Source organism: Streptomyces sp. NBC_00012, from assembly GCF_045040875.1.
GTDB lineage: Bacteria > Actinomycetota > Actinomycetes > Streptomycetales > Streptomycetaceae > Streptomyces.
In genome coordinates this window covers 1,258,350-1,316,020 of record NZ_CP108309.1, presented here as the reverse complement: position 1 = coordinate 1,316,020, position 57,671 = coordinate 1,258,350, and the positions used below count along the sequence as shown (strand labels likewise).

48 protein-coding genes and 1 riboswitch (2 of these 49 cut by a window edge) are annotated in these 57,671 nt (G+C 70.8%); of the genes, 34 read left to right on the top strand and 14 right to left on the bottom strand.

Annotation, left to right across the window (positions count from 1 at the left end; all coding sequences use genetic code 11):
- Together OHA19_RS06215 and OHA19_RS06210 are read left to right on the top strand one after the other, a co-directional pair.
- Positions 1-33, top strand: the 3' portion of a protein-coding gene (locus OHA19_RS06215) for an HdeD family acid-resistance protein (RefSeq protein WP_405719019.1). Its footprint begins 591 nt before the window's first position; only the last 33 of its 624 coding nucleotides appear in the window; its start codon lies beyond the left edge, outside the window; its stop codon occupies positions 31-33.
- A 135-nt stretch (positions 34-168) separates the two neighbouring features.
- Positions 169-624 (top strand): ATP-binding protein, encoded by a 456-nt coding sequence (locus tag OHA19_RS06210; protein WP_405719022.1) that lies wholly within the window; start codon positions 169-171, stop codon positions 622-624.
- Between the two features lie 39 nt (positions 625-663).
- Here OHA19_RS06210 and idi read toward each other — a convergent pair whose 3' ends face one another.
- From idi to OHA19_RS06195, 3 genes are all read right to left on the bottom strand, one after another.
- The gene (gene idi / locus OHA19_RS06205) at positions 664-1,257 is read right to left on the bottom strand and encodes an isopentenyl-diphosphate Delta-isomerase (protein ID WP_405719025.1); all 594 of its coding nucleotides are present in this window, start codon (positions 1,255-1,257) and stop codon (positions 664-666) included.
- Between the two features lie 146 nt (positions 1,258-1,403).
- A complete protein-coding gene (locus OHA19_RS06200) occupies positions 1,404-2,672 on the bottom strand; it encodes a GNAT family N-acetyltransferase (RefSeq protein WP_405749617.1) in 1,269 nt (422 codons plus the stop codon).
- Between the two features lie 212 nt (positions 2,673-2,884).
- On the bottom strand, positions 2,885-3,826 hold the full coding sequence (locus OHA19_RS06195) for a cation diffusion facilitator family transporter (protein ID WP_405719029.1): 942 nt from the start codon (positions 3,824-3,826) through the stop codon (positions 2,885-2,887).
- Between the two features lie 437 nt (positions 3,827-4,263).
- Here OHA19_RS06195 and OHA19_RS06190 point away from each other — a divergent pair, with 437 nt between their 5' ends.
- The 19 genes from OHA19_RS06190 (at position 4,264) to OHA19_RS06100 (ending at position 25,368) form a co-directional block, all read left to right on the top strand.
- The gene (locus tag OHA19_RS06190; RefSeq protein WP_405722002.1) at positions 4,264-6,033 is read left to right on the top strand and encodes a DUF5941 domain-containing protein; all 1,770 of its coding nucleotides are present in this window, start codon (positions 4,264-4,266) and stop codon (positions 6,031-6,033) included.
- A complete protein-coding gene (locus OHA19_RS06185; protein ID WP_405719031.1) occupies positions 6,030-6,767 on the top strand; it encodes a sugar phosphate nucleotidyltransferase in 738 nt (245 codons plus the stop codon). The genes OHA19_RS06190 and OHA19_RS06185 overlap by 4 nt, the downstream gene beginning before the upstream one ends.
- On the top strand, positions 6,755-7,816 hold the full coding sequence (locus OHA19_RS06180) for an iron-containing alcohol dehydrogenase family protein (protein WP_405719034.1): 1,062 nt from the start codon (positions 6,755-6,757) through the stop codon (positions 7,814-7,816). The genes OHA19_RS06185 and OHA19_RS06180 overlap by 13 nt, the downstream gene beginning before the upstream one ends.
- A complete protein-coding gene (locus OHA19_RS06175) occupies positions 7,794-8,573 on the top strand; it encodes a CDP-alcohol phosphatidyltransferase family protein (RefSeq protein WP_405719036.1) in 780 nt (259 codons plus the stop codon). Before OHA19_RS06180 ends, OHA19_RS06175 begins: the two co-directional genes overlap by 23 nt.
- An 8-nt stretch (positions 8,574-8,581) precedes the next feature.
- Entirely contained in the window at positions 8,582-9,454 is an 873-nt protein-coding gene (locus OHA19_RS06170; protein ID WP_405722005.1) for a glycosyltransferase family 2 protein, read from the top strand.
- A gap of 107 nt (positions 9,455-9,561) precedes the next feature.
- Positions 9,562-10,491 carry an ABC transporter permease gene (locus tag OHA19_RS06165; protein ID WP_405719038.1) on the top strand — a complete coding sequence of 310 codons (930 nt, stop codon included), beginning with the start codon at positions 9,562-9,564 and terminating at the stop codon, positions 10,489-10,491.
- Positions 10,484-11,269 carry an ABC transporter ATP-binding protein gene (locus OHA19_RS06160; RefSeq protein WP_405719040.1) on the top strand — a complete coding sequence of 262 codons (786 nt, stop codon included), beginning with the start codon at positions 10,484-10,486 and terminating at the stop codon, positions 11,267-11,269. Before OHA19_RS06165 ends, OHA19_RS06160 begins: the two co-directional genes overlap by 8 nt.
- A 445-nt stretch (positions 11,270-11,714) precedes the next feature.
- The gene (gene hpnC / locus OHA19_RS06155; protein ID WP_405749615.1) at positions 11,715-12,635 is read left to right on the top strand and encodes a squalene synthase HpnC; all 921 of its coding nucleotides are present in this window, start codon (positions 11,715-11,717) and stop codon (positions 12,633-12,635) included.
- 8 nt (positions 12,636-12,643) lie between these two features.
- Positions 12,644-13,585, top strand: a complete 942-nt coding sequence (hpnD, locus tag OHA19_RS06150; protein WP_405749613.1) for a presqualene diphosphate synthase HpnD — start codon at positions 12,644-12,646, stop codon at positions 13,583-13,585.
- A gap of 118 nt (positions 13,586-13,703) precedes the next feature.
- A complete protein-coding gene (gene hpnE, locus OHA19_RS06145) occupies positions 13,704-15,092 on the top strand; it encodes a hydroxysqualene dehydroxylase HpnE (protein ID WP_405719048.1) in 1,389 nt (462 codons plus the stop codon).
- Entirely contained in the window at positions 15,089-16,192 is a 1,104-nt protein-coding gene (locus OHA19_RS06140) for a polyprenyl synthetase family protein (protein ID WP_164495317.1), read from the top strand. The genes hpnE and OHA19_RS06140 overlap by 4 nt, the downstream gene beginning before the upstream one ends.
- Before the next feature lie 109 nt (positions 16,193-16,301).
- The gene (shc, locus tag OHA19_RS06135) at positions 16,302-18,302 is read left to right on the top strand and encodes a squalene--hopene cyclase (RefSeq protein WP_405719051.1); all 2,001 of its coding nucleotides are present in this window, start codon (positions 16,302-16,304) and stop codon (positions 18,300-18,302) included.
- Entirely contained in the window at positions 18,302-18,961 is a 660-nt protein-coding gene (locus OHA19_RS06130) for a 1-hydroxy-2-methyl-2-butenyl 4-diphosphate reductase (protein WP_405719054.1), read from the top strand. Before shc ends, OHA19_RS06130 begins: the two co-directional genes overlap by 1 nt.
- Before the next feature lie 5 nt (positions 18,962-18,966).
- Entirely contained in the window at positions 18,967-19,986 is a 1,020-nt protein-coding gene (gene hpnH, locus OHA19_RS06125; RefSeq protein ID WP_405719056.1) for an adenosyl-hopene transferase HpnH, read from the top strand.
- Between the two features lie 4 nt (positions 19,987-19,990).
- Positions 19,991-21,157 (top strand): flavodoxin-dependent (E)-4-hydroxy-3-methylbut-2-enyl-diphosphate synthase, encoded by a 1,167-nt coding sequence (ispG, locus tag OHA19_RS06120; protein WP_405719058.1) that lies wholly within the window; start codon positions 19,991-19,993, stop codon positions 21,155-21,157.
- 26 nt (positions 21,158-21,183) lie between these two features.
- Positions 21,184-23,085 (top strand): 1-deoxy-D-xylulose-5-phosphate synthase, encoded by a 1,902-nt coding sequence (dxs, locus tag OHA19_RS06115; RefSeq protein WP_405749611.1) that lies wholly within the window; start codon positions 21,184-21,186, stop codon positions 23,083-23,085.
- Entirely contained in the window at positions 23,082-24,479 is a 1,398-nt protein-coding gene (locus tag OHA19_RS06110) for an aspartate aminotransferase family protein (RefSeq protein ID WP_405719062.1), read from the top strand. Before dxs ends, OHA19_RS06110 begins: the two co-directional genes overlap by 4 nt.
- A gap of 79 nt (positions 24,480-24,558) precedes the next feature.
- Positions 24,559-25,167: a helix-turn-helix domain-containing protein gene (locus OHA19_RS06105; RefSeq protein WP_405719065.1), complete on the top strand. Its 609-nt coding sequence runs from the start codon at positions 24,559-24,561 to the stop codon at positions 25,165-25,167.
- A gap of 33 nt (positions 25,168-25,200) precedes the next feature.
- Positions 25,201-25,368, top strand: a complete 168-nt coding sequence (locus tag OHA19_RS06100) for a DUF6126 family protein (RefSeq protein WP_176729046.1) — start codon at positions 25,201-25,203, stop codon at positions 25,366-25,368.
- A 16-nt stretch (positions 25,369-25,384) separates the two neighbouring features.
- Here OHA19_RS06100 and OHA19_RS06095 read toward each other — a convergent pair whose 3' ends face one another.
- Positions 25,385-26,200 (bottom strand): tyrosine-protein phosphatase, encoded by an 816-nt coding sequence (locus OHA19_RS06095; protein WP_405719068.1) that lies wholly within the window; start codon positions 26,198-26,200, stop codon positions 25,385-25,387.
- A gap of 225 nt (positions 26,201-26,425) precedes the next feature.
- Between OHA19_RS06095 and OHA19_RS06090 the strand changes: the two genes are divergently transcribed.
- The 3 genes from OHA19_RS06090 to OHA19_RS06080 all read left to right on the top strand — a co-directional run bounded on the left by OHA19_RS06090 (position 26,426) and on the right by OHA19_RS06080 (position 30,941).
- Positions 26,426-28,522, top strand: a complete 2,097-nt coding sequence (locus OHA19_RS06090) for an alpha-galactosidase (RefSeq protein ID WP_405749609.1) — start codon at positions 26,426-26,428, stop codon at positions 28,520-28,522.
- Positions 28,523-28,793: 271 nt separating this feature from the next.
- A riboswitch (cyclic di-AMP (ydaO/yuaA leader) is annotated at positions 28,794-28,971 on the top strand.
- A 5-nt stretch (positions 28,972-28,976) separates the two neighbouring features.
- Complete coding sequence (locus OHA19_RS06085) at positions 28,977-29,909, top strand: peptidoglycan DD-metalloendopeptidase family protein (RefSeq protein WP_405749607.1); 933 nt, start codon at positions 28,977-28,979, stop codon at positions 29,907-29,909.
- A 189-nt stretch (positions 29,910-30,098) separates the two neighbouring features.
- Positions 30,099-30,941 carry an SGNH/GDSL hydrolase family protein gene (locus OHA19_RS06080; protein WP_405719074.1) on the top strand — a complete coding sequence of 281 codons (843 nt, stop codon included), beginning with the start codon at positions 30,099-30,101 and terminating at the stop codon, positions 30,939-30,941.
- 76 nt (positions 30,942-31,017) lie between these two features.
- Here the strand turns inward: OHA19_RS06080 and OHA19_RS06075 are convergent, their stop codons facing one another.
- The 6 genes from OHA19_RS06075 to OHA19_RS06050 form a co-directional block, all read right to left on the bottom strand.
- A complete protein-coding gene (locus OHA19_RS06075; RefSeq protein WP_405719076.1) occupies positions 31,018-31,980 on the bottom strand; it encodes an STM4011 family radical SAM protein in 963 nt (320 codons plus the stop codon).
- A gap of 8 nt (positions 31,981-31,988) precedes the next feature.
- Positions 31,989-33,353 carry an STM4012 family radical SAM protein gene (locus OHA19_RS06070; protein WP_405749605.1) on the bottom strand — a complete coding sequence of 455 codons (1,365 nt, stop codon included), beginning with the start codon at positions 33,351-33,353 and terminating at the stop codon, positions 31,989-31,991.
- Positions 33,350-34,165 (bottom strand): STM4013/SEN3800 family hydrolase, encoded by an 816-nt coding sequence (locus tag OHA19_RS06065; RefSeq protein WP_405722008.1) that lies wholly within the window; start codon positions 34,163-34,165, stop codon positions 33,350-33,352. The genes OHA19_RS06070 and OHA19_RS06065 overlap by 4 nt, the downstream gene beginning before the upstream one ends.
- 112 nt (positions 34,166-34,277) lie before the next feature.
- Positions 34,278-35,432 carry an STM4014 family protein gene (locus OHA19_RS06060; protein ID WP_405749603.1) on the bottom strand — a complete coding sequence of 385 codons (1,155 nt, stop codon included), beginning with the start codon at positions 35,430-35,432 and terminating at the stop codon, positions 34,278-34,280.
- Positions 35,413-36,384, bottom strand: a complete 972-nt coding sequence (locus OHA19_RS06055) for an STM4015 family protein (protein WP_405719083.1) — start codon at positions 36,382-36,384, stop codon at positions 35,413-35,415. The genes OHA19_RS06060 and OHA19_RS06055 overlap by 20 nt, the downstream gene beginning before the upstream one ends.
- A gap of 6 nt (positions 36,385-36,390) precedes the next feature.
- Entirely contained in the window at positions 36,391-37,347 is a 957-nt protein-coding gene (locus OHA19_RS06050) for an STM4015 family protein (RefSeq protein ID WP_405749601.1), read from the bottom strand.
- Between the two features lie 253 nt (positions 37,348-37,600).
- Here OHA19_RS06050 and OHA19_RS06045 point away from each other — a divergent pair, with 253 nt between their 5' ends.
- Positions 37,601-37,927, top strand: coding sequence for a hypothetical protein (locus OHA19_RS06045; RefSeq protein WP_405719089.1), 327 nt, complete (start codon positions 37,601-37,603; stop codon positions 37,925-37,927).
- Between the two features lie 167 nt (positions 37,928-38,094).
- The gene (locus OHA19_RS06040; protein ID WP_405749599.1) at positions 38,095-39,096 is read left to right on the top strand and encodes a DUF6745 domain-containing protein; all 1,002 of its coding nucleotides are present in this window, start codon (positions 38,095-38,097) and stop codon (positions 39,094-39,096) included.
- 194 nt (positions 39,097-39,290) lie between these two features.
- Here the strand turns inward: OHA19_RS06040 and OHA19_RS06035 are convergent, their stop codons facing one another.
- The 3 genes from OHA19_RS06035 to OHA19_RS06025 all read right to left on the bottom strand — a co-directional run bounded on the left by OHA19_RS06035 (position 39,291) and on the right by OHA19_RS06025 (position 44,499).
- On the bottom strand, positions 39,291-39,881 hold the full coding sequence (locus tag OHA19_RS06035; protein ID WP_405719094.1) for a TetR/AcrR family transcriptional regulator: 591 nt from the start codon (positions 39,879-39,881) through the stop codon (positions 39,291-39,293).
- Positions 39,882-40,006: 125 nt separating this feature from the next.
- Positions 40,007-43,735: a S8 family serine peptidase gene (locus OHA19_RS06030; RefSeq protein ID WP_405719097.1), complete on the bottom strand. Its 3,729-nt coding sequence runs from the start codon at positions 43,733-43,735 to the stop codon at positions 40,007-40,009.
- A gap of 200 nt (positions 43,736-43,935) precedes the next feature.
- A complete protein-coding gene (locus OHA19_RS06025) occupies positions 43,936-44,499 on the bottom strand; it encodes a carboxymuconolactone decarboxylase family protein (protein WP_405719100.1) in 564 nt (187 codons plus the stop codon).
- Positions 44,500-44,661: 162 nt separating this feature from the next.
- On the opposite strand from OHA19_RS06025, the gene OHA19_RS06020 reads away from it, so the two are divergent.
- The 4 genes from OHA19_RS06020 (at position 44,662) to OHA19_RS06005 (ending at position 49,555) form a co-directional block, all read left to right on the top strand.
- Positions 44,662-45,102 (top strand): PPOX class F420-dependent oxidoreductase, encoded by a 441-nt coding sequence (locus OHA19_RS06020; RefSeq protein WP_405719103.1) that lies wholly within the window; start codon positions 44,662-44,664, stop codon positions 45,100-45,102.
- A 99-nt stretch (positions 45,103-45,201) separates the two neighbouring features.
- The gene (locus OHA19_RS06015) at positions 45,202-46,443 is read left to right on the top strand and encodes an MBL fold metallo-hydrolase (RefSeq protein ID WP_405749597.1); all 1,242 of its coding nucleotides are present in this window, start codon (positions 45,202-45,204) and stop codon (positions 46,441-46,443) included.
- A gap of 676 nt (positions 46,444-47,119) precedes the next feature.
- A complete protein-coding gene (locus OHA19_RS06010) occupies positions 47,120-48,733 on the top strand; it encodes a TnsA endonuclease N-terminal domain-containing protein (protein ID WP_405749595.1) in 1,614 nt (537 codons plus the stop codon).
- A gap of 339 nt (positions 48,734-49,072) precedes the next feature.
- The gene (locus tag OHA19_RS06005; protein WP_405749593.1) at positions 49,073-49,555 is read left to right on the top strand and encodes a helix-turn-helix domain-containing protein; all 483 of its coding nucleotides are present in this window, start codon (positions 49,073-49,075) and stop codon (positions 49,553-49,555) included.
- Positions 49,556-49,907: 352 nt separating this feature from the next.
- Here OHA19_RS06005 and OHA19_RS06000 read toward each other — a convergent pair whose 3' ends face one another.
- Positions 49,908-50,105, bottom strand: a complete 198-nt coding sequence (locus OHA19_RS06000; RefSeq protein ID WP_405749591.1) for a hypothetical protein — start codon at positions 50,103-50,105, stop codon at positions 49,908-49,910.
- 697 nt (positions 50,106-50,802) lie between these two features.
- Between OHA19_RS06000 and OHA19_RS05995 the strand changes: the two genes are divergently transcribed.
- The 4 genes from OHA19_RS05995 to OHA19_RS05980 form a co-directional block, all read left to right on the top strand.
- Positions 50,803-53,721 carry a DEAD/DEAH box helicase gene (locus tag OHA19_RS05995; protein WP_405719117.1) on the top strand — a complete coding sequence of 973 codons (2,919 nt, stop codon included), beginning with the start codon at positions 50,803-50,805 and terminating at the stop codon, positions 53,719-53,721.
- The gene (locus OHA19_RS05990) at positions 53,718-55,058 is read left to right on the top strand and encodes an SWIM zinc finger family protein (RefSeq protein ID WP_405719120.1); all 1,341 of its coding nucleotides are present in this window, start codon (positions 53,718-53,720) and stop codon (positions 55,056-55,058) included. The genes OHA19_RS05995 and OHA19_RS05990 overlap by 4 nt, the downstream gene beginning before the upstream one ends.
- 497 nt (positions 55,059-55,555) lie before the next feature.
- Positions 55,556-57,550 carry an ATP-binding protein gene (locus OHA19_RS05985; protein ID WP_405749589.1) on the top strand — a complete coding sequence of 665 codons (1,995 nt, stop codon included), beginning with the start codon at positions 55,556-55,558 and terminating at the stop codon, positions 57,548-57,550.
- A gap of 7 nt (positions 57,551-57,557) precedes the next feature.
- Positions 57,558-57,671, top strand: partial view of a roadblock/LC7 domain-containing protein gene (locus OHA19_RS05980; protein ID WP_405749587.1) — the beginning only. 321 nt of this gene lie beyond the right edge of the window; only the first 114 of its 435 coding nucleotides appear in the window; its start codon is at positions 57,558-57,560; the stop codon falls past the right edge of the window.

The following is a 57,671-nucleotide window of genomic DNA, read 5'->3' as shown; positions in this document are numbered from 1 at the left end:
CGGGGAGACGGACAGAAGCGGTCCGAAGGCTGAGCGATCAGCGTTCGGTCCGGTCAAAACCCGTCGATAGGGGTCGACTTCTGTTCAGTGGCACGGTCCGGACCGACTACGCCCCGCACTCTGTACTCGACGTGCAGTCACCATCGAGTGGAGAGCGGGTACCGGACTATGGAGAGCCGCGGGAGTGTCCCCGCCCGGCCCGTCCCGTACGAGGGAGTCTGGCGGTTCACCGCTCCGGCCGTGGACGTATCCGTACCGCAGGCCCGGCACGCGGTGCGTGATCTGCTGAAACGACAGGGCGTGCCGCTGGACGACGATGTCGCCGAGGGGCTGTTGCTCATCGTCTCCGAGCTGGTCACCAACGCGGTGAAGCATGCCGCGCTGCTCTCGCCGGAGCTGGCCGTCGAGGTGGCCGTCGGCGAGGAGTGGATCAGGGTGTCCGTCGAGGACAACCACCCCTACCGGCCGACGGCCCTGGAGACGGACTACGCGCAGACCGGCGGACGCGGTCTGCTGCTGGTCCGGGAGATCACCCGGGAAGCGGGCGGGGCCTGCGATGTGGAGCACACCGCAGGCGGCGGAAAGATCATCTGGGCGGCGCTGCCGCTGAACCCGCTCCTCTGACCGCCCGCACCCGGCGGCGCGCCCGGTGCCGTCCGCCCGTCACCAGCCGGCGGACGGTCCGGTCAGTTCCCTGATCGCCGGGCGCGCGGCGTCCAGCACCGTCATGAACCAGGCCGAGAACGGCGACCGGGCGTGCCGCTCGGCGAGCTCGCCGGCCGTCACGAACACGGTCTCGCCGACCTCCTCCGGATCCGGGTCCAGCCGGTCCTGCGCCATTCCCACGAAGAGATGGTTGAACTCCTGCTCCACCAGTCCCGAGGCCGGGTCCGGGTGGTTGTAGCGGACCGTGCCCGCCTCGGCGAGGAGGGAGGGCGAGACCCCGAGCTCCTCGTACGTACGCCGCGCGGCGGCGGCGAAGGGTGCCTCACCGGGGTAGGGGTGGCCGCAGCAGGTGTTCGACCAGACACCGGGGGAGTGGTACTTGCCGAGCGCGCGGCGCTGGAGCAGCAGTCTGCCCTGCTCGTCGAAGAGGAACACGGAGAAGGCACGGTGCAGCTGACCGGGCGGCTGATGGGCGGCGAGCTTCTCCGCCGTACCGATGGTGGTGCCGTCCTCGTCGACCAGTTCGAGCATGATCACTTCTGCTGTGCCGTTCGACGAGCTGTGCGCCGCGGTGGCTGGTGTGGTCGGCATACCCATCCTTCGCTATGGTCCCGGCCCGGTGCGCCGGTCCCGTCGAGTCCGGTCAAGTCTGCCGTACAAAAGCCGCTTGTCCGCACTTCGGGGGGTCGAATGTCCGGTCCGCCGCACCACGGGGGCGCGGCGGACCGGACGGTACGTCAGACGCCGAAGGCGGCCGGGTAGCCGATCGTGCCCTGCGGCACCGGCACGGAACCGTCGAGCACCAGGGCCATCATCGCCTCGTCGGGGACGTCGAAGCCCGGCCGGATCCCGTACCGCGACGCCGGCACGAAACCGAACCTCGGGTAGTACTCGGGATGGCCGAGCACCAGGACGAGTGACTCGCCGCGCAGCCTGGCCGCGTCGAGCGCCGCCCGCACCACGGCCTGTCCCGCACCCCGGCGCCGGTGCTCGGGGGCGGTCGCCACCGGGGCCAGCGCGAGCGCCGGTACGTCCCCGACCCGGCACCGGGTCAGCAGCGCGTACGCCGCGACGTCCCCGTCCGGGCCGTCCGTCGCCACCTGGGCGAGGCCGGGCAGCCAGGCCGCCGGATCGGTGCGCAGCGCGTCGACGAGACCGGCCTCGTCCGGAGTCGGGAAGGCGGCGGCGTTGACGGCGTGCACGGCCGCCGTGTCCGCCGCCGTCTCCGGCCGGGTCGTCCAGCGGGGATCGACGGGGCGCAGCACATAACCGGCGTAGCCGTACTCCGTGCCGTGGTCGCGCCGCATGGCCAGCTCCTCGCGGGTCGCCGCGAGCGCCCACGCCATGCCGGGAGCGGACGCGTCGGCGGCCTCGACGCGCTCGGCGAGCGGGACGTAGTACTCGTCCCAGTCGCTGTCGGGCTGCACCAGCGCCCCGAGGACGTGGTACCCGGCCGCGACGGCCGCCGCCGCGTTGCCCGCCACGGGGCGCATCGACGTCTCCTGTTCCCAGAAGGCGCGTGCCCCGGCCGTCGGAGTGTCCGTGGTCCAGACGCACTCGCTGACGACGAGGGAGCCACCCGGTGCGAGCAGTCGCTTCCAGTCACGCAGCGCGGTATCGAAGCCGATGATGTACGCGGAACCCTCGGCCCAGACGAGATCGAACGACCCGTCGGTGAAGGCCGGGCCGGAGAGCTCGCCCATGTCGGTCCGGACCGTGCGGATGCGGTCGCCGAGCCCGCGGGCCGCGGCCGCCTCGCGCAGCTCGTCGAGGAACGGCTGGTGGAGGTCGACGGCGGTCACCTCGGCACCCGCCTCGGCGGCGAGGAGCAGCGCGGCGCGGCCGGGCCCGCAGCCCAGATCCAGGACGCGCGGACGGTGCGGCAGCGGGCCGGTGAGCTCCAGCAGCCGCCGGGTGGTGGCATCGGAGCCGGGGCTCTGCCGGGGCAGCTTGTGGTGCAGGGAGAAGAACGCCTCGGTACGGACGGCGCGGTCGTTGTCTGTCAACGTGGGAACCCTTGGGTACGAGGGCTCCGGCCGCGTGCCGACCCGGTGTGAGTCGGAGCGCTAGCCGTGAGCCCGGGAGATGAGGAAGGACCGGATGCTGCGCCGGGCAGGCGCCTTCGCGACGGTCATCAACCTCAGCTCCTCTCTTCTCGCACATGGGGAGGCCGAACGCCTCTGCGAATACCCTACATGGCCCCTCGGACGGGGACCGGTCAGTGGCAGAGCCTGGCCTCGTGCTCGGCATGGCCGCTCGGCTCCAGCTGGAAGGTGCAGTGCTCCACGTCGAAGTGGACGCCGAGGCAGCCCTGCAGTTCGTGGAGGAGCTTCTCGTGCCCGATCGAGTCGAGCATGTCCTGGCGCACCACCACATGCGCGGAGAGCACCGGCATGCCCGAGGTGATCGTCCAGGCGTGCAGGTCGTGGACGTCCAGCACACCGGGCAGGGCGGTGATGTGGGCCCGTACCTCCCCCATGTCGACCCCCTTGGGCGCCGACTCCAGCAGCACGTTGAGCGTCTCCCTGAGCAGCTTCACGGTACGGGGGACGATCATCAGGCCGATGACCAGCGAGGCGATCGGGTCGGCGGCCTGCCAGCCGGTGGCCAGGATGATTCCCGCCGAGACCAGCACCGCGAAAGAGCCGAGCGTGTCCGCGAGCACCTCCAGATAGGCGCCGCGCACATTGAGGCTGTCCTTCTGCCCGCGCATCAGCAGCGACAGCGAGACCATGTTGGCGGCCATACCGACCACGGCGAAGGCGATCGTCAGCCCGCCCCTGGTCTCGGCCGGGGTGATGAAGCGCTCGACGGCCTCGAAGAGCAGGAAGCCGCCGACCCCGAGCAGCAGCAGACAGTTGGCCAGTGCCGCGAGGATCTCGGCACGGGCGTAGCCGAAGGTGCGGTTCACCCCGGCCGGCCGGTTGGCGAAGTGGATCGCCAGCAGCGCCATGCCCAGGCCGAGGGCGTCGGTCGCCATGTGGGCCGCGTCGGCGATCAGCGCGAGCGAGTCGGCGAGCACCCCGCCGACGATCTCCACCACCATCACGGTGAGCGTGATGCAGAGCGCGATCCGCAGCCGCCCCCGGTACGCGGCGGCTGCCGTGCCGGTGGGCGGCGGCCCGCCGTGTGTGTGCCCGTGGTCGTGCCCTGCCCCCATGGAGAACGCCTCCCGGTCGTCTCGCGGTCCCGGACGCGGTCGGCCCGGGCATTGCCAGTCAACTACGGGTGGGGGGTATCCGGCAACACGGTACTGAACACCGTTGTCATATGCTCTGACCTGCGGAAATGCTTGCAGGTCAGGAAGGTGGCACAGCGGGCCGGACCCGGGCGGCACCATCGCGTTTTGTCAGGCGAGGCGGCGATCGACGATGATGATCGCGGGCGGCGTCGGATGATGCCGGTCCACCCGAACAGGGCGCAAACGGTCGGTGAACTCGCGCTTCCGTTCATCCGATAGCCTCTGCCGACGTGGCGCCGGCCCGCATCCGGGCCGCACAGTCGCGCGCCGAACCCGTCAGCACCAAGGAGTGAGTTCGTCTGTCGACCGCCATCCTCACCGGTGCACCGGTACCCGGTTCGTCGCTCGCGGACGACCTGCGGTCACTGGGCTTCGACGTACAGGTCGCCGCCGATGTGACCGAGGCCGCACGGCTGCTCTCGGCCGTCCCCGCCGACCGTCGGGTCGCACTGGTCGACCCCCGATTCGTCGGCCATGTCCACGCCCTCCGGCTCGGACTGACCGACCCGCGCTTCCCCGCGGCCACCGTCCCCGGCGCGCTCACCGCGCAGCCGGAGGCGCGCCCCGCGCTCGTCCGGGCCCTGGACACCACTGCCGAGGCCGTCGGCGCGGGTGTGCCCACGGGCACGTCCACCGTGCCGGTCACCGACCGCACCGTGCCGGGCCGCCTGGCCGTCACCATGGACGCCGAGGGCACCGCGGTGCAGCGACCCGAACTGGGCTCGCTGGTCGCCGCCGTGCCGACGGACGCACCCGCGCGCGCCGAGGCGGAGAGCGCCCTCGCCTCGGTCGACGACGAGGCGGTGCGGCTGCGCAGCGCGGTGAAGGCCCACGACGGCTTCTTCACCACGTTCTTCATCAGCCCGTACTCCCGCTACATCGCCCGCTGGTGCGCCCGTCGCGGCCTCACGCCGAACCAGGTCACCACCGCTTCCCTGCTGACCGCGCTGATCGCGGCCGGCAGCGCGGCGACCGGCACCCGCGGCGGCTACATCGCGGCCGGCGTGCTGCTCCTCTTCTCCTTCGTCCTGGACTGCACCGACGGGCAGCTCGCCCGCTACTCGCTCCAGTACTCGACGATGGGCGCCTGGCTGGACGCGACCTTCGACCGGGCCAAGGAGTACGCCTACTACGCGGGCCTCGCGCTCGGCGCCGCCCGCGGCGGTGACGACGTATGGGTGCTGGCCCTGGGCGCGATGGTGCTCCAGGCCTGCCGGCACGTCATCGACTTCTCGTTCAACGAGGCCAACCACGACGCGGTGGCCAACTCCAGCCCCACGGCGGCGCTCTCCGACCGGCTCGACAGCGTCGGCTGGACCGTCTGGGCGCGCCGGATGATAGTGCTCCCGATCGGTGAGCGCTGGGCGATGATCGCGGTACTGACCGCGGTGACCACGCCCCGGATCGTCTTCTACGCCCTGCTCGCCGGCTGCGCCTTCGCCGCCTGCTACACCACCGCAGGCCGGCTGCTGCGCTCGCTGACCCGCAAGGCCGAGCGCACCGACCGCGCCGCCCGGGCCCTCGCGGACCTCGCCGACTCCGGCCCGCTGGCCGAGGCCGTCGCCGCGGTCGGGCCCCGGCTCGGCGGCAGCTGGAGCGCCCCGGTCACGGCCCTGCTCGCCGGGGTGCTCATGACCGCCTCCGCGCTCACGCAGCCCTTCGGCAGCTGGCACACCATCCTGGCGGCGGTGGTCTACGCGATCTTCTCCGGCATGGCCGTGTCCAGCCCTCTCAAGGGCGCGCTGGACTGGCTCGTGCCCCCGATATTCAGGGCGGCCGAGTACTGCACCGTCCTGATCCTCGCGGCCCGCAGCGATGTCCCGGGCGCCCTTCCGGCGGCCTTCGGGCTGGTCTCGGCCGTCGCCTACCATCACTACGACACGGTGTACCGCATTCGCGGCGGCACCGGCGCGCCGCCCCGGTGGCTGGTACGCACGATCGGTGGGCACGAGGGCCGCACTCTGGTGGTGGCCGTACTCGCCGCCGTATTCACTCAGCACTCGGCTTTCACCGTGGCGCTCACCACCCTCGCGGTGGCGGTGGCACTGGTGGTGCTCGTGGAGTCCATCCGCTTCTGGGTGTCCTCCGGAGCACCCGCCGTTCACGACGAAGGAGAACCCGCATGATCGGCCTCGTACTGGCAGCCGGTGCAGGACGGCGTCTGCGCCCCTACACCGACACGCTTCCGAAGGCCCTCGTGCCTGTGGACGGCGAGAAGACGGTGCTGGACCTCACGCTGGCCAACTTCGCGGAGATAGGCCTCACCGAGGTCGCCGTCGTCGTCGGCTACCGCAAGGAAGCCGTGTACGACCGCAAGGCCGAGCTCGAGGCCAAGTACGGCGTGACCCTCACCCTGATCGACAACGACAAGGCCGAGGAGTGGAACAACGCCTACTCCCTGTGGTGCGCCCGTGAGGTACTCAAGCGTGGCGTGATCCTGGCCAACGGCGACACCGTCCACCCGGTATCCGTCGAGAAGACCCTGCTCGCCGCCCGCGGCGACGGCCAGAAGATCATCCTCGCCCTCGACACGGTGAAGCACCTCGCCGACGAGGAGATGAAGGTCATCACCGAGGACGGCAAGGGTGTGCGCCGCATCACCAAGCTGATGGACCCGGCCACCGCGACCGGCGAGTACATCGGCGTCACCCTCATCGAGCCCGAGGCCGCCGAGGAGCTCGCGGACGCCCTGAAGACGACTTTCGAGCGCGACCCCGACCTCTACTACGAGGACGGCTACCAGGAGCTCGTGAACCGCGGCTTCACCGTTGACGTGGCCCCCATCGGCGAAGTGACGTGGGTGGAGATCGACAACCACGACGACCTCGCGAAGGGCCGTGAGATCGCGTGCCAGTACTGACCCGGCTCATTCCGTCCCCGGTCGTCGTCGACATCCGTCGCGGCGCCCTGGACGATCTTGCCGGCCTCCTCGCCGACCAGCGGATCTCCGCCTCCGGCAAGCTCGCCGTCGCGATCAGCGACGGCTCGGGACGCGCCCTGCGCGAGCGGCTGACCCCGGCGCTGCCCGGCGCCCACTGGTACCCCGTGACCGACGGCACCCTCGACTCGGCGGTCAAGCTGGCCGACGACATCAAGGGCAACCGGTACGACGCCGTGGTCGGCCTCGGCGGCGGCAAGATCGTCGACGTGGCGAAGTACGCGGCGGCGCGGGTCGGGCTGCCCATGGTCGCGGTGGCGACGAACCTCGCCCACGACGGCCTCTGCTCACCCGTCGCGACGCTCGACAACGACAACGGCCGGGGATCCTACGGAGTACCCACCCCGATCGCCGTGGTCATCGACCTCGACATCGTCCGCCAGGCGCCGGCCCGCTTCGTGCGCTCCGGCATCGGCGACGCGGTCTCCAACATCTCCTGCGTGGCCGACTGGGAGCTCGCCCACGAGGTCAAGGGCGAGGAGATCGACGGACTCGCGGCGGCGATGGCCCGGCAGGCGGGCGAGGCCGTGCTGCGCCACCCCGGCCGGATCGCCGACGACGCCTTCCTCAAGGTGCTGGCCGAGGGCCTCGTGCTCACCGGCATCTCGATGTCCGTGGCCGGGGACTCCCGGCCGGCGTCCGGCGCCTGCCACGAGATCAACCACGCCTTCGACCTGCTGTACCCCAAGCGCGCGGCCAGTCACGGCGAGCAGGTCGGCCTCGGCGCCTGCTTCGCCATGTACCTGCGCGGTGCCCGCGAGGAGTCGCTGCACATGGCGGCCACCCTGCGCCGCCACGGGCTGCCGGTCGTGCCCGAAGAGATCGGCTTCACCGCCGACGAGTTCGTCCAGGCCGTCGACTACGCCCCGCAGACCCGTCCGGGGCGCTTCACGATCCTGGAACACCTCAACCTGTCCACCGACCAGATCAGGGACGCGTACGCCGACTATGCAAAAGCCATCCATAGCTGAACTCCGTCCGGTCGTGCACCCGCCGGGTGTGAAGGACCGGCGCAGCGGTGAGCACTGGGCGGGTCGGCTCTACATGCGCGAGATCTCGCTGCGCATCGACCGGCACCTGGTGAACACCAGGGTCACGCCCAATCAGCTGACCTACGTGATGACGATCGCGGGCGTGCTCTCCGCACCGGCTCTCCTCGTTCCGGGCATCCCCGGCGCGCTGCTCGGCGTGCTCGCGGTCCAGCTCTACCTGCTGCTCGACTGCGTCGACGGCGAGGTGGCCCGCTGGAAGAAGCAGTTCTCGCTGGGCGGGGTCTACCTGGACCGGGTCGGCGCGTATCTCTGCGACGCAGCCGTGCTGGTCGGCTTCGGCCTGCGCGCCGCCGACCTCTGGGGCACCGGACGGATCGACTGGCTCTGGGCCTTCCTCGGTACGCTCGCGGCCCTCGGCGCCATCCTGATCAAGGCCGAGACCGACCTCGTCGGTGTCGCACGCCACCAGGGCGGGCTGCCGCCGGTCAAGGAGGCCGCGTCGGAGCCGCGCTCCTCCGGAATGGCTTTCGCCCGCCGGGCCGCCGGCGCGCTCAAGTTCCACCGGCTCATCCTCGGGGTCGAGGCGTCACTGGTCATCCTGGTGGCGGCCGTCCTCGACGCGGTCCGCGACGATCTGTTCTTCAGCCGCCTCATGGTCGCGGTGCTGGCCGGCATCGCGCTGCTCCAGACGCTGCTGCACCTCGTGTCGATCCTGGCGTCGAGCAGGCTGAAGTGAGCACGCCCATGAAGCTCGGCGCCGTCATCATCACGATGGGCAACCGCCCCGAAGAGCTCCGCGCCCTCCTCGGTTCGGTCGCCCGGCAGGACGGCGACCGGATCGAGGTGGTGGTCGTCGGCAACGGCGCCCCCGTACCGGAGGTCCCCGCGGGAGTGCGGACCGTCGAGCTGCCCGAGAATCTGGGCATCCCCGGTGGCCGCAACGTCGGGATCGAGGCCTTCGGCCCGTCCGGTGCCGATGTGGACGCCCTGCTCTTCCTCGACGACGACGGACTGCTGCCGCTCACCGACACCGCCGAGCTCTGCCGGCAGGCCTTCGAGACCGATCCCGGGCTGGGCATCATCAGCTTCCGCATCGCCGACCCGGACACCGGGGTCACGCAGCGCCGTCACGTGCCGCGGCTGCGCGCCTCCGACCCGACGCGCTCCTCACGCGTGACGACCTTCCTGGGCGGCGCCAACGCCGTACGGACCAAGGTCATCGCCGAGGTCGGGCCGCTGCCCGGCCAGTTCTTCTACGCGCACGAGGAGACCGATCTCGCCTGGCGGGCGCTGGACGCGGGCTGGATGATCGACTACCGCGCGGACATGGTCCTCAACCACCCGACGACCGCCCCCTCGCGGCACGCGGTGTACCACCGCATGGTGGCCCGCAACCGGGTCTGGCTGGCCCGTCGCAATCTGCCCGCACCGCTGGTCCCCGTCTACCTCGGGGTGTGGCTGCTGCTCACCCTGGTCCGCAAGCCCTCCGGCCCGGCGCTGAAGGCATGGCTCGGCGGTTTCCGGGAAGGCTGGTCCTCGCCCTGTGGAACCCGCCGTCCGATGAAATGGCGCACGGTATGGCGGCTGACCAGACTCGGTCGCCCTCCCGTGATCTGAGAGGCTCACCTCTGAGAGCATGGGACGTACGTTTTCTCCACGGGACCTGTCCGCTCCGAGCCGCGCCCGCGACTGGCTGCGCATCTTGAATACGAGAGTTTCATCTGGTGAGTGACACAACCCATGATGGTGCGGTGGCATTGAGCACCCCACCATCCGCCGACGACGGCCTGACCTCGGCCGCCCTGGCCGCCAAGTACGGCCTGACGGTGAGCGGCGCCCGGCCAGGGCTCTTCGAGTACATCCGGCAGCTCTGGGGCCGGCGCCACTTCATCATGGCGTTCTCCAGGGCGAAGCTGACCGCCCAGTACAGCCAGGCGAAGCTGGGCCAGCTGTGGCAGGTGGCCACACCGCTGCTCAACGCCCTGGTCTACTACTTGATCTTCGGGCTGATCCTGGGCACCCGGAAGGGGATGACCCAGGAGGTCTTCATCCCGTTCCTGGTGACCGGCGTCTTCGTCTTCACCTTCACCCAGAGTTCGGTGATGGCGGGCGTGCGGGCGATCTCCGGCAATCTGGGGCTGGTCCGGGCACTGCACTTCCCGCGCGCCTCGCTGCCCATCTCGTTCTCGCTCCAGCAGCTCCAGCAGCTGCTGTACTCGATGATCGTGCTCGGGGCCGTGGCCGTCTCCTTCGGCAGCTACCCGAGCCCCTCGTGGCTGCTGATCATTCCGGCGCTGGTCATGCAGTTCGTCTTCAACACCGGTCTGGCGCTGATCATGGCCAGGCTCGGCAGCAAGACCCCCGACCTCGCGCAGCTGATGCCGTTCGTCATGCGGACCTGGATGTACGCCTCGGGCGTCATGTTCTCCATCCCGGTGATGCTCAAGGACAAGCCGGCCTGGATCGCCGACGTGCTGCAGTACAACCCGGCGGCCATCTACATGGACCTGATCCGTTTCGCCCTGATCGACGGCTACGGCTCGGAGAACCTGCCGGCGCACGTCTGGGTCGTGGCGCTCGGCTGGGCGGTCCTGATCGGCCTGGTGGGCTTCGTGTACTTCTGGAAGGCAGAGGAACGGTACGGCCGTGGCTGACGACAAGACTCCGGGGCGAGTCCCCACCGTCATCGCCGACGATGTGCACATCGTGTACCGCGTCAACGGCGCCGGCGGCGGCAAGGGCAGTGCCACCGCGGCGCTGAGCCGGATCATGCGCCGCGGCAAGGGCGAATCGCGCGGGGTGCGCAAGGTGCACGCCGTCCGCGGCGTCTCCTTCACCGCCTACCGCGGCGAGGCGATCGGTCTCATCGGCACCAACGGCTCCGGCAAGTCGACGCTCTTGCGGGCCATCGCCGGTCTGCTGCCGACCGAGCACGGCAAGGTCTACACCGACGGCCAGCCCTCGCTGCTCGGGGTGAACGCCGCGCTGATGAGCGATCTGACCGGTGAACGCAACGTGGTGCTCGGCGGCCTCGCGATGGGCATGTCGCGCGAGGAGATCCGCGAGCGTTACCAGGGGATCGTCGACTTCTCCGGGATCAACGAGAAGGGCGACTTCATCACCCTGCCGATGCGTACGTACTCCTCCGGCATGGCCGCGCGGCTGCGCTTCTCCATCGCCGCCGCCAAGAACCACGACGTCCTCATGATCGACGAGGCGCTGGCGACCGGTGACCGCAAGTTCCAGATCCGCTCCGAGAAGCGCATCAGGGAGCTCCGCAAGGAGGCCGGCACCGTCTTCCTGGTCAGCCACAGCAACAAGTCCATCCGCGACACCTGTGACCGGGTGCTGTGGCTGGAAAAGGGCGAGCTGCTGATGGACGGCCCGGCGGACGAGGTGCTCAAGGCGTACGAGCGCGAGACCGGAAAGTAGCGGTCCGTCCGGTCCTGATTCATCGAGCGGCCTCCGCCGGAGCTCTCCGGGGGAGGCCGCCTCGATGTCCGGATCGTGGACCGCGGCCGGCGCTCTCCACGCCCGGCGGTATGTCCCGGGCAGGATCTCGTCCCGTCGGATGACGTCAATTCGCTTGTGTGCGGGGAAGGTTGGCGGGACGGAAGGCGTCGCGGCAGCGCGCCCGACACCCCGCCGTATGGATGAGCGTTGTACAACGTAAGCTGTACCGGTGCTGATTCGAGGCAAGTGGGGCGATAGTGCCTGGTGTACGGCCCGTAGGCAGCGCTCCGCACTCGGCAGAGCGGGCGGCGTGTCCGGAATGGGATGTTTTGGGTCGGCAGTGTAGAACGGGAGATGTGACGGCTATGACGGAAGATCTCCAGCTCCGAGGTGCTCACGCCGTCCCAGCGCCGGGCGGTCCGTGGTGACCCGCACCCGGCAGACGCACCCCGATGACGTCGTGCCCAGCACTCTCGACAAGGCCGCGGACGAGAATTTCCCCGTAGCCCCCTTCTTCCTGCCCCGCGCCTGGCGCGACGACCTGATGGCCGCGTACGGCTACGCACGCCTGGTCGACGACATCGGTGACGGCGATCTCGCACCCGGCGGCGCGGACGCCCGTCACCTCGGCCTCGATCCCGCGCAGACCGACGACCGGCTCGCCATGCTCGACGCCCTCGAAGCCGATCTGTACCGGGTCTTCGGCACCTCGGGCGACGGCCCCCGCCACCCCCTGCTGCGCGCCCTGCGCCCCACCGTGCGGCGCTGCGCGCTCACCCCCGAACCCTTCCTCGGCCTCGTCGAGGCGAACCGGCAGGACCAGAAGGTCCGCCGTTACGGGACGTACGAGGAGCTCCTGGCCTACTGCGAGCTCTCCGCCAACCCCGTGGGCCGGCTGGTCCTGCAGATCACCGGCACCGCCAGCCCCGAGCGCATCCGCCGCTCCGACGCCGTCTGCACCGCCCTGCAGATCGTCGAGCACCTCCAGGACGTCACCGAGGACCTCGGCCGCGACCGGATCTATCTCCCCGCCGACGACATGGCGCGGTTCCGTGTCGGCGAAACAGATCTCGCCGCCCCCTCGGGGAGCGCGTCGGTGCGTTCACTGGTCGCGTACGAAGCGGAACGTGCTCGGGAACTGCTGGATGAAGGCATCCCCCTGGTGGGCAGCGCCCACGGCAGGCTCAAGCTGCTTCTCGCCGGATTCGTGGGAGGCGGGCGCGCCGCCCTCGCCGCGATCGCGGCCGCCGGGTTCGACGTACTGCCCGGACCGCCCAAGCCCACCAAGCCCAGCCTGCTGCGCGAGGTGGGAGTTGTCTTGCGAAGAGCGCGTAGAGAGGGGTGAGCCGGACCATGGAGGGACAGACGACGTACATGTCGGCACCGGTACAGGCCGCATACAGTTACTGCGAGGCGGTCACCGGACAGCAGGCGCGTAACTTCGCGTACGGCATCAGGCTGCTGCCCGCCGAGAAGCGACAGGCCATGTCGGCGCTGTACGCCTTCTCCCGTCGGGTCGACGACATCGGCGACGGTGAGCTGGACGCGGACACCAAGCGGGCCCGCCTGGAGAGCACCCGCGACATCCTGGACCGGATCCGGGACGGAGCGGTCGACGAGGACGACACCGACCCGGTGGCCGTCGCGCTCGCCGACGCCGCACGCAGGTTCCCGCTCCCGCTCGGCGGGCTCGACGAGCTCATCGACGGCGTGCTGATGGATGTGCGCGGCGCGACGTACGAGACCTGGGACGACCTCAAGGTCTACTGCCGCTGTGTCGCGGGTGCCATCGGCCGCCTCAGCCTGGGCGTCTTCGGTACCGAGCCGGGCGCCCCGGGCGCGGACCGGGCCGCGGAGTACGCCGACACGCTCGGCCTCGCGCTCCAGCTGACCAACATCCTGCGCGACGTCCGCGAGGACGCGGGCAACGGACGTACGTATCTGCCCGCCGACGACCTCGCCAAGTTCGGCTGCTCGGCCGGATTCCACCGGGCCACCCCGCCGCCCGGCGCCGACTTCGCGGGCCTCGTCCACTTCGAGGTGCGGCGCGCCCGCACCCTGTTCGCCGAGGGCTACCGGCTGCTGCCCATGCTGGACCGGCGCAGTGGCGCGTGTGTCGCGGCCATGGCGGGCATCTACCGGCGACTCCTCGACCGGATCGAGCGCGACCCCGAGGCGGTGCTGCGCGGCCGGGTATCGCTGCCGGGCCACGAGAAGGCGTACGTCGCGGTGCGTGGTCTGTCGGGGCTCGACGCCCGGTACATCTCCCGGCGCACGACCAGGGGGCGTGTCTGATGCGCCGCGCGGACATCTCGCGCACCATGTGCAACACGGAGGCCCGGTCCGCCCGGCGGTCAACCCTCCTCCGTGCTGATGCGTCCCTGACTGAAGTGACCTGGCGAAAGGAGGACGCATGACGGACGACGCCCCGCGCTCCTCCCGCGCGGTCGTGATCGGTGGCGGCCTCGCCGGAGTCACCTCCGCACTACGTCTCGCCGATGCCGGGCTTGACGTGACCCTGCTCGAAGGCCGGCCCCGGCTCGGCGGCCTCGCCTTCTCCTTCCGGCGCGGCGAGCTGACGGTCGACAACGGACAGCACGTCTATCTGCGCTGCTGCACCGCCTACCGCTGGTTCCTCGACCGCGTCGACGGGACGCGTCTGGCACCCCTGCAAAACCGTTTGGACGTGCCCGTTCTCGACGTCGGGCGCCCCTCGGGACCCCGGCTGGGACGGCTGCGCCGCAACGCGCTGCCGGTGCCCTTCCACCTGGCCGCCGGACTGGCCGGCTATCCGCACCTCTCGCTCGCCGAGCGCGCGAGCGTCGGCCGCGCCGCACTCGCGCTCGGCCGCCTGGACCCCGACGACCCCGCGCTCGACGCCGTCGACTTCGGCAGCTGGCTCGCCCGGCACGGTCAGTCGCAGCGCACCATCGAGGCCCTCTGGGACCTGGTCGGCGTGGCCACGCTCAACGCCACCGCGCCGAACTCCTCGCTGGCCCTGGCCGCGAAGGTCTTCAAGACCGGACTCCTCTCCGAGCCCGGTGCCGCCGACATCGGCTGGGCGAGCGTGCCCCTCGGCGAGGTGCACGACACGCTGGCCCGCAAGGCCCTCGATTCGGCCTCGGTCCGCACCGAACTCCGTACGAAGGCAGCCGCCATCACCCGTACGGAGGATGGCTGCTGGATCGTGGACACCGGCGGCGAACGGATCGAGGCGGACACCGTCGTCCTCGCCGTCCCGCAGCGTGAGGCCCACGACCTGCTGCCCGAAGGCGCACTCGACGAACCGGAGCGGCTGCTCGACATCGGCACCTCGCCGATCCTCAACGTGCACGTCGTCTACGACCGCAAGGTGCTGCGCCGCCCGTTCTTCGCCGCGCTCGGTTCCCCGGTCCAGTGGGTCTTCGACCGCACCGACGCCTCGGGACTCACCGGCCCCGGACAGTACCTCGCCGTGTCCCAGTCCGCCGCCGACGAGGAGATCGACCTCCCCGTCGCCGAACTGCGCACCCGCTACCTGCCCGAGCTGGAGCGGCTCCTGCCGGCCGCACGCGGGGCCGGGATCAGGGACTTCTTCGTCACCCGGGAGCGCACGGCGACCTTCGCCCCCGCCCCCGGCGTCGGCCGGCTGCGGCCCGGTGCCCGCACCCGTGCGCCCGGCCTCTGCCTGGCCGGGGCATGGACGGCCACCGGCTGGCCCGCGACGATGGAGGGCGCCGTCCGCAGCGGGTTCAGCGCGGCCGAAGCCGCCCTCCAGGCGCTCGGCCGGCCCCATGTACATCCGCTGCAGGAGGCGGCATGAGCAGTACCACCGGAACAAGAGGAGAGTCAGTGACCCCGGCGAATCCGGCTTTCGACACCGTGGCCGACACCACGGACGTCACCGCGCTTCTGGAGCGCGGACGGGCCCTTTCCACGCCGGTGCTCCGGGCCGCCGTTGACCGGCTCGCACCGCCCATGGACACCGTCGCCGCCTACCACTTCGGCTGGATCGACGCCCAGGGACAGCCCGCCGACGGCGACGGGGGCAAGGCCGTCCGCCCGGCCCTCGCCCTGCTGTCCGCGGAGGCCGCCGGCGCCGCCGCCGAGGCCGGCGTCCCCGGCGCCGTGGCCGTCGAACTCGTGCACAACTTCTCGCTGCTGCACGACGACCTGATGGACGGCGACGAACAGCGCCGCCACCGCGACACGGTCTGGAAGGTGCACGGCCCCGCCCAGGCGATCCTGGTCGGCGACGCGCTCTTCGCCCTCGCCAACGAGGTCCTGCTGGAGCTCGGCACCGTCGAGGCGGGCCGCGCGACCCGTCGGCTGACCGCGGCCAGCCGCAAGCTCATCGACGGGCAGGCCCAGGACATCTCCTACGAGCACCGCGAGCGGGTCACCGTCGAGGAGTGCCTGGAGATGGAGGGCAACAAGACCGGAGCCCTGCTCGCCTGCGCCTGCTCCATCGGCGCGGTGCTCGGCGGCGCCGACGACCGGACCGCCGACACGCTGGAGGCGTACGGATACCACCTCGGCCTCGCCTTCCAGGCCGTCGACGACCTGCTCGGCATCTGGGGCGACCCCGAGTCCACCGGCAAGCAGACCTGGAGCGACCTGCGCCAGCGCAAGAAGTCCCTCCCGGTCGTTGCCGCGCTCGCCGCGGGCGGCCCGGCATCGGAGCGCCTGGGCGAACTGCTCGCCGCCGATGCCAAGAGCAGCGATTTCGACAGCTTCTCCGAAGAGGAGTTCGCCGCCCGTGCGGCACTCATCGAGGAGGCGGGCGGCCGCGAGTGGACCGCCCAGGAGGCCCGTCGACAGCATGCGGTCGCCATCGAGGCGCTGCACCGCATCGACATGCCGCAGACCGTGCGGGCGCAGCTCACAGCGCTCGCGGACTTCGTCGTCGTACGAAAGAGATGATGACTATCTGCTCCATATGACTCGCAGTCGCCGGCCGGCGCCCTTGCCGGGGCGCCGGCCGACGGAGACCCCAGCACAGCAGAGGACCTGACTGCACGAAGGGGAAGCCATGACAGCGACGACCGACGGAAGCACCGGGGCCGTGAACCCCCGCGCAGCCTCGGCCAGTAAACCGACCGACACAACCATTGCCGCGGACGAGGTGTTCGACGCCGCGCGGCGGGCCGCGGAACGCTCGGTGGAGCACCTCCTCGGCAGGCAGGACGAGCAGGGCTGGTGGAAGGGCGACCTCGCCACCAACGTCACGATGGACGCCGAGGACCTGCTGCTCCGTCAATTCCTCGGCATCCAGGACCCGGACACCGTCCGGGCGGCCGGCCGCTTCATCCGCGGCGAACAGCTGGGTGACGGCACCTGGGCGACCTTCCACGGGGGCCCCGGCGAACTCTCCACCACCATCGAGGCGTACGTGGCCCTGCGGCTGGCCGGGGACCGGCCGGACGAACCGCACATGGCCCGCGCCGCCGGATGGATCCGGGAACAGGGCGGCATCGCGGCCGCCCGGGTCTTCACCCGGATCTGGCTCGCCCTGTTCGGCTGGTGGAAATGGGACGACCTGCCGGAACTCCCGCCCGAGCTGATGTTCTTTCCCAAATGGGCCCCGCTCAACATCTACGACTTCGGCTGCTGGGCCCGCCAGACCATCGTGCCGCTGACCATCGTCTCGGCGAAGCGGCCGGTACGCCCGGCCCCGTTCCCGCTCGACGAACTGCACACCGATCCCGGCAACCCGAACCCGCCCAGGCGCCCCGCACCGGCCGCCAGCTGGGACGGCGTCTTCCAGCGCCTGGACAAGGCGCTGCACGTCTATCACCGGATCGCACCGCGCAGGCTGCGCCGGACCGCGATGAACGCCGCGGCCCGCTGGATCATCGAACGCCAGGAGAACGACGGCTGCTGGGGCGGCATCCAGCCACCCGCCGTGTACTCCGTCATCGCCCTGCACCTGCTCGGCTACGACCTGGACCACCCGGTGATGCGGGCCGGGCTCGAATCGCTCGACCGGTTCGCCGTGTGGCGCGAGGACGGCGCCCGCATGATCGAGGCCTGCCAGTCCCCGGTCTGGGACACCTGCCTCGCCACCATCGCGCTCGCCGACGCCGGGGTCAGCCCCGACCACCCGGCGCTCGTGAAGGCCGCGGACTGGATGCTCGGCGAGGAGATCGCCCGGCCCGGCGACTGGTCCGTACGCCGTCCCCGGCTCAACCCGGGCGGCTGGGCCTTCGAGTTCCACAACGACAACTACCCGGACATCGACGACACCGCAGAGGTGGTCCTCGCACTGCGCCGGGTCCGCCACCCCGACCGGGCCCGCATCGAGGCCGCCATCAAGCGCGGGGTCCGCTGGAACATCGGCATGCAGTCCCGCAACGGGGCCTGGGGCGCCTTCGACGCGGACAACACCAGCGCCTTCCCGAACCGGCTGCCCTTCTGCGACTTCGGCGAGGTCATCGACCCGCCGTCCGCCGACGTCACCGGGCACGTGGTGGAGATGCTCGCCGTCGAGGGGCGGTCCGGCCACCGGGTCACCCGGCGCGGCATCGAGTGGCTGCTCGCCGAACAGGAGGCGAGCGGTGCCTGGTTCGGCCGCTGGGGCGTCAACTACGTATACGGCACAGGGTCGGTGGTGCCCGCGCTGGTGGCCGCCGGACTGCCCGTGACACACCCGGCGATCCGCCGGGCGGTCGGCTGGCTGGAGTCCGTGCAGAACGACGACGGCGGCTGGGGCGAGGACCTGCGCTCCTACCGGGAGGAGAAGTGGATCGGGCACGGCGCCTCGACCGCCTCCCAGACCGCCTGGGCCCTGCTCGCCCTGCTCGCCACCGGACGCCGGGACAGCAGGGCCGTGCAGCGGGGCGTGTCCTGGCTCACCGGGACGCAGCAGGCCGACGGCTCCTGGGACGAGCCGTACTTCACCGGCACCGGATTCCCCTGGGACTTCTCCATCAACTACCACCTCTACCGCCAGGTGTTCCCGCTCACCGCGCTCGGGCGGTACGTGCACGGCGAGCCGTTCGCCGACCGTACGGCCACCCGCAAGGAGGCCTGATGGCCGACGGCCCGGGGACGGCCGGCCCCACCGCGCCGCTGCTGATCGCCTGCGCGCTCGGCATCGAGCAGTTCGCCCTGCGCAGCGGCCGGGGCAGGGCCGGCACCGCTCCCGGCCCGGTGACCGTACTCCGTACGGGCATGGGCCCCAGGGCCGCCGAGGAGGCCGTCACGCGGGAGCTCGGCAAGGACCGGGTGCCCGGCACGGCGGTCCTCGCCTCCGGGTTCTGCGCCGGGCTGCTGCCCGGCATGCACCCCGGGGACCTGGTGGTCGCCGACGAGACCCGGGAAGCCGGGGACTCCACGGTCTGCACCGGTCCGGGCCTGCTCGCCGAGGCCCTGGGCAGGGCGGTGCCCGGCCGCGCCGTCCACACCGGTCCGCTGACCGGCTCCGCCCATGTCGTACGAGGGCATGAGCGGGCCGGACTGCGGGCCACCGGAGCCATCGCGGTGGACATGGAGTCCGCCGCCACTCTGCGCACCGCTCTGCGGTCCGGGCCGCGCCCGGTTGCCGCCGTACGGGTGGTCGTGGATGCTCCGGAGCATGAGCTCGTCCGCATCGGCACGATACGCGGTGGAATATCAGCTTTCCGAGTTCTCCGTGCCGTCCTGCCGGCTTTCTATGAATGGCACCGATCTTCGCTGCTCCCCAGGAGGTGAGCCAGATGGCCATGCCGCTCCGCCAGTCCATCAAGGTTGCGACGTACCTCATCGAACAGAAGCTCCGCAGGCGGGAGAAATTCCCGCTCATCGTGGAACTGGAGCCCTTGTACGCCTGCAATCTCGCGTGCGAGGGCTGCGGGAAGATCCAGCATCCGGCCGGCGTGCTCAAGCAGCGCATGCCGGTGGCCCAGGCCGTGGGCGCCGTCCTCGAATCGGGTGCCCCGATGGTTTCCATCGCGGGCGGCGAACCATTGATGCACCCGCAGATCGATGAAATCGTCCGGCAGCTGGTGGCCCGGAGGAAGTACGTCTTCCTGTGCACCAATGCGATGCTGCTGCGGAAGAAGATCGAGAAATTCACCCCCTCGCCGTTCTTCGCCTTCGCCGTGCACATCGACGGGCTGCGGGAGCGGCACGACGAATCGGTCGCCAAGGAAGGCGTTTTCGACGAGGCCGTGGCGGCGATCAAGGAGGCCAAGCGGCGCGGCTTCCGGGTCACCACGAACTCCACCTTCTTCAACACCGACACCCCGCAGACCATCATCGAGGTCCTCAATTACCTCAATGACGACCTGAAGGTCGACGAGATGATGATCTCGCCCGCGTACGCCTACGAGAAGGCACCCGATCAGGAGCACTTCCTGGGCGTCGAGCAGACCCGTGAACTGTTCAAGAAGACCTTCGCGGGCGGCAACCGTGCCCGCTGGCGGCTGAACCACTCGCCGCTCTTCCTGGACTTCCTGGAGGGCAAGGCGGACTTCCCGTGCACGGCGTGGGCCATCCCGAACTACTCGCTGTTCGGCTGGCAGCGGCCCTGCTACCTGATGAGCGACGGCTACGTACCGACGTACCGTCAGCTCATCGAGGAGACCGACTGGGACAAGTACGGCCGGGGCAAGGACCCGCGCTGCGCCAACTGCATGGCGCACTGCGGCTACGAACCCACCGCCGTGCTCGCCACCATGGGATCGCTGAAGGAATCCCTGCGCGCCGCGCGCGAGACCGTCTCCGGGAACCGGTGACGTCATGACCGCTGGAGAACCGGTCGTACTGGGTCTCCCCGGGCTGCCGGCCCGGCCGCTCGCGATGCGCCGCCCCTCGCGGCGCATCCAGGTCGGGTCGGTTGCGGTGGGCGGGGATGCGCCGGTGTCGGTGCAGTCGATGACGACGACGCGTACGTCGGACATCGGTGCGACGTTGCAGCAGATCGCGGAGCTGACGGCGTCGGGCTGTCAGATCGTGCGGGTGGCGTGTCCGACGCAGGACGACGCGGACGCGTTGGCGGTGATCGCGAAGAAGTCGCAGATCCCGGTGATCGCGGATATTCATTTCCAGCCGAAGTATGTGTTCGCCGCGATCGATGCGGGCTGTGCGGCGGTGCGGGTGAATCCGGGGAACATCAAGCAGTTCGACGACAAGGTGAAGGAGATCGCGCGGGCGGCGGGTGATGCGGGGACGCCGATCCGGATCGGCGTGAACGCGGGTTCGCTGGATGCGCGGTTGCTGGCGAAGTACGGGAAGGCGACTCCTGAGGCGTTGGTGGAGTCGGCGTTGTGGGAGGCGTCGCTCTTCGAGGAGCACGGTTTCCGGGACATCAAGATCTCGGTGAAGCACAACGATCCGGTGGTGATGGTGAATGCGTACCGTCAGCTGGCGGCTCGTTGTGACTATCCGTTGCATCTGGGTGTGACGGAGGCGGGTCCGGCGTTCCAGGGGACGATCAAGTCGGCGGTGGCGTTCGGTGCGTTGCTGTCGGAGGGGATCGGGGACACGATCCGGGTGTCGTTGTCGGCGCCGCCGGCCGAGGAGGTCAAGGTCGGTCTGCAGATCCTGGAGTCGCTGAATCTGAAGCAGCGGCGGCTGGAGATCGTGTCGTGTCCGTCGTGCGGGCGGGCGCAGGTGGATGTGTACAAGCTCGCGGACGAGGTCAGTGCCGGTCTGGAGGGCATGGAGGTGCCGTTGCGGGTGGCCGTGATGGGCTGTGTCGTCAACGGTCCGGGTGAGGCCCGTGAGGCGGACCTGGGTGTGGCGTCGGGCAACGGCAAGGGGCAGATCTTCGTGAAGGGCGAGGTCATCAAGACGGTGCCCGAGTCGAAGATCGTCGAGACGCTCATCGAAGAGGCCCTGAAGATCGCCGAGGGCATGGACGGGGCCGGGACGCCGTCGGGGGCTCCCGCCGTCACCGTGAGCTGAAACAGAACCAGAGAGGGGGCCCGAGCGTGACGATTCTGGAGAGCATCCGGGGGCCGCACGATCTCAAGGCGCTGAACGAAGCACAACTGGACGAACTCGCCCAGGACACCAGGCAGTTCCTCATCCAGGCGGTGGCCCGGACCGGCGGTCACCTGGGGCCCAACCTCGGGGTGGTGGAGCTCACCATCGCCCTGCACCGGGCCTTCGACTCGCCCGTCGACCGCATCCTCTGGGACACCGGGCACCAGAGCTATGTGCACAAACTGCTCACCGGACGGCAGGACTTCTCCAAACTGCGCGGCAAAGGGGGCCTGTCCGGGTACCCGTCCCGCGAGGAGTCCGCGCACGACGTCATCGAGAACTCGCACGCCTCGACCGTGCTCGGCTGGGCCGACGGCATCGCCAAGGCCCATCAGGTCCTGGGACGGAGCGACCACGTCGTGGCCGTCACCGGCGACGGGGCCCTCACCGGCGGGATGGCCTGGGAGGCGCTCAACAACATCGCCGCCGCCAGGGACCGCCCGCTCATCATCGTGGTGAATGACAACGAGCGCTCCTACGGCCCCACGATAGGCGGTCTCGCCGGCCATCTCACCACCCTCCGCACCACCGACGGCTACGAGCGCTTCCTCTCCTGGGGCAAGGAAGTGCTCCAGCAGACCCCCGTCATCGGACAGCAGCTGTACGAGTCGTTGCACGGCGCGAAGAAGGGATTCAAGGACGCCTTCGCCCCGCAGGGCATGTTCGAGGACCTCGGGCTCAAGTACGTCGGGCCGGTCGACGGCCATGACATCGCGGCCGTCGAATCCGCCCTGCACCGGGCGAAGCGCTTCCACGGTCCGGTGCTGGTGCACTGCCTCACCGAGAAGGGCCGCGGCTACCCGCCCGCGCTCCGGGACGAGGCCGACCGCTTCCACACCGTCGGCGCGATGGACCCGCTGACCTGCGCACCGCTCGCCCCGGCCGGCGGGCCCTCCTGGACCTCGGTGTTCGGGGACGAGATCGCCGCGATCGGCGCGGAGCGGCCGGACGTCGTGGCGATCACGGCGGCCATGTTGCACCCCGTCGGGCTGACGAAGTTCGCCGAGGCCTTTCCCGACCGGGTCTGGGACGTCGGCATCGCGGAGCAGCATGCCGTGGTGTCCGCGGCCGGACTGGCCATCGGTGGCCTGCACCCGGTCGTCGCCGTCTACGCCACCTTCCTCAACCGGGCCTTCGACCAGCTGTTGATGGACGTCGCGCTGCACCGGTGCGGGGTGACCTTCGTCCTCGACCGGGCCGGGGTCACCGGACCCGACGGACCCTCGCACAACGGCATGTGGGACATGTCCGTGCTCCAGGTCGTCCCCGGGCTGCGGATCGCCGCCCCGCGCGACGCCGGCCAGCTCCGGGCCCAGCTCCGTGAGGCCGTCGACGTGGACGACGCGCCCACCGTGATCCGGTTCCCCATGGAGCCCGTGGGGGAGCCGGTCCCGGCGGTCGGCCGGATCGGCGGTATGGACGTGCTGCACCAGGCGGACGACCCCGATGTGCTGCTCGTGGCCGTCGGCGTACTCGCCCCGGTCTGTCTGAAGGCCGCCGATCTGCTGGCCGGGGCCGGTGTCTGCTGCACCGTTGTCGACCCGCGCTGGGTCAAACCGGTCGACGGGGAACTGCCCCCGCTCGCCGCCCGGCACCGTCTGGTCGCCGTCGTCGAGGACAACAGCCGGGCCGGAGGCGTCGGCTCCGCGGTGGGGCAGGCGCTGCGGGACGCCGGGGTCGACGTACCGCTGCGCACGTTCGGCATCCCCGAGCAGTTCCTCGCGCACGGCAAGCGTGCCGAGGTGCTGGCCGACATCGGGCTCACCCCGGTCGAGATCGCCGGCCGGATCAGTGCCGTACTGGCCGCCGGGCAGGCGGCGACGAGGACCGAGGAGAGCGGGGCATGAAGGACGACGGGCCCAAGGGCTTCGACCTGGCGAGGCTCCTCGCGGAGCGCGGCGCCGAGCGCTATGAGCTGCACACCAAGTACCTCAATCACCAGTTGCCCCGGATGCTCCACACCATCGGCTTCGACAAGGTCTACGAACGGGCCGAGGGCGCACACTTCTGGGACGCGGACGGCAACGACCACCTCGACATGCTCGCCGGATTCGGCGTGATGGGCCTGGGCCGGCACCACCCCGTCGTACGCAAGGCCCTGCACGACGTCCTGGACGCCTCGCTCGCCGACCTCACCCGCTTCGACTGCCAGCCGCTGCCCGGACTGCTGGCCGAGAAGCTGCTCGCGCACAGCCCGCACCTGGACCGGGTCTTCTTCGGCAACAGCGGCACGGAAGCGGTCGAGACGGCCCTGAAGTTCGCCCGCTACGCCACGGGCAGGCCGAGGATCCTCTACTGCACCCACGCCTTCCACGGTCTGACGACCGGCTCCCTCTCGGTCAACGGGGAGGACGGCTTCCGGGACGGCTTCGCACCCCTGCTGCCGGACACCGCCATCCCGCTCGGCGACCTCGACGCCCTGCGGCGCGAGCTGAAGCGCGGCGACGTGGCGGCACTGGTCGTCGAGCCGATCCAGGGCAAGGGCGTCCACGCCGCGCCGCCCGGCTTCCTGCGGGAGGCGCAGGAGCTGCTGCACAAGCACAAGGCCCTGCTCATCGCCGACGAGGTGCAGACCGGCCTCGGCCGGACCGGCGACTTCTACGCGTACCAGCACGAGGAGGGCGTCGAGCCCGATCTGGTCTGTGTCGCCAAGGCCCTCTCCGGCGGCTATGTGCCGGTCGGGGCGACCCTGGGCAAGGACTGGATCTTCCGCCGCGTCTACTCGTCGATGGACCGGGTCCTGGTCCACTCCGCGAGCTTCGGCTCCAACGCCCAGGCGATGGCGGCCGGGCTCGCGGTCCTCGCGGTGATGGAGGACGAGGAGACCGTCGCCCATGCGCGCCGCACCGGTGATCTGCTGCGCGACCGGCTGACCGCGCTGGTGGACCGCTACGAGCTGCTGCACGAGGTGCGCGGGCGCGGGCTGATGATCGGCATCGAGTTCGGCCGGCCGTCGTCCCTCAAGCTGCGCAGCCGCTGGACCATGCTGCAGGCGGCCCGCAAGGGACTCTTCGCGCAGATGGTGGTGGTGCCGCTGCTCCAGAAGCACCGCATCCTCACCCAGGTCTCGGGCGACCACCTGGAAGTGATCAAGCTGATTCCGCCGCTGGTGATCGACGAGGCGGACGTCGACCGGTTCGTCATGGCGTTCACCGCTGTGATGGACGACGCACACAGCGGCGGTGGGCTGATGTGGGACTTCGGCAGGACACTGGTCAAGCAGGCGGTGGCCAACCGCTGAACCGTCTGGTGATCTCGGACGTTTTTGCCTGAGAGGTAAGAAATTTGCCTCTCAGGCAGGATCCTGGCCCAATGGGTACATGAATCCTCCAGACGGAGGGGCGGCCGACGAGCTGCCCGGAGTCGCACCACGCCTGCGCGATCTGCGCCGGAGCCGTGGTCTCACCCTGGAGACCGCCGCTCAGCGGGCCGGGCTCTCGCCCGCCCATCTCTCCCGGCTCGAGACGGGCCGTCGCCAGCCCTCGCTGCCGATGCTGCTCGGTCTTGCCAGGATCTACGGTACGACGGTCTCCGAACTGCTCGGAGAGAAGCCCCCGGAACGTGACGCGATCATCCGCGGCGGGAAGTTCGAGGGGGCCGAGGCGGACGGCTGGATGTACCGGCAGGCCGGCGGTTCCGGCAGGGCGATGCAGGCGCTCCGAGTCCGGGTTCCGCAGGCCGCGCAGAGCGATCTCGTGCGCGTCCATCCCGGCGAGGAATGGCTGTGCGTGCTCACCGGACACCTCCGGGTCTGGCTCGGGGAGACCGTGCACGACCTGGCCCCCGGGGACAGCGCGCACTTCGACTCGCTCACCCCGCACCGGATCACGGCCGTCGACCGCGACGGTGCCGAGCTGCTCTTCGTCCACACCCTGCTGCAGAGCCCCGCCGCCGAGCTGTGCCTCGGCAGCGGTATCCACCGTCGCTGAGACCGGCTCCTCCGGTCGCCAGAGAGGACCGTCATGTCAGATTCAGAGAACTTCGACCCGCTGGGGTCCAGGAAGAACTACGAGGCCCAGGAGCGGAAGTTTCCGCGCGGCGTGGTGATCCGGCTGTTCGCCTACCTCATCGCCGGACACATCTTCGCGGCCTTCCTCTACCTGCTCTTCGCGGTGGCCGGCAAGGGCTGACCAGGCCCGTCCGCACCTACCGCGCCTCGTCGAGGAGGCGGACGCGCAGCCGGTCCCGGGTTTCGGGAGCGAGCTTCAGGCCCTCGGAGAAGTAGCGGTCCGTGCTGCCCCAGGTCTCCTCCATGGTGGCGAACGCTGCCGCGAGGTAATCGGCATGGGCGCCGAAGAGCGGGTTCAGCAGTTCCATCACCTCGGCCGACATGCCGTCCGCCGAGGTGTCGCCGCGCTTCACCTTGTAGCGGCGGTGGGCGTCGTTCGACTTCAGGTAGTCGGCCTCGATGGCCTCGCGCTCGACGCCGACGGCGAGCAGTGACACCGCGATCGACAACCCGGCCCGGTCCTTGCCCGCCGCGCAGTGCATCAGGGCGGGAACGCTGTCCTCGGCCAGGGCGTGCAGCACCCGGCTGTGCTCGGCGGTACGGTCCTTGATGATCGAGCGGTACGAGGCGAGCATCCGGTTCGTCCCCTTGCCGTCGCCCAGGATCGAGCGCAGCTGCTCGACGTCGCCGTTGCGGACCATGTGCCAGAACTCCGAGCCGTCCGCCGGGTCGGAGAGCGGGATGTTCACACTCCGTACGCCGGGCAGCTCCACGTCCAGCCCGTCGAGCCGGCGGTCGGCCGCGTTGCGGAAGTCGAAGACCGTGTGCAGACCGAGGCCGCCCAGGAACGAGGCGTCCTCGGCGGTGGCGTGCGCGAGGTGACCGCTGCGGAAGAGCCCCCCGTGCCGCACCCGTCGCCCGTCCACGGTGGGCAGCCCGCCCACATCGCGGAAGTTGCGGACACCCGCCAGCTCGGGTTCCGTCGACGGGATCTGCGGCGACTGCTGCGTCACGGTGACTCCTGGAGTGTCTGGTGCCGGCGCGAGTCGCAGGCAAGGCCACTCCCGCGACGATACGACATCGATTCCTCAGGCAATCATCTCGGCCATTCCCTGTCGATACCCGGGTGAACTCCGGTTCTCCCGCGGCGAATCCGTCCGGCCAATTCCTCGCCAGGCCGTTGCCCACGCCCCGCCGATGGTCGATGATGTGCGGAACTGTTCGAATGTGGGGATGCGATGATCGAGACGGGCAATACCGGCCGGACCTGGCTGCTCACCGGGGCGAGCAGCAGCTACGCACTGCGGCTGACCGAGCAGGACGAGCTGGTCCATCTGCACTGGGGGCCGAGAATCGGCCTCGCGGCGGCCGAGGCGCTGGCCGCCGCACCGGAGCTGCCCTTCAGGGCCTTCGAGTCCCACCTCGACGGCCGGGAGGAGTATCCGGTGGAGGGCGGGCCCAGGTTCGTCCGCCCGGCCCTCTCGGTACGCACCCCGCAGGTCCGGGGCACCGAGTGGACCTTCGATACCGCCGAGGTGGACGGGGACGAGCTGCGGATCGGCTTCACCGACTCCGTGCACCGGCTCGCCCTGACCCTGCACTACCGGATGCGGGACGACTCCGACGTCGTGGAGCGCTGGGCCACCGTCGCCCACGCCGGACCGGATGGCCCGCCGCTGGAACTGCTGCGCGCAGACGCGGCCGCCTGGTCGCTGCCCGCCCGCGACGGCTGGCGGCTGAGCCGGCTGCACGGGCGCTGGGCGGCGGAATCCCGGCTCGCGCGGGCGGAGCTGCTCCATGGCGAGAGCGTCATCTCCAGCAGGCGGGGCCACACCGGCCATCAGTTCCTGCCGTGGGTCGCGCTGGACGCCGACGGCGCCGCGACCGAGGAGAACGGCGAGGTGTACGGCTGCGCGCTCGGCTGGTCCGGGTCGTGGAGGATCTCCGTGCAGCGGCTGCCCGACGGGCTCGTACAGATCACCGGCGGCGCCGGCTACGACGACTCCGGACTGTTGCGGCTGGCGCCGGGGGAGTCGTACACCACGCCCGTCTTCGCCGGCCTGTGGAGCGGGCAGGGGTTCGGCGGGGCGAGCCGCGCCTGGCACGCCTGGCAGCTGGCCCATGTGATCCCGGGCGCGGAGGACGTGCGGCCGGTGCTCTACAACTCCTGGGAGGCGACGGGCTTCGACATCTCGCTGGACAAGCAGCGAGCCCTCGCCGAGCGGGCCGCCGCGATGGGCGTCGAACTGTTCGTCGTGGACGACGCGTGGTTCGGGCAGCGGACCAGCGACCGGGCCGGGCTCGGCGACTGGACGCCGAATCCGGACCGCTTCCCCGGCGGGCTGAAGCCACTCGCCGACGAAGTGCACGGGTTCGGCATGCAGTTCGGTATCTGGGTCGAGCCGGAAATGGTCAACGCTGACAGTGATCTCTATCGAGCACATCCCGACTGGGTGCAGCACTTCCCCGGGCGGGCGCGGACGGAATACCGCAACCAGCTGGTGCTCAATCTGGCCCGTCCGGATGTGCAGGCATATCTGTGGGAGCAGCTGGATACGCTGCTCTCCGAAACGCCCGTCGACTACGTGAAATGGGATTTCAACCGCTGTTTCACCGATGCGGGCTGGCCGGGCGAGGAGTACCCGCAGAAGCTCTGGATCGACCACGTGGATGCCCTGTACGCGCTGATCGACCGGCTCAGGGCCGCACATCCCACGGTCGCGTTCGAGTCCTGCTCGGGCGGCGGCGGCCGGATCGACCTGGGGATCCTGTCCCGTACGGACCAGGTGTGGACCTCCGACAACACCGACCCGCTCGACCGGCTCGCCATCCAGGAGGGATTCGGGCACATCCACCCGGCCCGGGTGATGGCCGCCTGGGTCACCGACAGCCCGAACGACCAGCTCAACGGCAGGGTCAGCTCGCTGCGCTTCCGTTTCGTGAGCGCGATGGCCGGTGTGCTCGGGGTCGGCGGGGACCTTGCCGAATGGAGCGACCAGGAGCTGGCGGAGGCGCGGGCCTGGGTGGACCTCTACAAGGAGATCCGCCCGGTCGTGCAGCAGGGCGCGCTGTACCGGCTGCGTGAGCCGCGCGGCGGACTGAGCGCGGTCCAGTACGTCCACGGGGACGACGCCGTGGTCCTGATGTGGCTGGAGGCGCAGCGGTACGGGGAGCGGCCACCGGTCCTGCGGCTGCGCGGGCTCGACCCCGAGGCGACCTACACCTGCCTGGACACGGGGGCGGTGCACCACGGTTCGGTACTGCTGCATCAGGGGCTGCACTCCGGACTCCGGGGCGATCTCGACGCGCGGGTGCTGAGGCTCCGACGGGCATGATGCGCCTTATGTCCGTAATACGGCCATTTGCCCGAACATGGCCTGTTCGTAAGGGACATGGCGGTCGCCTCGTGAGCGGGATCATATCCGTGACGGTGTGTGGCGAAGGGCGAGTCGGGTAATCCGTGCGCGGTGCGGAAATTCAAGATCCTTAATCCACGGAGTGTGACCGGAATTCCGCGCCGATTTCCCGGCGCGGATTCCGGCGTGGAACCTGTGGCTTGTTCTCGTCGTCCCGACTCGCTTACGGTCACCGTCAATCCGGTCGGACCGCCTAATCCTGCCGCCGCCCGGAATTCACATCCACTCATCGTGTGGCAGGAGCGGGGGAACCAGGTAAGCCGCCGATCGGAGAAATCCGGCCGGCTCGGGGTTAAGACGCACTCAGTGCGGCCGGGCATCTCCAGCCCGAACCCGACAGCTCACCTCGCAGGCGCCGGAGAGGAATTACGCCATGCCCATATCGGGTAAGCACCGTCGTCCCAAGCTCAGCACCATCGCGCGTGGCGTCGCCGCGGTCAGCGCCGGCGGCGCCGTCGTCGCACTGCCGCTGCTCGGCGCCACCGGTGCCCAGGCCGCGGAGCAGGCCGTCCCGGCCGCCGCGCCGCAGCCGGCCGCCGCCACGCACGCCGCCCCGGTCGCGCAGAAGCAGGCCGCCACCACGACGTACTCCGTCGTCTCCGGCGACTACCTGTCGAAGATCGCCGCCGAGCACCAGATCAAGGGCGGCTGGCAGCAGCTGTACCAGGACAACCGCGAGGTCGTCGGCGAGGACCCCAGCCTGATCTTCCCGGGCATGAAGCTGACCCTCGGCGGCAAGGCCGCGGGCAACGCCGCGCCCACCGGCGCCGGCACCGGCTCGGCCCTCCCGTCGAAGGCGCCTTCGGTGGCCGTCGAGAAGTCCGCCCCGGCCAAGTCCTCGTCCGCCGCCACGGAGTCCAAGGCCCCGGCCTCCGCCCCGGCCGCCACCCAGAGCACCGGCTCCGGTTACGTCCACCCGGTCCCCGGCAACCACACCACCGCCTACCGCGCCTCCGGCTCCAACTGGTCCAGCGGCAGCCACACCGGTATCGACTTCCCCGTCTCGACCGGCACCAGCGTCAAGTCCATCACCTCCGGCACCGTCGTCGCCGCCGGCTGGGGCGGCGCGTACGGCAACCAGGTCGTCGTCAAGCACACCGACGGCCACTACTCGCAGTACGGTCACCTGTCCTCCATCTCCGTGTCGGCCGGCCAGGCGGTGAGCGCGGGCCAGCAGGTCGGCCTCTCCGGCGCCACCGGCAACGTCACCGGCCCGCACCTGCACTTCGAGGTCCGCACGGGCCCGGCGTACGGCTCGGACATCGACCCGATCGCCTACCTGGCCTCGCACGGCATCTCCGTCTGAGACGGACGGCCGGGCAACTGAGCGACCAGGCATGACCTGAGCAACACGGAAGGGGCGGTGCGCGGCGGCGCACCGCCCCTTCTGCTTATTCCCCCTTTACCAAAAACTGACCGGGTGGTCTATCTCACCACCCGTCAACCCCTTATTACGGTCGCGTAGGTCACATTCGGCGGTGCAGGATAAGCGTTTGTGGCAGACGATTCGAGAAAAAATCAACGTGGCGTCAACAACCGACAGGGCGTCATCGGGTCGTACGCGGCGATTGGCGACAGCTTCACCGAGGGAGTCGGCGACCCCGGCCCGGACGGGACCTTCGTCGGCTGGGCAGACCGATTCGCGGTACTTCTCGCGGACCAGCTCCCGGACCCCGATGCGACGGGCACGGAAGGTTCCGCACACGGGAATTTCAGGTACGCCAATCTCGCCGTACGCGGACGCCTCCTCGACCAGATCGTCGAGGAGCAGGTACCGCGCGCCAAGGAGCTCGCACCCGACCTGGTGAGCTTCTGCGCGGGCGGCAACGACATCATCCGGCCGGGCACCGACCCCGACGACGTGGCCGAGCGCTTCGAGCGTGCCGTCGCCGAGCTGACCCGAGCGGTCGGCACGGTCATGGTCACCACCGGCTTCGACACCCGTGGCGTTCCCGTGCTGCGCCATCTGCGCGGGAAGATCGCCACCTACACCGCCCATGTGAGGGCCATCGCCGACCGCTACGACTGCCCGGTCCTGGACCTGTGGTCGCTGCGGTCCGTCCAGGACCGGCGGGCCTGGGACGACGACCGGCTCCACCTGTCGCCCGAGGGACACACCAGGGTCGCGCTGCGCGCCGCCCAGGTCCTCGGCATCGACGTGCCGGCCGACCCCGACCAGGTATGGCCCCCGCAGGCACAACGCGGCACCCTCGAAGTGCGGCGCGACGACATCCACTGGGCACGCGAGTACCTGGTGCCGTGGATCGGCCGGCGGCTGCGCGGCGAGTCCTCCGGCGACCACGTCGAAGCGAAGCGCCCGGACCTCCTGCCGCTCTGAGGGGGCAGCCCTCGGACGGCCGATCGGTGCGTGCCCCGGCCGCACACCCACTGCCGCACCAGGGCGGGCCAGGTACTCAGGCCCGCCCGGTGCGGGAGGGCAGTGGTGACACGGGGGACGGCAGCGGCGAGGCGGGCAACGGCAGGGGTGACAACGGGAGTGACAGCGGCGACGCCGGGAGCGGCAGCGGCGACGCAGGGATCCGCTCCAGCACTCCGCCCGCGAAGACGTCGTACAGCGGAAGCGTCTCCAGGTGCACGTACCCGATGTGGCAGTCGCAGACCGCCAGCGGACAGGCTCGCGGACCGAGCGCCCGCCGGTAGCTCCCGTCGTAGAGATTGCCCAGCTCCGCCGGTACGAAATGGCAGCGCCGCACCGTGCCGTCACCGTCCACCGAGATGACCGACTCACCGGTCCGGCAGGGCAGCCCGGCCGACCGGTGCGGATGCCGGCTGTACGGGAAGAGCGGGTCGATGGCCGTCCAGCGGTCCGCCTCCTCGTCCGTGTACGTGTGGCCCTCCGCCGCGTTCACCCAGAGATAGACCTCGTCCGGCAGCGCGGCGCGCAGTCGTCGCGCCTCGTCGAGATGGCCGTCGAGCCCGACCACTCCGACACTGTGCCGGATGCCGAGCGCGGTCAGCTCCCGGCACTTGGCGAGGAACCGCTCGTACGGCGTCTGCCCCGGGTGGTACGTGCACCACAGCGCGATCTTCTCGCGGCCCGCCCCACCGGCTTCGGCCAGCCACCCCGTACGGCTGCTGATGTTGGTCTGGATGGCGACCCGGCCGATGTGCGGCAACTGCGCCAGCTCGACCAGGGCACGGCGGTACCAGGAGCGGACCAGGCCCTCGCCCCACGGCGTGAACAGCACCGAGATCCGGTCACCGGTCTGTGCCGCGGCCCACGCCGTGAACCGCTCCAGCGCGGCCCGGTCGGCGCGCAGCTGCTCCCGGCTGTCGCGCCGCTTGGCGAACGGGCAGTACGGACAGTCGTAGTCGCACGAGGAGAGCGGCCCGCGGTAGAGGATCGTCAGGTCCATCGGCGCGCTCACTTCAGTTCGTACGCGGCCATCGCGGCGCGTACGTCGGGGGAGAAGAGTTCCGGTCCCAGCGCGTCGGAGTGGGCCAGGCCCTCGGGGGAGAGCCGCAGCAGTCCGGACGCCCCGGCCGACGCGTCGAGCCAGCCGTGCGACTCGAACCGGGCCAGCTCAAGGGGGAAGTCGTCGGCCGGCGAGGTGCCGAACCGCTCCCGGTAGTCGGTCAGTGGCAGCCCCCCGGCCTGGAGCATCGACTGGAGCAGGTGGCGCCGGCGCGCCTCGTCGCCGTCGACGTACCGTCCGACCTCCGCGTGCGAGAAGTCCTCGGTGGCGGTGTAGCCGTCGATGATCGCCCGCACCTCCCGCATCTCCACCGCGTAGTCGAAGGAGTAGTGCAGCTTCGTGGTGTACGAACGGGCGCCGCACCCAAGGCCGATCATGCCGTCGGTCTGGCAGGCGTAGTCGTCGGGCCCGTCCGCCCGAGGGGCGTCGGCGCGACGGAACATCCGCATCGAGACCTGCTCGTAGCCGTGGGCCAGGAGGTGGTCCCGGCCCGCGCGGTACAGGCGCAGCCGCTGCTCGTCCCAGGCCGCGTCCGCCGCGGCCTCGCTGTCGGCACCGAGCCGTCCCAGCCCGGTCAGGGGGCGCACGTACAACGGGTAGAGGTAGAGCTCCTCCGGCCGCCAGCCGAGCGCCGCGTCCAGCGAGGTGCGCCAGCTCTCCTCGGTCTGGCCGTCGATGCCGTAGATCAGGTCGATGTTGAGGACCGGGATGCAGGCGTCACGTATCCGGTCCAGCGAGGCTTCCACGTCGGCACGTCGCTGCGGGCGCACGGCGGCCCGCGCTTCGGCCTCCACGAAGCTCTGCACCCCGATGCTGATCCTGGTCGTTCCGCGGTCGGCGAGGACGGCCAGCCGGTCGGCCGTCGCGGTCGACGGCGATGTCTCGACCGAGAGCGGAACGGACCGCAGATCGGCGCCCATCCGCTTCTCCGCGATGTCGCAGAGCCGCTCCAGCTCCGCCGCGGTGAGGAACGTGGGCGTACCGCCGCCGAACGCGGCCGCGGCGAACCGCACCGGCCCGTCGTCACCCAGCGCGTCCCGGACCGCGGTGGCCTGCCGGTCCAGCGCGTCGAGGTACCGGGTCGTCAGCTCGTCGGGAGCACCGATCCGGGTGAACAGATTGCAGAAGCCGCAGCGGACCTCGCAGAACGGGATGTGGAGGTAGAGCGAGAGCGCGTTCTTGCGCTCTGCCGCCCACAGCTCGCGCAGCCCCGGCCGGTCGGCGAGCGGCCGGTAGGCGGTCTTGTGCGGGTAGGCGTACACATAGCTCTGGTACGGCCGGACAGCCGGTGCGGCGGTCGTGGTGCGGCTCATGATGCGGTGGCCCCCGGGTCCAGGAAGAAGTGCGCGTACGGAACGGTCCAGACGGACTCGTGACCGAGCCGGTGCCCGTTGTAGCCGTCGTCCCCGTACGCCGTGCCGTGGTCCGAGCAGACGATGGCGAAACAGCGGCGGCGGCTGCTGGCGGCGGCGAACAGCCTGCCGATGTGGGCGTCGACGTACTCCAGTGCAGCGGCATGGGTGGCGCGGGAGTCGCCCGCCTCGCGGGTGGCCCCCGGCTGGTGGAACCAGTTGGGCTGGTGCAGGGCGGAGACATTGACGAAGAGGAACAGCCGCTGCTCCGCCGGGAGTTCGGCGACGATCTGCTCGGCACGGGTCACCTGGGCCTCGAAGGAGGTGGGCGACGCCACACCGAACTCCGGCTCCCAGTGGCTCTCCTGGAACATGTCCGGCAGTACGGAACCGAGCGGCGGCTGCCGGTTGAAGAAGCCGACACCGCCGATGCACACCGTGCGGTAGCCCACCCCGGAGAGTCCGGACAGCAGATCCGGCGTGTCGAAGACAAACGTGCCCGGGGCGGTGGACTCACTGCCGGCGAAACGCGCCGCGAAAAGCCGCGGGTGCGGTCCCGGGCCGGCCGGTGTCGGCAGGAATCCCGCGAAGATCGCCTGGTGGGAGGCGTAGGTGAAGCTTCCCGGCGCATGCCGCTTCTCCCAGACACCGCCCGGCAGATGACGCGCCAGGTGCGGAATGCGCCCTTCGGCGGCGAGCTCCACCGCCACGTCGTAGCGCAATGTGTCGAGGGTGACGAGCAGCAGATCGTGGCTGCCCACGATCCCGCTCATGTCCGGCTCGCCCGTGTGCGGGTCGTTGACGCGCGGCTCGCCCGTGTGCGGGTCGTTGATGCGGGGCTCGTTCATGTCCGGGTTCCCGGCGTCCGCGGGTGCGGGGGTGGTGTCAGGCAGTGGCGGTTGCACGGTGGTTCCTTGCTCTGTTCTGTACGGCGGCGACCTGCGCCGCGTACGTGTCCAGTCCCTCGGCGCCGCTGCCGGGAAGCCCGGTCAGGCGCGGCAGCAGGTCGCCGAAGGCGTTGACCTCGCCGACGGCGAAGCGCCGCCAGCCGGTCGAGGGCAGCAGATCGACGCCCACGCACAGGGTGTCCGGGAAGCACGCCGCGGCCCGTTCGCACACGGCCAGGGCTTCGCCCCAGCTGCCGCCCGCCGTCTCGACGGCCGCGCGGACGGCGTCGAGATCCCCGCGCTCGCCGCCGAGGTGAAGATTGGTCATGGGGGAGTGGCTGGTGCGCACCACGGCATGGGTGGCCCGGCCGGCCACCACCACGACCCGCAGGTCCGTCGCCCGGCCGCGCTGGGTGGCCTTGGGCAGCCAGCGCTCGATGTGCAGCCCGTCGGGTGCGAGCGCGTCGACGATCGCCGCGATCTCCGGCTCCGTCGTGATGCGGCGCACCCGCAGGGAATTGAAGAGCCGGCCGGACGCGTCGCGCTCCACCGAGGTGGTGGTCCTGATGCGGCCCGGCCCGGCCGTCTCCACGGCCAGGACCCCCGAGGCGGACGAGCCGTGCGCGAGCTTCACGAAGACCCTGGACATGCCGAGGTCCGCCATCCGCTCGCGTACGTCCGCCCAGTCCCGCACCACGGGTGCCGCGGCCCCCGAGGTCGGTGACGCCGGGACCGGCACCCCGGCCCCGTCCAGTACCCCATGGCAGAGCCGCTTGTCGAAGAGGACCGCGACATCACCGGGGTCGTCGAGCAGTTCGGCACCGGCAGCGGACGCCGCCCGCGCCACCGTCCGCACGGCCTCGGTGAACCGGGCGTACCAGAGGGCGGATCCCTCGACCCTGGTCGGATCGTCGACGCTCCGCAGAAGCCGCTCCACCTCGGCGTCCTCACCCGGCGAGTCCAGCCGTACGGTCTCGCCGGGCAGGAAGACGGCTTCGCCGCGCAGGACCGCCGACCAGGGCACGACGCGCGCTGCCGGCAGCCCGGCGGCGCGCACGGCGTCCTGGAAGAACGTGACCCGGCGGTTGCCGGGCACACCCACGACGGCGAAGCGCGGCGCCGGGCCCGCCGTACTACTCGCTGACGGCGACATAGCGGTCGATGTCCTCTTCCGGATCCCAGTACTCGACATCGTCGATCTCGCCGTTCACCCGCTCGGTTCCGAGAAGGTTCCGCAGGCGTTCCACCATCGGGTCGCTCATGTAGTGGTGGTGCAGATCCAGCGACTTCAGATGGGTGAGCGGCTGGCCCGAGAGCAGTGCCTCGGCGCCTTCGTCGCCCAGGGTCCCCATCGCGAGGGAGAGCGATTCCAGCTGGGCGACCACCGGGGCGGAGGCCACGGCGGCCGCGATCTCGTCCTGGATCTCACTGTTCTGCAGCCCCAGATGGCGCAGGGCGGGGAATGTCGCGCCCGAGAGCAGCGGAGCGAGGTCCTCGACCGTGGCGTCCCCGCCGTACTCGGTGACGCCGAGCCAGAGTTCGAGCCGTTCCAGCGCGGGCAGTTCGCAGGCGCCGATCGCGCGCACGACGTCGGACGGGAGCCCGCCGGACTCGAACCGCAGTGACTTGAGCGACTTGTGCCGCACCGGCCGCAGCCCGATCACCGGCCGGTCGCCGACCTCTTCGCCGGAGCCGCGCACCGTCAGCTCCTCCAGCTCCCCGAACGCCTCGACCACCGGGGTGATGTCGCACATCTCCAGCCACGACAATTCGCATTCCTCGCTGACGACATCGGCGAGGAACAGCGCCCGCAGCGCGGGAAAACGGTCGGCGTGAGCGACCAGCAGATCGACGACCGGGGCGAACGGCTCGTACTCCTCCTGCCACCAGGCGCCGATCACCAGGGCCCGCACCTGCGTCGTGTCGACCGTGTCGAGGAAGTGCTGCCACAGGGGGCCGAACGTGAGATCGCCCTGCCAGGCGCTCTCCAGCCGCCACGCGACCGAACCGGCGTCCGGGAGGGGGACGTCGGAGCTCCGGCCGGGCCCGGGAAGGGTGTGGACGGGCAGACCGTGGAATGACTCCGGGTGCTCGATGTCGGTCATGGCACTTCACTCCGAGGCCGAGGTGTAGCGGCCTTCGACGCCGCGGTCGCCCCAGGGCTTCTCGCGCTCCGACACATCGACCCGCACACCGTGCGGCTCCAGCGCCTGTACGATCCGGCGCTCCATCGGCTCGGTCATGAAGTGGTGGTGCAGATCGAGCTGTTCGAGATGGGTGAGCGGCTGGCCGTCCAGCAGCGCCGCCGCGCCCTCGTCGCCCATCGTGCCGTTGGACAGGTCGAGGACCCGCAGCTGCGCGACGACGGGGGCGGAGGCCACGGCCGTTGCGATCTCGTTCTGCAGCTCGCTGTTGCGCAGACCGAGGTGACCGAGCCGGGGGAAGCGGGTGCCGGAGAGCAGCGGGGCCAGGTCGGCCACATCGGCGTCGCCCCCGTACGCGGAGACACCGAGCCAGAGGTCGAGCCGCTCCAGCGCGGGCAGCTCGCTGTCCAGAATGCCGCGGATCACCCCGACCGGCAGACCGCCGGTCTCGATGGTCAGCGAACGCAGCCGCTCGTGCTTCGTGGCGGAGAATTCCAGGCCGGTGCCCCCGCGCACACCCAGTTCCAGCAGGCCGGGGAAGGCCTTCAGCAGCGCCGTGACATCCGTCTGCTCGATCCAGGAGATCTCGTTCTCCTCCGAGATCATGTCGCCGACGAAGACGGCCTCCAGCGAGGTCAGCCGGTCGGCGGCGGCGATGATCAGATCGATCGGGTAGGACGAGTCCTTCTCGTACGACTCGCCCCACTGACCGACGATCAGGGCCCGCACCCCGGCCGGGTCGACCGCCTTCAGGAACTCCTGGAAGGCATTCTCCCAGGTCGTCTCGGATTCGTCTTCGTACGGATCGACCGAGATGCGCCAGGCTGCCGCATCGGCGGCCTGCACGGGCGCCTCACCCGTCGTGTGCTGGAAGTCGACAGTGGGAAGGCCGAGCAACTCGTGCAGATGGTCCACACCGGACATGACCCTGAGCTCCTGGTACTGGGGGACGGGCTGATGTCCACAAGGTTTATCAAGCCGCACTGACAACGGCGCGACCGGGACCGCCGAGACCGGGACCGCCGCCACGGGCCCGCCCGGTCCGCCGGGGCGAGCCGGCCGTCGGCCCCCTGAATCACGGTCACCGGAACCCGCTACGAGTATCAATGTCAGACCCGCCCCGTAGCGTTTTCTTCGTGGCCGGCACAGCGGGTGCTGCCATCGAGGGGAGACGTCTGTGTACCGGCAGGGCGATGTACTGATCGTGTCGTTGGAGGAGTCGGCGGTGCCCGCGCATCTCCTGGACGCACCGGGGGAGCCGAGGGACGGCCGTGGCCGCATGGTCCTCGCGCTGGGCGAGGTCACCGGACATGCCCACGCGGTGCAGGGGCCGGGCCGGCTGATGCGCGAGGCAGGGGTGTTCGGGCCGATGCTGCTCCATCTCCCCGAGGGCGGACGGGTGGTGCACGAGGAGCACGCGGTGATACCGCTGTCGAAGGGCTGGTACCGCGTGGTGCGCCAGCGGGAGTACACACCCGGAGCGGTCCGCATCGTCGCGGACTGACGGCGGCCCGCGCCCGGCGGAAGCGGGCCGGGCGGGGGACCGTAGACGCCGCGGCACACAACGCGTCACCGACAACGCAGGCAGTGGCACGCGGCACGCGCAACGCACAAGACAGTCACAGAACACAGAACACATAGAAGACAGAACACAGGGGACGGGGAAGACCGATGCAGTACGTGGACTCATGGCGGGCCGTGGCAGCGGCGACCGGCGCGGCCGACCGGTCCGCGGCCGAGGACGGGCTGCGGCTCGCCTACCGCAGCGCAGGACTCGCCGAGCCGGAGCGGATCGTCTGGGTCGACTCGCCCAGGGCCGCTGTGGAGGCCGTGGAGAAGCTCGTCGACGCCGGGCGCTCGGTGCGTGACGAGATACGGACCCGGCCCTGGGCCCAGGAGCGCCGCCGGATGTACGACGAACTGGGTCCGGCGGGCTGGTCCGCGCTGTGGTCCGCCACGGGCGCTCAGCTCTGGGAGACCACCGCGGCACTCGCCGAGCGGATCAGGGCCGGTGTCGTCGCGGACCTCGCGGAGCGCCCCGAGGACGAGTCCGACGTCCGGCTGGTGCTGCTCGACGCGGTGCTGGGCCAGCACGACGCGGCCTGGCTCGCCGCATTCGACGGCCGGGGCGACCGGCTCGACGGGCTGGCGGAAGTGGCCAGGCACGCGGGCTGGTGGTGGCCCTACGAGCGCGCCGTGGTGATCAGCGAGCGGCCGGAGGCGCTGCACCGGGACGAGGCGGGCCGGCTCGACCGCGGGGACGGCCCGGCGCTCGCCTACCGTGACGGTTTCGCCCTGCACGCCTGGCGCGGCATGCCGGTGCCCGCGGAGTTCCTGGAGGAGCTGAACTCCCTGACCCCGGAGCGGATACGCGAGGAGGAGAACGCAGAACTGCGCCGCGTGATGCTGGAGTTCTACGGCTACGACCGATACCTCACCGAATCCGGCGCGGAGCCGGTCCACCGTGACGAGACGGGTGTCCTCTGGCGGATCGCGCTGGACGGCGACGAGGACGTGGTGATGGTCGAGGTGGTCAACTCCACCCCCGAGCCGGACGGTACGCACCGTGTCTACTGGCTGCGGGTGCCGCCCGGCACCAGGACCGCGAAGGACGGTGTGGCCTGGACCTTCGGACTCGACGGCACGGTGTACGCGCCGGTGCGCCAGACCTGAGCGCCGTCGGACGGCACCGGCCGGGGCCACGTGGCCGGGTCACCCGGTCGGGGATTCCGGTGGCGGGCGCGGTCCGACCGGCGGCCGGGGCTACGCGGCTGGTGCGTCGGCCGGGGCCACGTGCCGGAGGACGTGCCGAGCCGGGGCCAGGGAGCCGAATCCGGGGGAGGGCGGGGACAGGAGCTGGGCCGGGCTCAGGCCGTCAGTGCCTCGTGGTCGATGCCGAGTTCGCGGGCGAGTGCCTCGTCGGTCCAGGCCAGCATCGTGGCCCGGGAGAGCGGACCCGCGTACGACGTCGTCTGGACGGCCAGGCCGTCCAGCAGGGCGGTCAGCCGCCAGGCCGCCGACATCGGGTCGTCGCAGTGGAACTCACCGGCGGCGGCGCCCTCTTCGATGACCTCGGCCAGTTCCGCCTTCCACTGCTGGTCGAGGTCGCCGGCCACATTGCGCAGCGCCGGGTCGCGCAGCGAGGCGGCCCAGCCCTCGATCCACAGCCGCCACCCCTTGGCCTGCCCCGTCGGCGCGTACCAGCGCACGGCGGCGCGCAGCCGCCGTACCGCACTGGTGCGGCGGCCCAGCACCTTGCGCAGCTGGGCGAGGTCGGCCTCGGCGGCATGTGCGAAAGCCGCCGCGACCAGCTTCTCCTTGGTCGAGAAGTGATAGAGCACCAGCGCGTTGCTCACTCCGAGTACGGCGGCCACATCGGCGATCCGGACCGCCGCGACCCCCCGCACCTCGATCTGTTCGATGGCAGCGCTCAAGAGCTCCTCACGTCGCTCCGCCACGCTCAACCGCACTCTCGCCACGGCGTCACCCTAGCGAATATGCCACGCGCGGGAAGACCGGGGGCGGAGGCCGTCCACGACCCCGCCCCCTCTCCGGCCGGTGTCCTACGCACCGGCCCGCGCCGTCAGCACCAGATGTCGGCGCAGCCGGAGTTGTACGCGTCGGTCAGCGTCTCCGTCAGCGACGCACCCGAGGCGTCCGTGACGGTGGATCTCAGATCGACCTTGGCGGTCCCGAGGGCAGGCACGGTGACCTTCCAGCGGCCGCCGGCTCCATGGGTCGCCGTGGCCGGCTTCCAGTCGGTGCCGTCCGTGGCGTACCAGACCTTCAACGAGGCGATGGGCAGCGCCTTCCGTTCTCCCTGTGCGGTGAGACCGACCGTGAAGTCGAGCGGCTTTCCGGGGTCGGCCGCGTTCTCACCGGAGAGCGGGAGCCGGTAGTCGAGGTCCAGCAGCCGGGCCGGTGCGGCCGATTTCTCGTGCCCGGTGCGCAGCCGCCATTCGCTGGTGACCCTGGTCCCGAGCATCCACGTCACCGGATCCGGCGAGGTACGGGTGGCATCGACGGTCAGCCGGTACCAGCCCTTCTCGTGCGGCAGGTCGAACGTGGCGCGTCCCGGTGCGCCGTTGCGGGCCAGCACCCTTCCGCCGTCGTCCGTGAGGACCGTGCTCCCGCTGTCCGCGCCCGGCGCCGTCTCGGCCCGGTGCCCGGCCGCGTCGGAGAACACCGGCAGGGCCACCTTCAGTTTGTCGCCCTCCCTGACGACCTGGGCGGCACCGGCCCGTTCGCCGAGCGCCGGGTTGAAAGGCGCGGACATCCAGTCGTCCCGGTAGTCACTGTCCACGCGGTACACGGTGGGTGCGCCGACGAGCGTGCCCAGCGGATAGACGCGGTCGGCGACGTCGTACTGGTAGTGGAAGGTCGCCGTGGTCCACGCCACGCCCGGTGAGAAGTGGAGCGTCTGCTCGGCCGGCGGACGGTAGCGGGTCGTCTGCTGGTACAGCGTCAGGCCGTGCCACGTCGTCCAGGCGTACATGTCCTTGGGGTCGGACGGGTAGCCGTGGGTGCGCTGTGCGGTCCGGACCTCGGCCAGCTCGGACCGCCGGTCGAACCAGTCGGCTCCGGCCGGGACCCGGCCGTCGACCGAGTGGTGCAGATAGTAGGCGTCCGCCGAGGTGCTGACGCCGTTCAGGGTCAGCGTCAGCGGCCCCTGGGCCAGCCGGTCCCGCAGCGCGGGCACGCCGGACGGGTCCAGCCGGAGCACCGGAGTGGGCCGGTAGACGGAGAGCCCGTAGCCGACGTACACGATGGCGGCCGTTCCGGCGTCGGTCAGTTTCTGGTAGAGCCCGTTGTTGAACGAGGTGTTGCTGGTCGCCGGTGTCCACAGCACGATCCTGCCCTTGAGGTCCATCGCCGCAGGGTCGGTGTCCGCCCCGGTGCCGATGTCGACGACCTCACCGGTCGCGGTGCCCAGCCACCTGTAGATGCTGTACTGCGACAGCAGCAGCTTCAGGGCCTGGGGTGAGGAGCCGGGCTCGTGCGCGTCGACCTCCCGCTGCTGCCAGCTCAGCCCGCCGAAGAAGGTGAGCCCGTCCAGCGCTCCGCCGGTGCTGGGCACGGCCTCCACGCGGTACTGACCGGCGGAGCTCGGCGCGATGAGTCCGTTGTCCACGGTGCCGGAGCCGGTGTCGATCCGTGAGGCGATTCCGGTCGCCGACTGGAGCGCGATCCGGGCGGACCCGTCGTCCACCCCGATCCGCACCGGCCGGGCGCCCTCGGTGTCCAGCGCGAGCGAGGTGTCCCGGTCCACCGTCACCCGCCGGGCGAAGTGGATCGCCGTCGTCCCGACGACGGTGTCGTCCACCGTGTCGTACTCCCAGGTGTGCCCGAGGACCCGGTAACTGCCGCGTGGCAGCGTCACCTTCCTCGGCGCGGTGCCGCTCAGCCCGATCAGCTGGGACGCGCCGGTCCGCTCGTTCTGCAGCACCACACCCGTAGAGGTGGCCTCGCTGTCCGCACGCGGTGCGGGGCCGGTCAGGGTGAGGGTGTACGTCTCCGGATCGGCCTGGATCGAGACGGGTACGGTCGTGCGTCCGCGCCCCGGCCAGGTCGCGGTGACGGCACCGTCGTACGTCGTTCCCGCCTCGACCTCGGAGGGTTCGAGGGTGACCCTCGAGACGGCCGAGGACCGCGCGGGCACGGTCAGCGTCCGCGCGTCGGTGCGCACCGCACCGCCCTGTCCCGCGGAGAGCGTGAGCCGCACCGGCTTGTCGGTGGTGTTCGTCCAGGTCAGCTCACGGGTCTGCGGTTCGGCGGCGGAATTCGGGTACGTGGCGTCGGCGGCCAGCGTGGCGGGTTCGGCGAGTACTGCGGTGGCCAGCGCGGCCGGCACGTCGGTCAGGCCCGAACCGGTGTCGGAGACCGTCGCACCGTCCACCCGCGCGGCGCTCCCGACCAGCGCCGCCTTCAGCCGGGCGCCGGACCAGTCGGGGTGCCGCTGCGCCAGCAGGGCGGCGGCGCCCGCCACATGGGGGCTCGCCATCGACGTACCGGAGAGCGAGGCGTACCGCTCGGTGACGGCGGCGTCGTCGAGGGTGCCCTCGGCGCGCGCCGCGACGATGTCGCTGCCGGGGCCCGAGACCTCCGGCTTGACGGCGGGCCGGCCCTCGCGCGGTCCGCGTGAGGAGAACGGCGACATCTCGCCGGACTTGGTGACCGAACCCACGGTCAGCGCGGCGTCGGCGGCGCCGGGTGCGCTGATGGTGTGGTCGCCGCTGTTGCCCGCGGCGATGACGAAGAGCGTGCCGTGCTCGGCGGAGAGCCTGTCGACGGCGGTGGACAACGGGTCGGTGCCGTCGGACGCCGCCGACGTGCCGAGGCTCATGTTGACGATCTTGGCGTCCTGGTCCACGGCCCACTGCATGCCGGCCAGGATCCAGGAGTCGTAGCCGTAGCCGTCGTTGTCGAGCACCTTCCCCTCGACGAGTTCCGCACCCGGTGCGACCCCCGCGTACCGGCCCGCGGACGCGGCCCCGGAACCGGCGATGATCGAGGACACATGGGTGCCGTGGCCCTGCATGTCCTGGACGTCGCCGTCCCCGGTGAAGTCCTGCGAGGCGACGACGGCGTTCTTCAGATCGGGATGACCGCGGTCGTAGCCGGTGTCGAGAACGGCGACCCTGGTGCCCTTCCCGGTGATTCCGGCCCGGTGTGCCCGGTCGGCGCCGATCTGCGGGACGGACTTGTCGAGCGTGGCCCGCACGCGGCCGTCGAGCCATACCTTCCCGATGCCCCGGTCACCGGCGCGTGACGGCGTGCCGAGCTGTTTCCAGACGGTACCGGCCGACTTCTTGGGCACCTCGAGTGCGGTGGTCCGGGTGGTCGGGAAGGCTGTGGCGACGCGTGCTCCCTTCGGGGCGCCGGGGCTCCGCGAAGCCTCCGTGGCGCCTCCGACGAGGATGCGCAGCGAGTCCGTGTCGGCATCCGCGTAGCCCGAGGCGGCGAGCTCGGTCACATCGAACAGCCGCCTGTCCACCCGGCCTCGGGATATCTCGCCGATGGCGTCGATCGGGACGGCGTACTCGTGGCCGCCGGCCCGGAAGCGGGTGAAGCCCATGGCCTCACGCCCGGCGCCCGGCACGATCGAGCTGATCTGTACGTCGTTCCCACGGCCGGAGTACGTCACCACATCGCCGGTCAGCAGGGTGACAGTGCTGCCCCGGCCGGCCATGGCCGGGGATGCGGACGGGTCCGCGAAGGCGGGGGTGCTGTCGGCGGCGGCGGGCAGTGTTCCACCGGCAAGGGCGGCGGCGAGCGCGGTGGCGCAGACCGCCATCCATCTGGTCCGTCTCATTCTCACCTCGTGAACTCGTGGGTTCTCAGGGGGTGGTGAGGCGAGAATGACAGGAACATGGCGGACCGGGGCCGGTCGCGGAACGGCGGGTAGCTGCCATGGCGGCTACCCGCCGCACGGGCCCGGGAGCGCGCGGTGCGGAAACCGGCCACGGGAGACGAGGCGTGCATCCCGGTCGCCGCGAGCTCCGCGTGCCCGGGTCAGTGGTCGGCGGGGCGTTCCACCTCGCACCGGTCCTTGAAGCCCTGGCTGGTCAGCCCGAGAGCGGAATTCGTCCGTGAACGCATGTTCTCCACCGCGACCATCGTCGTGAGCTCCACGAACGCCGCCTCGCCGAGCGCGGTCCGCAGCCGCTGTGCCAACTCGTCACCGACCTCCGGCGGGGTGACGCTCATCGCCTCCGCGTACTCCATGACGTCACGCTCCAGCGGGGAGTACACCTCGCTCTCCCGCCACATCGGCACATCGCGCAGCTTGCGCGGGTCCATGCCGTGCCGGTGGTTCTCCCAGTAGCCGAAATCCATGCACCAGCCGCATCCGACGGTGGCCGCGGCCGCCATCACGGCCAGCGCCTTGAGCTGCGGGTCCAGCTTCTTCCAGCGGCCCACCGACAGCTCGAAACGGGCACCGGCCCACAACACCCCCGTGTGGTGGGCGGCGGCCCGAAGCGGATCGATGACCTTGCCGTACGTCCGGTTCGAATACCACGACACGGCGCGGAACAGCAGGGTACGGGGCGGGTCGAGCGGGATTCGGACGGTCATGACCGGTCTCCTTCGGTACGGCTCGGGTGCCGCCCGGAGGCGTCGTGCGACACCGCCGGACGGGTTGTTTCCACCGGTGCGACGGACGAGGTGCCCCCGGACGTGACATGGCGGTGCGGCCGGATGCGGAATCCTGCGACGGGTACGGACGTTGGATCCGGCATGACGGGAATCGACGCACAGCAGGAAGCGCTGCTCGGGCTGCTCGCCGAGGAGAACGGCGGCGTGCTGGTGACACTCGGGCGGGACGGCAGGCCCCAGCTGTCCAACGTCAATCACTTCTACTACCCCCAGGAGCGCGTCGTCCGCGTCTCGGTCACCGACGACCGGGCGAAGACGAGGAACCTCCGCCGAGACCCCCGGGCGAGCTACCACGTCACCAGCGCGGACCGCTGGGCGTGGACGGTCGTGGACGCCGCCGCCGAACTGTCCCCGGTCGCCGCCGATCCGCACGACGCGACGGTGGAGGAGCTAGTCGCGCTCTACCGCGACGTCCAGGGCGAACACCCCGACTGGGACGACTACCGCAGTGCCATGGTCCGGGACCGGCGCATCGTGCTCCGGCTGCGCATCGAGCGTGTGTACGGGCAGCCGCGTGGCTGACCCGGCCCGGTCCGGCCGGCGTTCCCCCGGACTCTCCGCTCTCGCACCGTCGTACCCCCCGCCCATAATGAGACGACACCGACTCACCCAGGAGATGCCGTGACCGGCGCAGACCCCTTGCCTCCGCTCCGTACCCGGCTGCGTTCGCTGCGTCCCGCCGCATTCGGCGCAGACCCGGGCGGTGCGCGCATGGAGCGCATCCGCCGCTCGCCCAACTTCGCCGACGGCGTCTTCCAGAACCCGGTGGGGGCGCGGACCAGGCCGTCCGGATCCACCCTGGAGTTCGCGAAGGTCTACTTCCGCAAGGAGGAGCGGGCGCGCCGGTCGCCGGCCGGCACCGTGCCCGTCCACGCCACCACCTACGCGGACCTCGCGGATACGCCCGCCACTGGGCTGCGGCTCACCTGGATGGGCCATTCCAGTGTGCTCGCCGAGATCGACGGCCGACGGGTGCTCTTCGACCCGGTGTGGGGCGAGCGCTGCTCGCCCTTCGCCTTCGCCGGGCCCAAGCGGCTGCACCCCGTGCCGCTGCCGCTGGCCGCGCTCGGCCCCGTGGACGCGGTGGTGATCTCCCACGACCACTACGACCACCTCGATCTGCCGACGATCCGCGCGCTCGCAGGGACGGACACGGTGTTCGCCGCCCCGCTGGGGGTCGGCGCCCACCTGGAGCGGTGGGGCGTGTCCACCGACCGGATGCGCGAGCTGGACTGGAACGAGACCACGAAGATCGCCGGGATAAGCCTGACCGCCACCCCGGCGCGGCACTTCTGCGGCCGTGGCCTGCGCAATCAGCAGCACACGCTCTGGGCGTCCTGGGCCGTCGCCGGCCCCGAGCACCGGATCTACCACAGCGGCGACACCGGGTATTTCCCCGGCTTCAAGGACATCGGCGCCGAGCACGGTCCGTTTGACGCGACGATGATCCAGATCGGCGCCTATTCCGAGTACTGGCCCAAGAACCACACGGACCATACGCCGCTGCCCGGGGCCTGGCCAGACATTCATATGTCGCCTGCCCAGGGGGTGCAGGCCCATCTTGACCTGCAGGGAGGCGCCCCGGTCGGCGTGCTCCTGCCGATCCACTGGGCTACGTTCAACCTGGCCCCACATGCGTGGGCGGAGCCGGGAGAGTGGACCAAGGACGCGGCCGAGGAGGCCGGCCAGGTGGTGGCGTTCCCCCGTCCTGGCGAGCCATTCGAACCTGCGGGGAACCTACCCTCTGACCCTTGGTGGCGTGGGGTGTCCCATCCGATCGCTCACCCGTGGCGTCGGCCCCGGCCGACGCAGGCTGCTGCCGAGGCCCCCAGGCACGATCTCGACCTTGCGGGTGATCGATGACAGCGAGCGAGAATGACCTCCGTCGGATCGTGCGCCTGCTGGCACGTCTTCCCGGCGTAGAGCGAGACCGCTTGGTGCGTTCGCTGGACGGCGCGCCCCGCCGGGAGCGTGCGGCGGATGCCGAGCAGTTCAGGCCCTGCCGACGCAAAAGGGACCGCTCCCAGTTGTCGTTGACTGCCAAGGAAACCTGGGAGGTGCCGGCGCGAATTGCGAACGGACACGGGCCCCTCAAGCAGGCGGGGCAGGGTAGCGCCGGGAGTCCGTAGCGGCGTGTTGTCAGCACCAGCAGGCATACTGCCCCCACAACGGCCGGAACCGAGGGGGAGAGAGCGTGCAGGATCAGGCGGCCGGGGCGAGGCGTGGCCGTGCCTGGAGCGAAGAGGAGGACGCTCAGCTTGTCGAAGGCGTGCGCGAAGGGCTGGCTCTGTCCGAACTCGCTGAGCGGCACGGCCGTACGACGGGCGGTGTCCATGCGCGTCTGGACCGGTTCGTTCCACGGTCCGACTCGGCCGCCGACGATCCGCTGGATTGGCTGAGGTCTCGGCTGGCCGCGGATCCTGGCTACGCCTGGCGAGAGGTGGGTGCCGAGCGGCGTCTCCGTGAACGGCGTGAGCGTCACAGGGCGCACGCGTCCACCGAGCCCCTGGGAGCAGCCGCGGCGAGTTCGACGGCCGAGGTGCTGGCGGACTGGGAGCACGTGACCGGCCATGTGCTGCGTCCCGAGCGCCGCGAGGTCTTCCTAGCCCGACAAGTGGTTCACGACCTGGCGGCCAAAGCCGTGGCGGTACGGCGGACAGCGGCCCGGCGGTTGTGGCACGACGGCGAAGTGCTGCTGGACCACTGGCTGCTCGAGTGCGTGTGCCCGGGCGCCGTGCGCCTGACGGCCAACTGGCCATTGATCGCCGAACGCGATGCCGACACGGTGCTCGTCTTGAGGGAGCTGGTGGCCGCGGCCGTGGATGAGATGCCCGCGGAGCGGGACCGGGAGGTCCTCTCCCGTCGCCTGGGACTTGACGATCAACCGGCCCAAACCCTGGAGAAGGTCGCAGAGACCCTCGGCGTGTCGCGGGAGAGGGTTCGGCAACTGCAGACGAGGGCGATCCGTCGCCTGGCCAAAATCGACGCTCCGGCTTCGCGAAAGCTCCGACAGGTACTGGCCGAGCTGAGCTGTGTGCAGCGGGTTCCGCCCGAGGCAGGGCCATCGGCGGCGGAACGGCTACTCGACCTGTCAGACGTGCTGCTGCCCTCGGTCACGCCTCGGCAGGCGATACCTCTTCTGGCACGGTTGGCCGGCGCGGACAAGGTACGTGCGGACAACCTGGCTGCAGAGGCGTCGACGATACGCATCCTGCGGCACGAGTCGGCCCGTCGTGAAGCGACAGGGGAGCGACGTATCGAACGTGCCAGCCGACGCTGGGAAGCTCTGGCCGGTGAGATCACCTGGTTCGGCGAGCCCGAACCGGCCCCGCCACGCACTGAATTGGAAACCCTCCGGGAGGAGGAGAGCGCCGACCGGGGACGCTTCGGAGTGTGGCATTGCCCGAAGCTGGACCGTGATGTGTCGTACGAGTCAGGGACAGAGCTGAGAGTGATCCAACTGCTCAGCTTCGCGCCGCAGATCGCGTACTACCAGGAACAACCCCTGGCCATCAGCTACGAGTTTGCCGGGCAACAGCGCACCTACTACCCGGATCTCCTGGCCGCGACCGTGGACGGCCGTTGCATCCTCATCGAGGTCAAACCCGTCTACGAAATGGCGATGGGCATCAACGTCGCCAAGTACCGGGCCACCGAGGAGTTCTGTCGGCTACGGGGCTGGGGCCTCGTGGCCACGGATGGCAACCGCACCCGCCGACTGCTCGAACACCGCACGGTCGACCCGCGTCTGGAGATGGCGCTGGCCGCCGCCCTCGATGCACAGGGAGAGCTCACCTGGCCGCAGGTCGTAGCCGCAGCCGATTCTCCGCCCCTGGATACGTTGGACCTGTGTTCCTTGATCCTCAAGCATGGCTGGACATGGCATAGCCGCCCCTACCGGCTCCGCCCGGCCCCACCATCAAACCGCCCCAGCACTCCGTCGGACCCGGTCGTGCCCGCACCCGACCGTCTCCCCGGGGAGACCGGTCCCGCACCCGCCCCCACGTGCATCGCCCCTTCCCCGGAGGAGATCGAACTTGCCCGCACTCCCGCAGGCGGCTGGACCCGGGAGCAGCTCGCGGACTGGGGCGTCCCCTGGCCTCCACCCAAGGGCTGGAAGGAGCACCTCATCACCCGGTGGAAAGCCGAGTAGCTCAGGAAGCTCTTCAGGAACCGGCCCGGCCGGGGCTGGACTGCTGCCAGTGCTTGCTCGCGAGGGGCTTCCTTGCGGTTCGCGTCGCCACATCCGGACAGCTCCACGACGACGAGCGACATGCGTACGGCGCCAGCAGTCGCGAACGGCCCCATCTCCAGTAAGGGCTCAGCAGGTGGACCACAGCCAGTTGTCCACAACTGTCCAGGAGACCCCGGACGTGCACAACGCTCATCTCCATGGACGAGATCGCCAAGAACGTTATCGCCGGACTTGTCGTCGCCTTCATCGTCTGGATCACGAACCAGGTCTGGGCCCGGTGGCGACGGAAGGGAGGGGGTGCCTGAGACGGGGCGCAAGGGCGAGTCGAGGGGGCCGACCTTCCGCCAGGCCGCAGGAGGCTTCAGTCAGGCCGACATTGCGCGCTACACAGGGAGGAGTAAGACCACCGTCTCCAACGTGTTCTCCGGCCGGAAGGTCCAGCCGTGGGAAACCGTCCTTGACGTGGCTCTCGCGCTCGGTATGCGAATGCCGGCCTCCAACACGACCCAGGAACAGTTGCTGGACGAGCCGAGCGAACGCTTCCGAGTTCTCTGGATGGCAGCCAAGGCAGAGGAACATGAGGAACCTGGATGTGCTCCTGCTGGAGGCCGAGCGTGTCCTCCGGCACAGTTACACCCGCGGGGAAGGCTCCCTGCTGCTGCCAGGCAACTCCTGTTCTCCCTCACCAGCGTCTGCGCGACGGGGACAAGCCGATCTACACAGCGCGCGGACCGGGATAGCGTCCGACAGCCCTCAGCGGCGTCCACACCACGGCGGTGAATCCGCAGCGGCCGTAGGGTGCCCGGCGGCCGTCCATGCCTCAGCCCTCGAGGAGATCACGCTGGGGGAGGATTCCCGGCATGTAGCCTCTGACAGGGGACAGATCCCGCCAGTCGAGGTCCCCCTCCTTCCGCAGTGCGCCCCGGCATCAGCGGAGACGGAAGCGATCCCTGGGAACTCTGGCTCGCCACAAGGCTCCGGCCGCGCCGGGCAACTGTGTCCGCGTGCCGCCCTGAAGGCGACGGGCGGGTCGGGCCGCGTCGGCCGTCAGCGACCGAAACGACCCACGACAGCCTTATGTTGCTGGAAAGTGAGCGCGGCGTGGGGAGTTGCTGATGGGTAGTGGTGCGGGTCAGCGGTTGTCCAGGCGGTGGCCGTAGACCGACATCGTCAGCGCCCTCACCGTGGTCTGTGCCGTCTTCTTGTCTTGGCCGTCGTCGATACTCTCCAGCGCCTCCGCCGCCGCCACGCGCACCTGCCGGGGCAGGGCGTCGTAGGTGGCGAACCGGTAGGCGAGGGTACGGCACGCCTGTTGCTCCTCCTCGTTCACCGAACCGGCAACGAAAGGGAAGACCGCCGCCTCGTACAGGCAACGGCCATGAGGACGATGCCGGCCGTGCCCTGGGCGTAGGCCCGGTCCCCCGAAGCGCGCGCGGACGCCGCCACACGCCGGTGACAGACCACCACGGCAGCACCCACGACCACCGTCGCCGCGACCGCTGCCGTCACACCGCACTCAATGGAGCAGTACTTTGTGCCGCTGCCGACGCGGGGATCCGCGCCATCGGGCTTGGTCGTCCGCGTCCGGCGGGCGCCTGAGGAGGGGCGCGGTTTCCTCAGGGGTGCCGAAATACCGATCGAGTCCCAACCGGTGGGCAGAGCCACGAGACAGAGTGTCCATCGATCGCGGAGAGCTTCACTACGAGGTTGTCCGCTCCGGTAGCGTTGAAGCGATCCGGTCGGTGGACTCACGGCTGGGGCAATCAGTAGGAAAACCGGCGGCAGGCGCGGCTGGGGAACGTCGGCAGAGGAACCAGACGATGGCCACGGTCTACCGCGTGGTGACCATGAACGACGAAGGCCAGGAGCAGAGCGCTCGGTACATCGATGTGGACGGTCGGGAGATCGATGATCCCCGCCTGTCCAAGGGGCGTATTCCTTCCCAGCATCGGCAGACTGTGGACCCGCCTGTGACTTCCGAGCCGGGGTCCGGGACGGAGCAGGTATCACCCGTTTCTGGGGCCGTCATGTTCGACCCGGTGTGGTGGGAGGATCTGAGGGGTTGCGCGGCTGTGTTCCTGCCGGGCGATCCACCGCGCTCCGGACGGATCGCTTTCCACGCCCAGGGTGGGCGGCTGCCGGCCGGTGCTCCCGCCGAAGAGCTCCTGGTGGTCCTGCCGCACGGTCGCGGCGGGCGGCGACGGACCGTTCCCGCGGTGGTGTGCCCGCTCGCCGACGTTCTGCCGTTGCTGCTGGACGAGCCGCCGGAGCGGCTTACCGTGACAGGGGCCGCATGGCGCCACGCGGCCCTCTATGCGCTGCACATGGCCGGCCGAGGGTTGTTGCTGCCCGGGCTGAGTGCTGGCGGGTACGACGCGTGGAGGCTGGGGCCGTTCTCGCAGGAGGACGCCGGCTGGGTACGGGCATTGGCCGGATCCCTTGACCCCGCCGCGTACGCGACTCCGTTCGAGCAGGCCGGGCGTGGGCGTACTCCGCTGTTTCTGCCGCATCCGTACGACCGGCTGCGTCTGTTCCTGGACGCGGTGGCCGACTTGCTGCCGCGCACGCCCGCCGCTGCCGCCGCTGCAGGGCAGGCCGCTTTCGCCGGTCGGGACTCCAGGCATCTGCCGGGGCTGGGGGGCTGGGCCGCCAAGGTTGCCGACGGCCGGGACGCCGGTGTCCAGCTCTCCCTCCGGCTTGAACTGCCGGATACGGAGGGGTACTTCGATAGCGCCGACGACGGCACGGGCGCGGGCGCCGCAGACCGCCTCGGAGCGGCGGCGCGGTGTGTGCCCCAGGTGCGCTCGCTGGCGGATCCGTTGCTGCTCGCCGACCTGGCCGAGGTGCGGTGTGGGACCGTGGACGGATTCGGTCCTCGTGACCGTGCGCGGATCGACGCGGTGCTGCGTGCGGCCGCCGAGGTCTGGCCCGCGCTCACCGGGCTGCTGGAACCGGCCGGGCCGGACGCACTGGACGTGGACGACGACGCCTTTCTCGCCCTGCTGGACGACGGCATCGGTGCCCTGGCACGGGTGGGTGTGGCGGTGCACCTGCCGAAGGACCTGGTCCGGGACCTCGTCGTACAGGCAGTCGTCGAGCCCGGGAGCGGTTCGCCGGACGAAGAACCGGAGGGATCGGGCTTCTTCACACCCGACGCGCTGCTCTCCTTCCGCTGGGAGCTGGCGGTCGGCGACCGCACTCTCACCCCTGCGGAGCTCGACCGGCTGGCACAGGCCGGGCGCCCGCTGGTGCGGCTGCGGGACCAGTGGGTCGTCGTCGACGAGGCGCTGGTACGCAAGGCCCGGAGCCGGCCACGCGAACTGGGTGCCCTGGAGGCACTGACGGCCGTTCTCACGGGCGAGGTGGCGGGCTATGACGGATCCGTCACCCCGGTGCGGCCGAACGGATGGCTTGCCTCCCTTCGTGACCGGCTGACCGCACCGGAGCACGCCGCGGATGCCGAGCTGCTGCCTCCCGCCGGGCTGGAGGCCACCCTGCGCGGGTACCAGCTGCGTGGCCTGGCCTGGCTGGACCGGCTCACCCGTCTCGGCCTGGGTGCTTGCCTCGCGGATGACATGGGGCTCGGCAAGACGATCACCGCCATCGCCCTCCACCTGCGCCGGCAGGAGGATCCGAGGACGGCCTGCGGCCCCACCCTGGTGGTGTGTCCCGCCTCGCTGCTCGGCAATTGGGGGCGGGAGATCGACAGGTTCGCGCCCGGTACGCCCTGGCGCCGCCATCACGGACCCGCACGCGACCTCGGTGACATCCGGCTCGGGGAGATCGCCCTCACCACCTACGGCACCCTCCGCCGTGACCTGTCCGCCCTCTGCGAGGCCGGACCGTGGGGACTCGTCGTAGCCGACGAGGCGCAGCACGCCAAGAATCCCGCCTCGGTCACCGCCAAGGCCATGCGTACCCTTCCCGCCCAGGCCCGGGTAGCGCTCTCCGGCACGCCGGTGGAGAACAACCTCACCGAACTCTGGTCGCTCCTGGACTGGGTTACGCCCGGTCTGCTCGGCCCGCTCACCGCCTTCCGGGACCGTTACGGCCGGGCCGCCGAACGCGCCGCCCGCGGCAGCCAGGCCGAGGCCGACGCGGCGGCCGCCGGACGGCTCGGCCGCCTCATCCGCCCCTTCGTGCTGCGCCGCCGCAAGACCGACCCGGGCATCGCGCCCGAACTGCCGCCCAAGACCGAGACCGACCACCCAGTCCGGCTGACCCGGGAACAGACGGTGCTGTACGAGGCACAGGTACGGGAGTCGATGGACGAGATCCGCAACGCACAGGGCATCACCCGGCACGCCCTGGTCCTCAAACTCCTTACTGCCCTCAAGCAGATCTGCAACCATCCCGGCCACTACCTGAAGGAGGACACGGCGGCCCGCCTCACCGGACGCAGCGGCAAACTCGAACTCCTCGACGAACTGATCGACGTCCTCCTGGCCGAGAACGCGTCCGCGCTGGTCTTCACCCAGTACACGCGGATGGCGCGGATGCTGGAGGCGCATCTGGCCCGGCGCGGTGTGCGGACGCTCCTGCTGCACGGCGGGACACCGGTGCACCGCCGCGAGGAGATGGTCGACGCCTTCCAGAGGGGCGAGGTCCCGGTGTTCCTGCTTTCTCTGAAGGCAGCCGGTACCGGCCTCAACCTCACCCGGGCGTCCCATGTCGTGCACTACGACCGCTGGTGGAATCCCGCCGTCGAGGACCAGGCCACCGACCGCGCCTACCGTATCGGCCAGACCCAGCCGGTCCAGGTCCACCGGCTGATCACCGAAGGCACGGTCGAGGAGCGCATCGCACAGCTCATCTCGTCCAAGCGCGACCTGGCAGACTCGGTCCTCGGCGGAAACCGGGGAGAGGCCGCGATCAGCGACCTGACCGACGACGAACTCGCCGACCTGGTCGCCCTGCACACCACCACCGACCGGAGCAGCCGATGAGCCGCAACGGCACAGGGAAGCGCCCCGTTGATCTGGTCCTCCCGAAGCCGCCGCCGGTACCGGGACAGCGGAAGCTGACGGACGGGCCGTGGGGCATCCTGTGGATCGCCGCCCTGGAAAGTCCTCGCAGACGGGACTCCGGGCACGCGGCCAGGCTCGACCGTGCCCGCACCTACGCCCGGCGCGGGGCGGTCGGAGACATCACCGTACGCGCGGGCGAACTGTCCGCCCGGGTCACCGGCAGCGGCCGCCGCCCGTACAGAGTCATGCTCCGCGTTCCCGAACTGCCCGAGGCGGAGGCGGACCGGCTGCTCGACGCATGGACGGACGACGTCGACGCCGCCGCCGAACTGTCCCGCGGGGAGCTCGGCGAGGCCACCGCGCGCATCGCCGTCGCCGAAGACATTGCCCTGGTACCCAGACCCGGCCTCACCGACTACGAATGCACTTGCCCCGACTGGGGCTTCCCCTGCAAACACGCGGCAGCGGTCTCCTACCAGTACGCCCGGGCCATCGACGCCCGCCCCGACGCCCTCCTGCTGCTCCGCGGCCACCACTTGGACTTCGTGCGTGAGGAAGCAGCGCTCCGGTGCGCCGAACGCGAAGCCGCCGCTGCCGAACAGGCTGCCGAAGAAGCGGAACTGACCAGGGCGGGCGCGGCTCGCGGAGTCCCGGCCGGCGAGGCGTTCGCGCGGGCCAGGCAGGAAGGCGGACTGCCTCCCCTGCCGGAGCTTCCCGCCCCGGCGACCGGGCCCGTCACCGTCGGACCGTTCCCGGATCCGGGCCACGAGGACAGCCTTGTCGCCCCCGACCGGCTGCGCACGCTGGCCGACGACGCCGCCCACCGTGCCGCCGACGCCTACAGCCACGCGGTCGCCACCGGAGGCGCCCCCGCCGCCCGGCTGTGGCTCGACACCGACCCCTGGCTGGACACCGTCCGGCGCGCGGCACGAGCGGACGGCGATCCTCGCGTCGTAGGCCGCCTGCTGAACAGTTCAGAGCAGGCGCGCGCCCGGCTCGCGCGGGCAAGCGCGGCGTGGAAGCACGGTGGCCAACCCGCACTGGCCGTCCTCGATGGAGGCCAGGTGCCACCGCGTGCCGCGGAGACCGCGGCACGCGAACAACTCCTCACCCGGCCGCTTCCCGGCCTGCCCGGCCCTCCCCTGTTGCGCCGCACCGGCGGCCGCCTCCAATTGGTCGGTCACGATATCGAGTTGCGGTACGGACCGGACGGTCACTGGTACCCGTTCCGCAAGCAGTCCGGCCAGTGGTGGCCGGCCGGCCCTCCCTGCCAGGACGCCGTGGAGGCTGTGCTGCCAATCCTGCCGGGGACATGACCGGCCGGATCAGCTCCGATACCTCGTCCGGTGGATCACTCGGGTACGACTACCACCCGTCCCTTCGAACCCACGGCGCAGGCCATTCCCTCCGCGCCCTGGTGGCGCGCGGTGGCTCCGCAGCCGGTCGAGCACCGGCCCGCGGCGGCGGCCCGGATCACGGACCTGTCGGCCGATCCGGTGGGGGGTACGGGCCGGGCCGTTTCGTGTGCTCATGGGTTCATTCGGATCGGCCGTTCGGGTGTCGGCCGGCCAGGTGCCAATGCGGAGTAATCGGTCCCTTGTGCGAGCGGTCATACCAGAGCGGGACGGATGGCGGGCAAGTTCGACAACTGCCCGCCGCACCCGCTTGATTGACGACTACCGTGTGTGGCCGGTGATCAACGGTGGGCTCATGACTTTCGAGCCCGCCCGACCGATGCGCCGAGCCTGACCGACCACCGTAGGTGCCACCGCATGAACGCCGATTCCTGGTGCCCCACGTACCGAGGACACTGATGTCTCAACTTCGCGCGCCCGTAGCGCGCCCGGAACGCCGAGAGGGCGGACGGCACGGCCGACCGGGTGCCCGTTCCCACTCGGCCGCGGGCAGGCCGCGCGCCGCCCAGCCGTCCCCCGAGGCGCGTATACGCCCCCAACTCCTGCGCACGGCGGTGCTGCCGACCGTCGTGGCGGTACTGAGCGGAGCCGCAGCGGTCATTTTCACCGCCCGCTCCACCGGAGCCCGGCTCTCCGGCGAGCTCTGGATCGCGCTGGGTGCTGCCGGAACCCTGGCACTCGCCGCGGTGCTGGCCGCGTACCTCGCCGCCAATCGCGTCGCCACCACCGTTTTCGGCCGCTGTCTGGCACTTCGCCGCGCCAGCGCCCAGGGCCAGGCCGAACTGCAGCGGGTGGTGGAACAGCTCCGCAACGGCGAACCGGTGCCCGCGCGCAAGCCCGCACAGCCCTCGGCTCCGGGCAGCGACGGCTTCGAGCTGCTCGCCCAGGAGCTCGGCCGCCAGCAGGAGGCCGCCGTGGCCGCGGTCGTCCAGGCGTCCCGGCTCGCCGACCACTCCGGCGAGGACCAGAAGGTCGAGGTCTTCGTCAATCTCGCCCGCCGGCTGCAGTCGCTGGTGCACCGGGAGATCCAGCTGCTCGACGAGCTGGAGCACGAGGTCGAGGACCCCGATCTGCTCAAGGGCCTCTTCCACGTCGACCATCTCGCCACCCGCATCCGCAGGCACGCCGAGAACCTCGCCGTCCTCGGCGGCGCCGTCTCCCGGCGGCAGTGGAGCAACCCCGTCACCATGACCGAGGTCCTGCGCTCGGCGATCGCCGAGGTCGAACAGTATCCACGGGTCAAGCTCGTGCCGCCGATCGCCGGCACGCTGCGCGGCCACGCCGTGGCGGACGTGATCCACCTGCTGGCCGAACTGGTGGAGAACGCGACCGTGTTCTCCGCCCCGCACACCCAGGTGCTGTTGCGCGCCCAGCAGGTCACCGCCGGACTGGCTCTGGAGGTGGAGGACCGGGGGCTCGGCATGCCGGGCATCGAGCAGAAGCGGATGAACGCCCTGCTCGCCGACCCCGACCAGGTCAATGTGGCGCATCTGCTCCAGGACGGCCGGATCGGGCTGTTCGTCGTCGCGTCACTGGCCCGGCGGCACGGCATCGCGGTCCGGCTGCAGAGCAACATCTACGGCGGCACACAGGCCGTACTCGTCCTCCCGCAGTCCCTGCTGGGCGTGGACGGGGACACTCCGGCCGAGGGCGGCGCGGCACCGGTGCCGCCCCCGGGTCCCGTACACCGCCCACCGGCCGAGGACGACCGGGCCGGCCACCACAGGCCGGAACCGGCCCCGAGCCTGAACGCCAACCCCGCGCCGAACGTGAGTCTGAACCCCGGTCCGAGCACCGCACCGGGTCCGCAGACGAACGCCGTCCGCCAGCCCTACGTCCCCAGCCAGCCGCTGCGCCTGCACCAACCGCCCCAGCAGGCACAGGGCGACCAGGGCCAGGGCGAAGCCCCGCCGCTCCCGCTGCGCGCCGAGTGCCGGGACCGCCCGACCCCGGCCGAGGCCACCCCCGGCATCCGGACCGCCGAGGACGCACCCGACGCCGCCCGCTCCGAGCCCACAGTGGTGCGCGGCAGCATGGGCCGGCCCCAACTGCCCAGGCGTGCCAACCAGGAGCACCTGGTCCCGCAGCTCAGGGAGGCACCGGCCCCGCGCAGCGAGGACGAACAGGCACTGCACGACCCGGGACTCATGGCGGCCTTCCGACGGGGCATCGAACTCGCCGAGGCCCGCAGCGAATCCGAGGCCGACACCGCCCCGGAGCCGGAAACAGCCCCCGGGGCGGCGGCCGACCCGCTGGCCTGGCAGCCCCGGGCCCCACTCGAACCGCTGCCGGTACGCGGAGCCACCGCGACCGTCGCCCCGTACCCCTCGGGCCTGGGCCCTGACGCGGCCCGGGCCGACGACCCTCTCGAAACGAACACCTCCAAGGAGTAGATGCACCATGGCGACCGATATGCCGTCCGGTCAGGTCCCGGACCTCGACTGGCTGCTGAGCGGACTGGTCCAGCGCGTTCCGTACACACGCAGCGCGGTTCTCCTCTCCGCCGACGGGCTG

Excerpts from the sequence above, each read along its gene's own strand:
- OHA19_RS06210 (WP_405719022.1), top strand. The coding sequence starts at position 169 with ATGGAGAGCCGCGGGAGTGTCCCCGCCCGGCCCGTCCCGTACGAGGGA.
- idi (WP_405719025.1), bottom strand. The coding sequence starts at position 1,257 with ATGCCGACCACACCAGCCACCGCGGCGCACAGCTCGTCGAACGGCACA.
- OHA19_RS06195 (WP_405719029.1), bottom strand. The coding sequence starts at position 3,826 with ATGGGGGCAGGGCACGACCACGGGCACACACACGGCGGGCCGCCGCCC.
- OHA19_RS06185 (WP_405719031.1), top strand. The coding sequence starts at position 6,030 with ATGATCGGCCTCGTACTGGCAGCCGGTGCAGGACGGCGTCTGCGCCCC.
- OHA19_RS06175 (WP_405719036.1), top strand. The coding sequence starts at position 7,794 with ATGCAAAAGCCATCCATAGCTGAACTCCGTCCGGTCGTGCACCCGCCG.
- OHA19_RS06170 (WP_405722005.1), top strand. The coding sequence starts at position 8,582 with ATGAAGCTCGGCGCCGTCATCATCACGATGGGCAACCGCCCCGAAGAG.
- hpnD (WP_405749613.1), top strand. The coding sequence starts at position 12,644 with ATGGAGGGACAGACGACGTACATGTCGGCACCGGTACAGGCCGCATAC.
- hpnE (WP_405719048.1), top strand. The coding sequence starts at position 13,704 with ATGACGGACGACGCCCCGCGCTCCTCCCGCGCGGTCGTGATCGGTGGC.
- OHA19_RS06140 (WP_164495317.1), top strand. The coding sequence starts at position 15,089 with ATGAGCAGTACCACCGGAACAAGAGGAGAGTCAGTGACCCCGGCGAAT.
- shc (WP_405719051.1), top strand. The coding sequence starts at position 16,302 with ATGACAGCGACGACCGACGGAAGCACCGGGGCCGTGAACCCCCGCGCA.
- OHA19_RS06130 (WP_405719054.1), top strand. The coding sequence starts at position 18,302 with ATGGCCGACGGCCCGGGGACGGCCGGCCCCACCGCGCCGCTGCTGATC.
- hpnH (WP_405719056.1), top strand. The coding sequence starts at position 18,967 with ATGGCCATGCCGCTCCGCCAGTCCATCAAGGTTGCGACGTACCTCATC.
- ispG (WP_405719058.1), top strand. The coding sequence starts at position 19,991 with ATGACCGCTGGAGAACCGGTCGTACTGGGTCTCCCCGGGCTGCCGGCC.
- OHA19_RS06110 (WP_405719062.1), top strand. The coding sequence starts at position 23,082 with ATGAAGGACGACGGGCCCAAGGGCTTCGACCTGGCGAGGCTCCTCGCG.
- OHA19_RS06105 (WP_405719065.1), top strand. The coding sequence starts at position 24,559 with ATGAATCCTCCAGACGGAGGGGCGGCCGACGAGCTGCCCGGAGTCGCA.
- OHA19_RS06100 (WP_176729046.1), top strand. The coding sequence starts at position 25,201 with ATGTCAGATTCAGAGAACTTCGACCCGCTGGGGTCCAGGAAGAACTAC.
- OHA19_RS06090 (WP_405749609.1), top strand. The coding sequence starts at position 26,426 with ATGATCGAGACGGGCAATACCGGCCGGACCTGGCTGCTCACCGGGGCG.
- OHA19_RS06085 (WP_405749607.1), top strand. The coding sequence starts at position 28,977 with ATGCCCATATCGGGTAAGCACCGTCGTCCCAAGCTCAGCACCATCGCG.
- OHA19_RS06075 (WP_405719076.1), bottom strand. The coding sequence starts at position 31,980 with ATGGACCTGACGATCCTCTACCGCGGGCCGCTCTCCTCGTGCGACTAC.
- OHA19_RS06070 (WP_405749605.1), bottom strand. The coding sequence starts at position 33,353 with ATGAGCCGCACCACGACCGCCGCACCGGCTGTCCGGCCGTACCAGAGC.
- OHA19_RS06065 (WP_405722008.1), bottom strand. The coding sequence starts at position 34,165 with ATGAGCGGGATCGTGGGCAGCCACGATCTGCTGCTCGTCACCCTCGAC.
- OHA19_RS06060 (WP_405749603.1), bottom strand. The coding sequence starts at position 35,432 with ATGTCGCCGTCAGCGAGTAGTACGGCGGGCCCGGCGCCGCGCTTCGCC.
- OHA19_RS06055 (WP_405719083.1), bottom strand. The coding sequence starts at position 36,384 with ATGACCGACATCGAGCACCCGGAGTCATTCCACGGTCTGCCCGTCCAC.
- OHA19_RS06050 (WP_405749601.1), bottom strand. The coding sequence starts at position 37,347 with ATGTCCGGTGTGGACCATCTGCACGAGTTGCTCGGCCTTCCCACTGTC.
- OHA19_RS06040 (WP_405749599.1), top strand. The coding sequence starts at position 38,095 with ATGCAGTACGTGGACTCATGGCGGGCCGTGGCAGCGGCGACCGGCGCG.
- OHA19_RS06030 (WP_405719097.1), bottom strand. The coding sequence starts at position 43,735 with ATGAGACGGACCAGATGGATGGCGGTCTGCGCCACCGCGCTCGCCGCC.
- OHA19_RS06025 (WP_405719100.1), bottom strand. The coding sequence starts at position 44,499 with ATGACCGTCCGAATCCCGCTCGACCCGCCCCGTACCCTGCTGTTCCGC.
- OHA19_RS06020 (WP_405719103.1), top strand. The coding sequence starts at position 44,662 with ATGACGGGAATCGACGCACAGCAGGAAGCGCTGCTCGGGCTGCTCGCC.
- OHA19_RS05995 (WP_405719117.1), top strand. The coding sequence starts at position 50,803 with ATGTTCGACCCGGTGTGGTGGGAGGATCTGAGGGGTTGCGCGGCTGTG.
- OHA19_RS05990 (WP_405719120.1), top strand. The coding sequence starts at position 53,718 with ATGAGCCGCAACGGCACAGGGAAGCGCCCCGTTGATCTGGTCCTCCCG.
- OHA19_RS05985 (WP_405749589.1), top strand. The coding sequence starts at position 55,556 with ATGTCTCAACTTCGCGCGCCCGTAGCGCGCCCGGAACGCCGAGAGGGC.